Raw genomic sequence first — 57,671 nt, forward strand, 5'->3', positions numbered from 1 at the left:
GACCACGGCTCACCGCTAGCTGCATTGTTTCAACCACCGCGCTGTCAGCTGGTTTAGCACTAAACGCGATTAGCTGGGCCTTAGTTTGCTCGGTCACCGCACTCGCCACTAACACACCACCAACCGGAAGTTGCTGCCATACCTGCTGCAATATCGGCGTAAGCTCGCCATCACTGCCGCCAATAAATACCTTATTCGCAACGGGCAAATCGCTTAATTGCTGCGGCGCGCGTCCAGCAATAATTTTAAGGTTAGCAACCACCCCAAATTTATCGCGGTTAGCGTTTAGGCATTCAAGACGCTGCGGATGATGCTCGATGGCATGAACAGTCGCGCGCGGTTGCCAATAGGCCAGCTCAATCGCAACACTGCCACAACCCGCGCCAACATCCCAAATAATATCCTCAACCGCAGGGGCTAATAAAGATAGGATCATTAACCGTACTTCGCGCTTGGTGATCATACCTTTGCCATCGGGTTGGCCGGTAATAAATAGGGTATCGTCAAAGCCCGGAAACTGCGGTCTTATGCCCGCGCCCTGCACATCGATCACGGTGACATGCAAAGGATCAAACACTAAATTAGGATCGTCTAGTAATTGCTGCGGACTAAATTGACGTATTTGCTGCTGTGGATAACCCAAATTTTCAGCCACCCATAAAGTAGAGTCGCCAAAACCATTATCAATACATTCTTGCGCTAACCGCGCTGGCTGGCTGTGTTGATCGGTAAGGATCACTAAGTGCTGCTGCGCTTTAAAGCTGCGGCGAATTTTTTCTACCGCGCGGCCATGCAGGCTTAATACTTCAACATCTTGCAGCGCCAGACCAAGGTGATGACAAGCCGCTTGAATGCTCGATACCGCTGGATGAAAATTAAGATTTTCGCGACCAACCTGCTTAACCAACCAACGACCAATGCCATAATGAAGAGGATCGCCCGAGGCTAAAATCACCACCTGCTGCTCAGAATATGCAGCCAGCAATTGCTTAAGCTCGCTTAATTTTGGTAATTCGATTTGTTGCTGCTGCCCAAGCAAATGACTAACGGTCGCAAGCTGACGCAGTGAACCTATAACCACCACGCAGCGCTCGATTGCAGCAGCAGCCACCGGGCTTAATAACGCCTCGTCACTGACACCAAGGCCAATGACATCGATTGATATATTAAGGTTTACTGCGTTAGTGGCCATTTAATATAACTCGCCAATTGAACAACGTAACAAAGCATTTAAACTGGCTGCGGTCACGGCACTGCCGCCTTGACGACCGAGCAACGTAATGCACTCAATGCCCAATTCAAGATGGCTATCCCACAATGCTTGTTTCGACTCGGCTGCGCCAACAAAACCAACGGGCATGCCAATAATCAATGCGGGCTTGCCCGCGCCTTGGCGGATCATTTCCAGTAAGCGAAACAAAGCGGTCGGCGCATTGCCAATTAACACAATGCTGCCCGCCAGCTCATCGCGCCAAAAATCTAAGGCCGCCATGGTTCGGGTTTCGCCACGCGATTTTGCTAACGCAGGCACTCGCGGATCATTAAGGTAACACTGGGTCGGCAGATCATTCATCCGCTTGGTAATGCCCTGCTTAACCATTTCAACGTCGCATAAAATAGTCGCATTATTGCTAATTGCTGCCAGCCCTTGCTGACAAGCATTAGCGCTAAACTGCACTAGCTCACTGACACTTGGCAGCCCTAAGCTATGAACAATTCGCATCACCACCTGTTGTTGCTCAATGCTCAAATGATCAAGCTGAGTTAACTCACGGATCTGAATAAAGCTTTGTTGCTCGATGCTTTGTGGATTAATTTCGTAATTATTCATGTTGTATTTTCTTTGTAATATATTGCAACACCGCCGCTGGCTCGATAAAAAGCTTATCGGCATTAGGCGGTGACGGCCGGCTTTGCATTAAAACCGGAATTTGTAATAAACGTGCCGCTTCAAGTTTGGCGTAGGTAGAAGCTCCGCCGCTATTTTTAGTGACGAGCAGATCAACCTTATGCTGGCGCATTAAGGCCACTTCATCGTCAACGTTGAACGGCCCAATGGCTTTAAGCCAGTGCATGCCCTGCCCCAAAACAACCTTTGATGGCACAGCCGTGCGTACCAGATGTCGCTGAGCGCCCGCCATTAAACTAATGTCGAGCTGCTCGACCAAACTTTGTTCAAGCTGACCAATGGTAAAAAATACCCGCTGATAACCCTGAGTTAGCTGTGGCAACTGCATTACCTGTTCAAATTGTTGCCAATTATCACCAGCTACTGGCTGCCATTCAGGGCGATGAAAGCGCCAATATGCGATATCACATCTTTGCGCCGCCACGCTGGCCTTGTTACTCATTATCGCCGCATACGGGTGGGTTACATCTAAAATAGCGTCAATGTGATGCTGCTTAATATACTGCTCGAGCCCGCCAAATTGAGTAAAGCCGCCACTAATGACCGCGCAATCTAGGATCGGTTGACGCACCAAACCCGCGACACTATAAATCACCTCAACTTGCGGTAACTGGTGTAATTGGGCAGCGAGTTTGCGACCATCGGCGGTGCCGCCGAGTAATAATAACTTCATGGGGTATTGACCCCACCAAAACCAATCAGCTGACCTTGGCGATTGATTGCCCAGACTTCTAGCGCCATTGCTTCGGGCAATTTAGCCCGCAGCTGCAAATAAGCTTGCTGGCAAATCGCGCTGGCTAAATCTATCCGCTGCTCGTAACACAGTTGCAGTGCTTCAATGGTGGTATTGGCGTTAATAATTTTTTGCTGCAAGCAATCGTCGCCGCCGAGTTCCGCCGCCAACTGCGCTAAGAAATCAAAGTCGATTGCCGCGACTTTGCTATGGAGATTCCATTTGCCCTGCGCTAATTTGCTGACCTTGCCAATGCCGCCACACAAACTCAGTTTAGTCATTGGCACTTTGTTGAGTTGTTTAATTACCGCGCCAGCAAAGTCGCCCATTTCAATCAACGCGGTATCGGGTAATTGATAATAGGCTTTAATGGCCGCTTCGCTGCTATTGCCTGTTGAGGCAGCAATATGACGAAAGCCATTGCTCGCGGCGACATCGATACCTTGATAAATAGACGCAATGTAGGCAGAACATGAAAATGGCCGAACAATGCCCGACACCCCTAAAATTGACAGCCCGCCTAGAATGCCCAAGCGGCCATTCATGGTTTTCAACGCAATTTCTTCACCGTTAACCACGCCAACAGCCACTTCAAAGCCACCCGCGTAATTAAACATTTGTGCAATATCGGTTAGGTGATCCGTGATCATTTTTCGTGGCACCGGATTAATCGCTGGTTCACCAACCGCTAAAGCTAAGCCCGTTTTTGTCACCGTGCCAACACCGCTGGCGGCCTTAAAAACAATGCCCGGCTCTGCGATTAAGCTCAGCTCAACAAAAACGGTCGCGCCATGAGTCGCGTCAGGATCATCACCAGCATCTTTAATCACTTCGGCCCGCGCTTGGCTCGCCGATAATTTGGTATTGCTAATGATTTCAAGTGTTACTACTTTGCCGCGTGGCAAGGTCACTTCGCTAATGGTAATGAGTTGCTGGTCAAGTAAATGATAAGCCGCGGCGACACTACAGGCAGTCGCACAACAACCGGTGGTTAAACCGGTTTTTAGTTGCTTGGGCTTTTCTTCACTCTCGGGCCACATTGATTAAATAGCCTGATATAACCAAACAGTGCCAAGCACCGTTGACATTAAGGCGACGATGCCACGGCTAAATTGCAATAATTTTTCGCTGCGCTTTAATAATAATTTTTGCAGTGAGCCTAGGCCAAGTCCGAACATCATCATTGATAACATCACGCCCAGCGAAAAGCACAACAAGTAGCTTATAACGACTGTCATATCCGCTTTGCCTGCCAATGGCACTAGCGCTAATGCTGGCGCGCTACCCGCTAAACCATGCACCATACCAACCATAACAGGTAAGTGACCGTCTTTAGTCGCTGGCTTATTTTGATCGGCGACATGGGTATCATCGTGTAAATGAGTGTGGGTCAGATCGCCATGGCTATGAGGCTTTACCGACAGCGCACGCTGCCTAAACTGCCAGAACAAATACAAGCCTAAGCCGATTAATAGGACCCCAACCGACATTTCTGCTGCGCGCTGTAAGGTTTCTGGAATAGCAATGCCCAAACCAAATAACAGACCACCAGCAATTAACAAAACGCCGCCATGCCCCAGTGCCCAGTTAGCACTAAAATAAACGGTTTGACGTAAACTTGGCTTTTGGTTGCTTAATGCCGACACCGCCATGACGTGATCAGCATCTAACGCGTGCAATAAACCAAGGCTAAAGCCTAACAAGATTAATGGTAATAATTCAAAGATCATGCGACGTTACCTGTGCCTAATAATAGCTGACTAATCGCCAGCGGATTTGATGGGAAAAACAAATGAATATAACTGGCAGTGACCAAGCCACTGCGATAAATATCTTCACCGGGCGCGGGGTGGTAAGGACGCTTGCCAACCCCCACTGGCGCTGGAGTATCAATAGCTTTAGAACGATGATGCGAATGCCCGCGCACCGCCCCTTCTGGAAACATCGCCGTTTGCATGCCCTGACAACCGCCACGTTCACGCATAACACCAGTGCCAGCAAGCAAACCTGTCATTGGGTATTGCTGCCCTTCAAGCGACGTTAAAGCCGTTAAGCAATAAAGCAAACCTCCGCACTCAGCCAACACAGGTTTAGTCTTGGCAAAGACGTTCATTGCTTGGTGCATGGCACTATTTTGTGCCAATTGCTCGGCATGTAGCTCCGGATAACCACCGGGCAACCACATTGCATCAGCGCTAGGGATCTCTTGATCATTAAGCGGCGAAAAGAATGCTAAGTCAGCACCTAACTCGCGTAATAAACGTAAATTGGCATCGTAAATAAAACTAAAGGCAGAATCTTTGGCTATCGCAATCGTTTTACCAGCTAGCAATGGCTCAATTGGCGCTGATTGTTGATTAAGCACTGGCTCAAACGCAACGGGCGTTAGTTGCTCAAGCAAGTTAGCTAAACCAGATTCAGCCACCCAATCGGCACCTGCGCTCAAGATGGTCTCAAGTTCTAGTGCCATTTCTTCGGCTTGCACTAAACCTAAATGACGCTCAGGCAAACATACTTCGTCGCTGCGTTTAAGCGTAGCGAGTAACGGCAATGTGTTAGGCAAGGCATCGCGAATAAGCGAGGCATGGCGCTCACTGCCACAGCGATTAGCAATTAAACCGGCAAAACTAATGTCATCACGAAAGTTAGCTAAACCAACCGCGATAGCCGCAGCCGTTTGGGCCATGCCTTTGACATCTAATACCAAGGCAATCGGAATATTAAAACGAGCGGCTAAATCAGCACTCGATGGCGTGCCATCGAAAATACCCATCGCGCCTTCTATTAAAATAAGATCAGCTTCGCCAGCGGCTTGATATAACTTGTCTTGGCAGTAATCTTCACCGCCCATCCACATGTCTAACGCCTCAACGGGCTGCTGTGAGGCTTGAGTTAAGATTTTAGGATCGAGATAATCGGGCCCAACCTTAAAAATTCGCACCACTAGACCTTGGCGCGTAAGCATCGCGGCGATAGCGGCGGTAATCGTCGTTTTACCTTGTCCCGAGGCTGGTGCAGCCATGATCAGGGCAGGACATAAAGCGTGTGTCATTTCGTGTGTGTTCCTAACAAAAAAGTCATGCTGGCAATGGCAAATAATCGCCATTAAGCTGCTGGGCAATTTCTTGAGCACGGCCGTATTTTACCGCCCCCACTTCAACGTCGAGCACCGTGGTTTGGCCCTGTAATTTCATTTGGTTAACCTGCTGGCTCACTCGACCATCGGTAATTAAGTAATTACGAAAGCTGATGCTCGGATTAGCCAACAGTTGCTGGCGCTGATAATCGCTTACCGTACTTAATGCTTCGATTAATGGTGTGCCGCCGCCAGCGCTTAAGCTCGCAAGTAACGAATCAAGTTGCTTCGGCGCTTTTTGGAGCGACAAAATTTGTTGAACCTGTTGATTACCAAAACCAAAGATCGCCAGCTGCTGCCGTTGCTGATAAGCCTGCTCGGCGATTTGCTTAACCACCGCTTTAGCATTGCCAAACTGCTGACTGCTCAAGGTTGAACCTGAGGTATCTAGCAGTACTAAATGGACAATCGGCTGACCGACTTTAGCGGACTTAAAATATAATTTTGGCAATGGCCATTGGCCAAGCGAGTTGGCTAAGGTGTTAAACCAATCAATGCTTTTACTTACTGGGCTGGTTTGACGCTGAGCCGATTTTTTTTGGCCACCGACAATCTGACCAAGCTTATTGTTGCTGGCAATTTTAGTGGCAACAGGCTTGGTAATAGCTTTAGTAACAGCAGCGGTCTTGGCCAATAATACCTCGGCAATCTTTGATGTTTGTTGCTGCTGCGGGCTCATTGCCCCCCAGTCACCATCGTTACTGTTGTTGCTAGTGCCCGATGTCGAGTCAGTGTTTGAATCAGACTTGGTCTCTGGCGAACTTGGCGGCTCGAACGAGGGTGGCGCTACCGATGGCGGCCGACTAAAAGGCGGCTTATTCGGTGGCGGCGGTACATTAGGCGGTGTATCAGGTGAAGTATTAGATGAAGAGTTTTGTGATGATTCTTTACGGCGGTGGCTCAGCACTAACTCTGCTACTGCATCGATATCGCTGGCGCTTACTTGTGCCTTGCCACACCACGCGGCGTGCGCAATAGCGGCTTTTAACCACACAATATCAGCGCGCAAACCATCAACATTGGCTTGCTGACAGCGCGTCGCAATTAAGGTGCGACACTCAAGGCTCACCACCACAGTGGCAATTAATTTTTTCGCCACGTCAATTTGTTGCTGCAACGCGGTTTGCTGTGCTTGATAAGAGTCGATAAAGGCTTGTGGGTCACGATCAAAATTTTCACGTAATTGCACAATCTCAATCCGCTGGCCAATATCGAGTTTTTCATCGAGATCAACACACAAACCAAAGCGATCAATCAGCTGAGCACGCAATTGGCCCTCGTCGGGATTCATGGTGCCGAGTAAAATAAATCGTGATTGATGCTGATGGCTAATGCCGTCACGTTCAACGTAATTTATGCCGCTGGCGCAAACGTCGAGCAATAGATCAACCAAGGGATCGGCCAGTAAATTAACTTCGTCAACATACAACACGCCTTGGTCAGCCTTCGCCAATAAACCAGGGTTAAACTTAACCTGCTGTTGATTTAGCACTTGCTGTAAGTCGAGGCTGCCACTGAGCATTTCTTCGCTGGTGCCAAGCGGCAAGTTGATTAAGTTAGACTCACAGGGCAATAAGTCAACAATAGCTCGGGCTAGGGTCGACTTAGCCGCGCCACGCGGACCGCTAACCAATACCCCACCAATGGCGGGGTTAATGGCCGATAAAGTTAAAGCCAGTTTAAAGGGCTGATTACCGGTGACCGCGCTAAACGGAAAGTTTAATTTAGTCATTAGCTAGCTTGGTTGCAGGTTGACGATAAACCCAAACTTTAAGCAGTAAAGTAGCTGCCAGACCTAGCACTAACCAAAAAATTAAATTACTTAAACCTGTTGCGACGATAAACTGCTGATGCAAGGCTTCAAGGCTAGCTACCGCTTGTGGGTCGGGATGATTAAACATTGGGCCATCATAATGCGGCGCGCCAATAATAAAGGGCACAGCGACGCTAATGAGTCCCAGCGCTTTATATTTCAGTGGCGCAAAGATAATAACCAGCGCTGCGAATGCACCACCAACCACGGCCATTAACCACCACGACTGTCTGTTTTTAAGTAAATCGGCACTAGAACCTGGAATTTCAGGCGGTAAACCCAAACTTGGGATCACAAAAAATACCGCATAGGCTAACAAGCCACTAAGCACCCCAACTTTGACGTTGAGTTCAAGTTTTTTACGCAATACTAATTGGCTCATCACCACTAAAAAGATACTAGAAAAACCAATCGCGGCCAATATATTAGCCCCAGCGCTATAACTGCTGCGCTCTACGCCATCGCTTGGTGCCCACTCTTGCGCGGCCTGGGCGGGTGCCATTGCCATTGCCATGTCAGTGTGATGCTGATGGGCATCACCGGGCTCGTCTTGTTCAAAGACCTCGGAGGCGAGCAAAATTGGCGTAATGGTAAAATGTTGGGCCGCGCTAAAGATCACCCCGCTAAGAATGCCAACAAAAACGGCACTAAAAATTAATCGACGAAACATACCTTAAAACTCCACAACACTAGACAAAACTAAACCAGACAAAAAAGAAAACTTCAAATTAACCAAGTTTGCTTAATGGCAAGGAAAAGCCATTGAATGTCGAGTATCGTGAGCAGCATTGTGTGCCTGTGGCATTGAGGCAAAACCAACCATAAACAGAATAAGTGCGCCAAAGGCAAAGGCGGCAACATGTTGAGCAGTTGAAATATCAGACTGAGAGATTTGAGCAGACGACGAGGTCTGTTGCTTAAGCGGTAATGTAGACATCATAAACCCTTTTCATTGTGTATTGATAATATAATTAACATAACTAATGACGAGCACGGATAAAAACAGCAAACGCCAGCACCCCATTGCATGAAAACATGGAATGATCCTGAACATTGCGGCCAATACCTCGTTAATGGGATGTATCGCACACAGATTGTCTCGAACCTAAGGCTCGATAAATTCGCAGCAGACAAGTCACCCTGCTTGTCATAACGTAAGATGTAGTTAGGCCGGTCTCCGGACTTAGGTTATTTATCTTAACGATTAATCAACCATTACCGTTGCAGGGGCAGCGTAGGACTATTCACCTACTTCCCGATTATCCAAATAATTCGGCACCTAAAACTCGTTGCTAAATTACCACGAAATGGCCTTTTTATGTATTGTTATTTCAGATATTGACTCAAATATAATGACAAAATTAGAATCCGTTATAAAACACCACATCTTGCTGCTGTTTTTGTTGCTGCCACGCTATTTTTTTCAGTTCAGGTTCGTCTAGAAATTCGCTGACATAACCAATGCACAAATAACCAATTAATTGGCTCGACTCTGGCGCGTTAACCGCTTGCTTCACCACTTGTGGGTCAACAATGCTAACCCAACCAACGCCGACATTTAACGCCCGCGCCATTAGCCACAGATTTTGAATCGCGCAAACCACACTAAAACGTCCCATCTCGGCCATGCTGGTTTGGCCTAACACAGGCCCGTCACTTGGCTGATAAAACACTGCAATATTGACTGGGGCCTCTAGAATACCTTCGAGTTTTAATTGCTTATAATCTTGCTGCTTAGCGCCACTAAACAGTTCGCTGGCATTATTATTTTCAACCGTAAAGGAATTGAATACTTGCTGTTTTATGGCTTGGTCGCGGATCACCACAAATTGCCACGGCTGTGAGTAACCCACCGAAGGAGCCAGCAATGCCGCTTCTAATAACTGATTTACAATGTCATCAGGCATCGCTTTATCGATAAAACGGTTGCCGCGCACGTCGCGTCGCAAACGCATGATTTGCTCTAACACATCACGGTCAGATGACTTAAATTCTTTACTCATATCACTAATTACCAGTCAACACCCTGACGCACCTTCACTCCGGCGCGAAAGGCATGTTTAATATCTTTAATTTCACTTACCGTATCAGCCAACTCAATTAATTCATCGCTGGCACGGCGTCCTGTTACTGCAACCGACTGCTCGTATGGGCGATTTTCCAACGCCTCAAGCACTTCGTCTTGTGGCAAGTAATTGTAACTGAGCATGTAAGTTAACTCGTCAAGCAAGACTAAATGAATGCTCGGATCAGCCAAAAATACCTTAGCTTGTTGCCACACCTTAAGCGCCGCTTCTTTGTCTGTCTCAGCATTTTGGGTTTCCCAGGTAAACCCTGTGCCCATCACAGCAAAAGGAACCCCGTGCTGCTCAAGTAAATCGCGCTCACCACAAGCCCATTTGCCTTTAATAAATTGCACCACCGCTGCTTTTTTACCGTGACCAACACATCGACTAACCATGCCATAACCCGCAGTCGATTTGCCTTTGCCGTTGCCGGTGATGACCAACATAATGCCGCGCTCTATTTTAGCCTTGGCAATGCCTTGGTCGACCTTCTTTTTACGGTTTTGAGATTTTTTAAGGTGCTTTTCTACTTCGTTCATTTTTTATTTCCTGCGGCGGCTGCTGTTAGCGTTATTTAACAAGCTTTATTAAACAATATAAGGGCGTATTAGTCGATGTCTCGATCTGATGGCTAATCACCTTTAACTGATGAGGCAATAAGTCTTGATTGAGTTGGCTGGCAAACACCATGCGGCGATATTGATTAAAAGATGGCGCCGATGATGAGGTAATTTGTTGGTAAATTTCGGTTAAGCTAAAAACAAATCCTTGCGCGGTTCGCTGATAATGCGGATTGGCCAACGGGCTAACCTTGGCTTGCGGATCAGAGAGCGTGATCAACAGTTCAAGTGTATCGCGATACATCAGCGACAAAACCTGTTCTAGGTCGCTATTAGTTAAAAATCTGCGCTGAGACATTGCCATCAAGAGGCTCCGGATTAATCTAGTCGCTATGATAATAGAAAATAGCACCTAAGTTATAGCTTTATCCGTAATTGTTCGAGCATGGCTAGATATGCTAGAGTGCCGCCGATATTGATGTTACTAAAATACCAAGGAATTTGTTATCAACGCTCTTACGACCCATTTCAGACTTGCGCGCCATGGTCAAACCCAATGGAATAAATTGGGAAAAATTCAAGGCCAGCTCGACAGCCCTCTGACTGAACTTGGGGTCGAACAAGCGGGCATACTTGGCCGTTCACTTGCCAACGAACAGATAGAATTAATCGCCAGTTCGGTGTTATCTCGCGCGCTAAAAACAGCAAAAATAGCCCAACAACATTTAGCGTGTCCGTTGATCGAATGTGCTGATTTAGCCGAGCGCCACTTCGGTGATTGGCAAGGGCAGTTATATAGCGACTTAAAGAATAAGCCATTGTTTAACGAGGTATTAAATGAAGTTAGCAGCCAAGCACCAAACCAAGGCGAATCGAGCCTAGCCAGTGCTCAGCGATTTGCCGCGGCACTGACCAATATCGCTAAAACGCACCAACAAACCGCTATTTTAGTTGTTAGCCACGGTGATATTTTACGTAACTTTTTAACCCAATATCTGCGTTTTGATCAACCCGGCCACAGTTACGGTAATTGCAATGTTTATGCGATAACTTACCGCCACGACAGTGATGAGTTTATCGTTAGCACGCCAGCGTCAAACTCTATATCAAACCCAGTATTACACTCGGTATCAAGTTCGGGTGACCAGCAGTGACTAGTGCGATTGTTTTAATTATTGCTTGCCTGCTCGATAAAATATTGGGTGAGCCTAAAAAGTTTCACCCGTTAGTTGGTTTTGGTAATTTAACCAATTGGCTAGAACAACGATTAAACCGCGCTCATCCAGATCATAACAATATAAACGAGCACTCGCCTTTAATGACTCGGCTGCTCGGCCTATTGGGCTGGGTTGCTTTAACCACCCCGCTGCCCTTGCTGTATTATTTTTTATATCAAGATAACTGGGTATTCTGGTTGCTCGACTGCCTCATTTTATATGCCGCGATTGGCTATAACAGCCTGCTTAAACATGCGCGGCAAATTCTACAGCCACTGCTCGCTGGCGATATTAACCAAGCACGCCACTACTGCTCGTATATTGTTAGCCGCAATACCAGTGAGCTAACCGAACAACAAATTGCCCGTGCTACCACTGAATCGATGTTAGAAAACGGCCACGATGCCGTAATAGCTACCGTAGTGTGGTTTGCAATTGGCGGCGCGCCGTTGGTCATTTTACATCGCCTAGCCAATACCTTAGATGCAATGTGGGGCTATAAAAATTCACGCTTTATTTACTTTGGCTGGTTTGCCGCCAGAATGGATGACGTGCTTGGCTGGCCGACCGCCAAAATTACCGCGCTACTTTATGCCTGCCAAGGTCAATTACGACCCGCATTAACCAATGCCAAACAGCAAGGACGCCAATACAAAAGCCTCAATGGTGGTTGGGTAATGGCGGCAGGTGCAACCGTACTGGGCATTAAGCTTGGTGGCAGCGCCAGTTATCATGGCAAAACGATAACCTCGGTAACGCTGGGCGCAGGACAGCCGGTAAATACTAAAGATGTCGAACCGAGTCTAACCCTTGTTGGCAACGCGCTGATTATTTTTGTCGCCGGTTATACTTCCCTTCTTCTGATACTGGATGTTTTATTATGAGCTTAATCCATGGCGGTCAATTGCATAAAATTGCCCTTGATTATCAAATACCAAGCGAGCAGTGGTTAGACTTATCAACCGGGATTAGTCCATTTTGTTATCCGATACCTGAGATCCCAACGGCAATTTGGCAACAGCTACCGCAACCTAGCTCCGAACTCATTGCTGCGGCTAAAAATTATTATGGCTGCCACAATATTCTGGCCACCAGCGGTAGTCAGAGCATTATTAGTAAGTTACCAACCCTATGTCAGCAGCATTTAGGCAACAAACTCAAGGTATGGTTACCTCGAGTTGGCTACAAAGAACACCAAAAAGCCTGGCAGCAACACAATTACCAAATATGTCTTTATGATCAACTGCCACAGCCACAACAATTAACAGCCCGCTGTGTGGTCGTTGTGATCAATCCCAATAATCCATCGGGTCAACTCTACTCACGTGCCTGTTTAACTGATTTACTCACCAACATTGAGCAACTTGGTGGCTGGCTAATCATTGATGAAGCGTTTATGGACGTGATCACCCCTAGTCAAAGTCTGATAGATCTCACAGACAACGACCACTTAATGGTATTTCGTTCGGTCGGCAAGTTTTTCGGTTTAGCAGGCATTAGACTTGGATTTGTCAGCGCCGCGCCGCGTTGGCTCGAGGCTATCACCGCGCTATCAAGTCCGTGGGAAGTGAACGGTCCGGCCCAGTTTATTGCCACGCAGGCATTATTAAACAAAAATTGGCAGCAAAAGCAGTTAGCCGATTTGCACCAGTTGGCTGAGCAACTCGAGCTTTTATTGCAACAACAGTTCAATAATGACATCAGCGGCACCGTGCTGTTTAAAACCGTTAAACTTGATCATGCCAGTGAAATATTCGAACAGCTATGTCAGCAAGGTGTTTATGTCCGGCTGTGTGATGAAAAAAATGCGTTGCGTTTTGGCATTGCTACAACGAAGCAATTGAGCAGGCTGACCAATATATTTAATCAGCTCAATGTCGCCAAATTACCCACTGATTAGTACAAGTGAGAATAGTTGCTGGGACCTCATTCCAGTAACTATTAATTAACTGACTCCCCCAGCAACAGACAAATATCAAACCTTCAATTTAAGTTTATCGACAGCAGCCAGCTGAAAGATCACTACATTGATCTATTAGTCTTTTAGTATCACAAAAAAATAAGGTACTTGATCAAGCGAGTTCTTTCTTGCTACCTTTATTTAATACTAAGAAAGAATGCTAAGCACTAGATCTAACTACTAGATGTTTAGCTGCTGGCATTCGTTTTTAGAATATTCCAATAATCGTTACATATACAAGGAAGTAGACGATGAGCCAAGTAAAGAACTGTTTAATCATTGACGATAGTAAACTGAGCCGAATGATTATCTGTAAAATCATTAATACTCACTTTACGCAGTGGAAGATCACTGAAGCTGTCGATGGTCAACATGGGTTAGCACTAGCCGCAGAACAAGCCTTTGATCTTATTACCTTAGATCATAATATGCCGGGCATGACTGGTATTGAGCTTTACCCACAATTAAGAGATTTACAACCAACTGCCCACATCGGGATGATTTCAGCCAACATTCAAAAAAGCCTTAAAGCGCAAGCTCGAGATCAAGGTCTTGAGTTTATTAATAAGCCAATAAACGAAGAGAAGTTACTTCAGTTTATCCAATTACAGGCCTAATGTTTTGTCAACGACTCAATTATCGGAAATGCAACGTGATGCATTAGGTGAGCTGTTTAATATTGGCATGGGCAATGCTGCTGCAGCTTTAAGCGAGATGTTAGATGATGAAATACTTTTGTCAGTACCCTATCTAGATTGCATGCATATTAAACAAGCCCAAAAATTACTCTCGAATCCTGAAGATCGTAAGTTAGATGCAGTAGAGCAAGAGTTTGAGGGTAAGTTTTCAGGCAATGCTTTTTTATTTTTTAGCGAAAAAAGCAGCCTTGAATTGGTTCGGCGAATTTTAGGCAGTGAAGTATCGTTAGATATACTCAGTGAATTAGAGCACGAAGCGCTAAAAGAAGTCTCTAATATCATTTTAAATGCTTGTTTTGGATGTATTGGCGAGATTCTTAATAATGAATTAGAGGGCGGGATCCCGCATTTACGCTCAGGCACCATCGACTACATTATGAACAGCAAACACCTCGGCTTAGGTGATGATGCCTTAGTATTAATGCTGTCAATGACGTTCTCGCTGCCTAACAAATTAATAAGTGGTCAGGTTTCGTTTGTGATGACGGCAGCTTCAATGGATTCGTTGTTAACTGAACTAAATAAGTACCTTGCAGTTCAACTTTAACTATAAGCGATTATGTTATGGACTTAGACTTATTACACGACTTAATAAACCGGATCAACACTGGCATAATAGTGGTCGATGCTGACACCAATATTATCCATTGGAATCGCTGGGTCAGTAAGGCCTCGCGCATTAGCAGTGACAAGGTACTCGATCAGCCTTTGATTGATACGCTGAGTTTAGCCACTAACAACCCATTAATTTCGCTGATCCATAAAACACTCACCCAAGGCATGTCCTCGGTTTTATCTAATACTTTGCATAAAAACCCACTGCCATTGTACCAAGATAGTGGTGCCAGTAATCAGCTTGTTGAACAGCAAATAACGCTGTTGCCCATTCGGACTTCGCAACAAGTTAAGCATTGCTTAATCCATATTCAAGACATGTCAGAAGCTTGTACGCGAGACTCTTTATTACAAAAAAACAGCCAAAAATTAAAAAAGTTATCCTTAGCGGTGGAGCACAGCCCAACATCGGTGGTGATTACTAACATTGAGCAGATTATCGAATATGTTAACCCCAAATTTACCACCTTAACGGGTTACCTTGCACAAGAAGCTATTGGCCAACCGCTGTCACAGCTTTGCGCCGACCAAACCAGTAATCAAACCGAACAGCCGCAATATCAAGAACGTTGGGCCCAGCTGCTTAATGGCAAAGAGTGGTGCGGTGAAGTAAGAAATAGACGCCGAGATGGCCGGCGTTACTGGGCACAAGAACATATCGCGCCTATTCTGAATAATAATGGCGACGTCACCCATTTTGTGGTTATTCAAGAAGACGTCACCGAGGTCCGCCAGTTCACCGACCAAATCAGCTACCAAGCAAGTCATGACTTGTTAACTGGCCTTATCAATCGCCGTGAGTTTGAGTCTCAACTCAAACTAGCAATCACCAATGCCCAACAAGATTTAAATACTTATGTGCTTTTTTTCCTCGATTTGGATCAATTTAAAGTTGTAAATGATACCTGTGGCCATGTTGCTGGCGATGAATTGCTCCGGCAAATAAGCAGCCTGCTCCAACAATTTGTTAGCGTTGATAGCCTGGCACGTTTAGGTGGCGATGAATTTGTGATGCTCATTGAAGATATCGAAGTGCAACAAGCACAAGACATGGCACAAGATATTATCGACTTAATTGAAAGTTTTAGGTTTTACTGGCAGGACTATATTTTCTCGGTTGGTGTCAGCATTGGTTTAACCCATATCGATATCAACAGCGCAAATTATATCGGGGTATTAAATGAAGCCGATTCAGCTTGTTATGCTGCTAAAGACAATAGCCGCAATAGCTTTAAAACCTACCAGCATAATAACGAGACTTTTTTACGCCGTAAAGATGATACCAATTGGGCTAATGAAATAAGCGAGGCGCTTGATCAAAATCGCTTCGTGTTATTTGCCCAAGAAATAGTACCGCTGAAAAGCACAGCTAATTCGAGTTATGAAGTACTGCTGCGAATGGTGAGCACCAGAGGCGAACTTATCTCACCAGCTTGCTTTCTGCCTGCTGCCGAACGTTATAATTTAGCAATCCGGATCGATCGCTGGGTCATTAATAATACGTTGCAATGGATTAGTGAAAATTATCAGAAGATATCGCATATCGATCATATTTCAATTAATTTATCCGGCAAGTCGCTCGGTAATACCGCGTTACTCACTCACATTATTAGTCAGCTTAAAAAACTGAAAATACCGCCCCACAAAATTTATTTTGAGATCACTGAAACCGCGGCAATAACCAACCTCAGTGCGGCTAAAGTTTTTATTAAGTCATTGCGTCAATTCGGCTGTAAATTTGCGCTCGATGATTTTGGTAGCGGTTTATCTTCTTTTGGTTATTTAAAGAACTTAACTGTCGATGTATTAAAAATTGATGGGATGTTTGTAAAGGATATTTTAGCCGATCAAATCGATGAGTCGATGGTGCGTTCGATTAATGATATTGGCCATATCTTGGGGCTGGAGACTATCGCTGAGTTTGTTGAAAATATAGAGATAGCCAACCACCTCAAAAGCATTGGCGTCGATTACGCTCAAGGTTACGCCTTTAGCCGACCAATGCCAATTGATGATATTTTAGTTCGCTCGGTTCAAGAGCAGCCAGAAAAAGTGTCAGGTTAATTGCCACACTGGAATTTTTCCTGTTCTACTTGTTTTTTAACCGGTAATCACATTTCTCTCTGCACTCTTAATTAATGGCTTTTGTGGCCGGGCACAACGAGGGATCCGCTTGCCAGCCGTATAATCATTGATCAGATCGCACGGGGTATAATTTCGCTCTAATTCATAGAGCTCTTCGCCGGTCAGCTTGGTCTCTAACGCGGCAGAGGCACTATAAAATTGCGCTATAGAGTCGGCTCCGCCAAACAATGAAGCAACCTGAGATTTATTAAGTACCCACGCTTGGGCGATTTGAGCTGTGCTGCAACCACGGGCATCAGCAACTTTAGCAACCGAATATGAAATATCTTTCGATGTTTGATCGTTATACATTTCTTGGGTAAATAGATCGGTTTGATTGCGATTCGATTGCAAATCGCTGGTCAAAATTCCCCGTGCCAACGGGCTAAACACCGAGACACCTATGCCCTGATCTAGACAAAATGGCAGCATTTCTCGCTCTTCTTCACGATAGGCGCAGTTCAATTGCAGCTGCATGTTGATCGGGCGGACAAAACCATTTTGATCACACACTTGTAATATCTTAGCCAATTGCCAAGTATTCATCGTTGAAACGCCGATATAACGAGCCTTGCCTGAACGCACAATATCATTAAGCGCGCCCATTGTTTCTGCAACTGGGGTTTGAGTATCGAAGTAATGCAGCATATAAATATCAACATAATCCATGCCCATTCGCTTAAGTGATCCGTCAATACTATTAAATATATGCTTGCGAGAATGGCCTTGGGCATTGATATCGTCGCTCATGGCGTAACCGACCTTAGTTGTGATCACCAGGTCTTCGCGGCGACCGATTCGGCGCAAGACATTACCCACCACCTGTTCACCGGCCCCCACGGAATAGAAATCAGCTAAATCGATAAAGTTGACCCCGATGTCCAGGGCATGACGAATAATAGGTTCACTTTCTTTTTGATTAAAAATCCATGGTTTCCAATCTTTTGATCCCATGTTCATGGTGCCAACGCATAAACGAGAAACTTTTAAGCCACTATTGCCCAAATTTACATATTGCATAGTCATTCCAAAGTAGTAATTGCTAATATTGATTAACAAAACCAGGGTCTAACTGGCTCATTATGGCCACCGCTGGCAATTTATTCGTCGCCGAAATAAATCCAAATACATTTGGTTTTAGTGTATGAACTCAGAGAATGGATCGCCATTTCTTTGCCCCAACCACTTTGCTTAAAGCCACCAAACGGACTGCTTAATCCATAACAACCATAGCGATTAATAAACAACATACCGGCATCAATTTGCTCGGCAACCCGATGAGCGCGACTAATATTGCTGGTATAAATACCAGCGGCCAAGCCAAACGCAGTATCATTAGCCATTGCGACAGCTTCAGCTGTTGTTTTAAAACGAGTACAACAAAGAATTGGGCCAAAAATTTCTTCTTGAGCAATGCGAGCCCGCTGGTCAACATTAGAAAAAATTGTCGGCCTAATGAAATAACCACTAGCATTGTCACCCTCAGTGTCTGCCATGCCACCAGCGACTAACTCTGCTTCAGTTTTTCCAATTTCGATGTATTGCATAATCTTGTTAAATTGCGCTTCGTTACACTGAGCGCCTTGTGTAATACCCGGCTCAAACGGATTGCCACATTTAACCGCGTTGGCTTTTTCAATTAGTGCACTGAGCACTTGATCGTAGATGCTGTCATGAATAAGAAAACGGGTTGGCTCGGAACACTTCTCGCCCTTGTGAGAAAACATTACATTGAACGCGCGATCGATCGCCCCTGCCAGATTAGGTGTGTCTTCAAAGAAGATGCAAGGGGATTTTCCGCCCAGCTCAAGCGTTGCTGCTTTTAGATTAGATTTACCTGAGTTTTGAACTATTTTTCGCCCAACATCGGTGCTGCCAGTAAAAGAAATTTTATCGACATTGTCACTAATCGTCAGTTGGTTAGCTATTTCCCCATCGGTTAACAATAGGTTAATTACCCCGGGCGGCAAATCTAAGTACTGGTCGATTAACTCGAACAAATAAATAGTCGTTAGTGGCGTATATTCTGACGGCTTAACAATGATGGCATTGCCCATCGCTAACGCCGGCGCAATTTTAAGGCTCGCTTGATAAAGCGGGAAGTTCCACGGCGCTATCAAGCCGCAAACGCCAACGGGCTCTTGCAAAGTGTAATTAAGGTAACCATCGTCAACCGGCGATGTCTCGCCATAATACTTATCGGTCCAACCGGCATAATAATCAAAAATATCAGCACAGGTAGGAATGTCATCAGTGATAGATTCGCTATAAAGTTTACCGTTGGCTAGGGTTTCTAGTACTGCGAGCTGCTCGGTGTGCTCACGAATAAGACGGCCAATTTCACGCAGCATGTTGGCGCGAGCTGTGCGATTGGACTTGGCCCACGTTTTATCTTGATGACATTGCTTAGCGACGCGGGCCATTGCTTCAACTTGGCTCGCATCGGCCATCGAAAATTGACATAAGTCCTGACCATTAGCCGGATTTTTTACGATCCAGCTTTCACGGCTGGCACCGCTAACCCATTGCCCGCCGATGTATTGTTTTTTTGGCTGCTTAAGCCATTGAGTCGCCCAGTCTAGCGGAATGTCTTTCATCTTTTCTAGGATCCTTATAGGGTTATCTTTGACTTGTCTTTAGCTGTTCTTTAGCTTTAGCTGCTAGTAATCATAAAAATCTTACTCGGGATCCACAATTGACATTACTGCACAGTGCTAGTGACAAAAACTCATGCCTAAACGACATTAATCGGTTAGGTATTGCCGAACATACTCAATGTCACCACCAGAGTCTTGATAAATTTTAGATGCCTCCGAATAACCTTTAGCGTTTTTAAGCCGCATTAGGCTTGGGATCATCGTATTAATATTGGCTTGGTTGCGTTGCAGATTTGGCTCTACTCCCGCTAAGCAATGTTTGGTGAAAACATCAATGCCGTTTTCTAGGCAAGCCATAGTGTCGAGCACATTGTTAATGACAATTGCTTGCCAGACATTAAAATCTAACTCGCCATGATCTTGAGTCATTTGGACCGAATGACAGCGGCCACAAGCTTGCAGGCAGCATTGAACTAAAAATTCAGCAATGGTCGGATTAATTTTCCCCGGCATTGCCGATGACCCCGCCTGAACACTGGGCAAAGATATTTCACCAAAGCCGGTTTCGGGGCCCGAGCTCATTAATCTAAAATCTTTCGCTATTTTAATTAGGCCACGTGCTAACAAGTCGAGCCGACTTGCAATAGCGACCATGTCATCGTGATTTTGTGAACTATCAAACAGATTGTCACTGCGCTTAAAATCCTTAACGCCCAGCACCTGATTTAAGCTCGCGATTGAATGATCAAAAAATTCACTGGAACAGTCGCCGGGCCGACCAATAATATTCGCCCCTAAATTGATTTTATACAGTTGGTCGACATCTCTTTGTAATCGCTGCTTATTACGCGTTATCAATGCCGAATAGCCGCTAAAAAACTGTTGGTAGTTAATTTCGACCGCGTCTTGCAGGCAAGTTCGTGATATTTTTAAGATCTGACGCCATCGATGCCCTTGCTGATCAAAGGTCTGAACCATATTTTTTAACGCTAAATCAATCCCTTGCCATTTGTTAATGATCGCCAGATGGCAGGCGGTTGTCAGCGCATCGGCCGTGGCGTTGTTTAAGTTGATATGATCGTTAGGGTGGATCGGCTCATAACTGCCCAGCGGGTTGCCGAAACCGTTGCGGTTGGCAAGATTGGCAATCACTTCATTGATATTCATATTGGTGGAGATGCCGCCCCCACCATGAAAGGCATGCACAGGAAACTGCGGGGCGGGTATGTCATTTTTCAATAACTTAATTGCATCAAGTATCGCTAAACCAAGTGTTTGATCAAGCTCCCCAGCGGCGATATTAGTACGAGCAGCGGCCTCTTTAACCTGTAACATCGCGATGATTAATTCGGGGTATGCCGACAACGGTTTTTCACCATTAAGCGGATATAAATTTACCGCGCGCTGTGTTTGCGCGCCGTATAACACGCCGGCAGGCACCTTGATTGAACCAATCAGGTCTTGCTCGGTGCGGTAAGCTTTATCTGACGCAGAATTATCGGACACGGTATTTTCCTGTTTTAATGGTCGATATATCAACCATCAAAAGGAATTTACAGTTCATCCGCAATCGATTTTTTGTCATTGTTCAATGCAAAAAAATCACCATCTATTAGTTAACCCAGCAAGACTAAGTCTAACTAGCTCTGTCTTATACCAAATGCGTTAAATTAACGGCCAATTTATTATGCGCTACATTAATGCCCCTTTAGCCAGCCAACGAAATGCATCACCTTAGATAGGCCTTGTTTTTCAGGGGCAATATCAAGCCAATAGCCATAAGGTCCATCAACTTCAACCTCACTAAACTGCACCAGAATGCCTTGTGTTAATTCTTGCGTAATCATATTTTTGTCAATAACGGCAAAACCAGCGCCGGTTTTTACGACATTAATCACTTGATCCATCGTACTAAATTCCATGCCTCGACTGGCACTAACCTGCTCATGCAAGCCCGCTGCTTGCAGCCAATTTTTCCAACTAGGCAGTCTATTACCTTGATCTAAAATATGGAGTAAATTATTACTTTCGTTTGCAAGCGATCTGCTTCGTTGGATCAATTGCGGTGCGCAAACGGCAATAAGCTGTTCTTGTCTTAGTAACTTACTATAAAAACGTGACTTTTCAGCCAAGCCAAAACGGACCATGCAATCGAAGATTGTATGTTCACTAAGATGATCTTGAATCGACAATTCCAATTCAGGAAAGTGTTGTTGAAAGTCAGACAAACGCGGCGCTAAGTAACGAGTTGCATAGGTTGGTGGCACAAAAATATTAAGTTTTTGACGCTGATTGGGCGCGCGAACTTCTTCAACGGCTTGCTCGATCAAATCGAAAGATCGTTCTAGCTTGCTTAGCAACTGAGCTCCCGCCTCGGTTAGTTCTATTTTATGGTGTAGCCTCACAAAAAGCGCAACACCCAAATAACTTTCCAATTGCTTAATCTGTCGACTAACAGCGCCTTGGGTAACATGGAGTTTTTTTGCCGCTAAAGTAAAACTTAGCGACTTGCCTGCCGCTTCAAATACACGTAATGCGGTGAGCGAAGGAAGAGAACGCATAGGCTATATCACCATAATTTAAGTCATTCGAGAGTAACAGCTCCGTACTATAACTCAAGCTAATCGACTAAAATCACTATATTTATCAGCCTACTTGTTCCCTTTAATTTAGCGGACTATTTTTGACAACTGTGCTGATACACCGCTGCCAGATTTTTATGCCACCGGGCGACAAACTTGCCTTCAATATGCTCTCTAAGCCATTTCAACCCCGCGTCTTTGTCTTGACGTTTGTGCCACAACATTGAGATTGACGATTGCGGGATATCAACCGGACAATGGGTCACCGCTAAGTTACCATTGGCGACATCTTTGTAAATTGCCCCCGCTGGTAAAATCGCGATTAAGTCTGTGTCCATCAATAAAGGCGCCGCCGACGAAAAATGATTAACCGTCATTGCGATGCGGCGAGTTAAGTCGTATTGATGCAATACCCGATCTGTCACACCATAACTATCACCTGACAATGACACCAGTAAATGCTCCGCGTTGACAAATTCTTCAAGACTAAGTTCTGATTGCGCAAGCGGATGATCGCTGCGCATGGCGCAAACAAAGCAAGTATCAAATAAATGACTCGAGCGTATGCTTGAATCATCTGGAATACCGCCACTAATCACTAAATCAACCCCTGCATCGGCAAGTACAACTTGAGCATTAGCGCCATTGTACGGCACGGCATGTAGGTTTATACCCGGCGCGTGACGTTCAAAAAAGTTGCGCATTTCAAGCCACAAAGTATCGACGACAATGTCATTGACCGCAATGCGGAAAGTACGCTGGGCTGTTTGAGGATTAAATTCGTCGGGATCTATTGCCTGACTCAATTGATAAAGCGGATCTTTAACCTGTTGCCATAAATTTTTAGCGTAAGTAGTCGGCTGAATATTACGACCGTCTTTAACAAACAGTTCATCATTCCAGGCACTGCGCATCCGCGCTACCGCATTAGAGACCGCTGGCTGAGTCATCGATAACCGCTGTGCGGTGCGGGTAATCGACCGCTCGGTCATCACACAATCAAAAATGACCAATAAATTGAGCTCTTGTGGCCGCATAATCTCTTTTCTTCTTATCAATAAAAGTACTATACATCATATTATATTATGCATTAACTCACCAGCACTCGTTGAACTCATCATAAATTATTATGTGTTCCATATGAATTAATGATTATTAATGATGAATATTTAAGCATAAAATGCGCCCATATAAATTTGACGAGAAATACTATGAACAAAAAAAATCTGCTGCGCGCACTTTTAGGCACACTAGCTGCCAGTGCTTTAATTGCTTGTCAGCCAGCCGCTGAACAAGCCGTTGCTCACAGCAAACCACCAGCGCCACAAATTACCGTCGCGCAAGTTATAAGTGAACGCGTTACCGAATGGGACGAGTTTACCGGCCGCCTTGAAGCGCCACAAACTGTCGCTTTACGACCTCGCGTATCAGGTTATATCGAACAAGTTGTGTTTAAAGAAGGTGCCTTAGTTAAGGCTGGCCAAATATTGTTTAAAATTGACGCAAAACCTTTTACTGCTCAAGTTAACCGCCTAAAAGCTGAAGTGACCGACGCAAAAAGTCAGGCCTTGTTAGCCAAGCGGGAGCTGCAACGTGGCCAACGCCTTAAAAAGCAAAATGCAATTTCTCAAGAAGAACTCGACAACCGCCTAGCACGCCAACAGCAAAGTGCTGCTCATGTGCAATCTCAAATTGCGGCGTTAGCAACAGCTCAGCTCGACCTTGATTATACCAAGGTTAAAGCGCCAATTAGTGGCCGAATTTCTCGCGCATTTATCACCAAGGGTAACTATGTGACCGCTGGTCAAAGCGAATTAACCTCTTTAGTTTCAACTGATAAGGTTTATGCCTATTTTGATGCCGACGAGCGTACTTTTTTAAGCTACATGCAGCAAGCTAATGCAACTGACAATAATAGTAACTCACCAGTAATGATGGGCTTGGCCATAGATAACGGCTTCCCTTATAACGGTCACATTGATTTCATCGATAACCATGTAAATCGCGACACCGGTACTATTCGTGGCCGCGCGGTATTTGATAATAGCGATGGTCGTTTCACCCCGGGTTTATTTGCCCGGATGAAATTAGTCAGCAGCGCCAGCTATCAAGGCATCTTAATTGATGACAAAGCGATTAGTACCGATCTTAATAACAAGTTTGTCTTGGTATTAGACCAAGACAACATGGTGCAATATCGGCGGATTGTTTTAGGCCAAAAAAATCATAACCTGCGCTTAATAAAAGAAGGTCTTGTGGCGGGCGATATTATTGTGGTTAAAGGCTTACAGCGTGTACGCCCAGGCACTTTAATTACGCCTAAACAGATTCCGATGGCTGACGAAGCCGTGCTTGCACAACTAAAGCAACAGCAGCAACGAATAGATGCAATAAAAACCGCGGTAGAATTAGCAGCAAGCCTAGCCTTGCCATTGACGCGCGGTTAAGGATTAATAATGAAGTTTTCCCAATTTTTTATTTCCAGACCGATATTTGCCGGGGTGATCTCATTAATGATCATGCTCGCCGGCGCGATCGCGGTATTTAAATTACCCATTACCGAATACCCAGCCGTAGTGCCACCAACAGTAGTGGTCACCGCTAATTACCCTGGTGCTAACCCAACAGTAATTGGTGATACGGTTGCAACCCCGCTCGAACAAGCGATTAATGGTACCGAAGGCATGTTGTATATGTCTTCGCAAGCAACCTCCGATGGCCGACTAAGCCTGACGATAACCTTTGAGTTAGGCACCGATCCCGATGATGCTCAGGTGTTAGTACAAAATCGTGTAGCACGTGCTTTACCGCGCTTGCCGCAAGAAGTGCAACGCTTAGGTGTAATAACGGCAAAATCTTCACCAGATCTAACCATGGTGGTGCATTTAACCTCGCCAGACGACACCTATGACATGCTGTATTTGTCTAACTATGCGGCGCTTAATGTTAAAGACGAGCTAGCCCGTGTTAGTGGTGTTGGCAGTGTGCAACTGTTTGGTGCCGGTGAATACTCAATGCGGATCTGGCTTGATCCACAAAAAGTAGCAGCCCTAAACATGACTGCAATGGATGTTGTTGCTGCTATTCAAGAGCAAAATCAGCAAGCTGCTGCTGGTAGTCTTGGTTCACAGCCAACTGCACAAAACAACTTTCAGCTGTTAATTAACCTTAAAGGTCGTTTAACCAGCGAACAAGAGTTTAAGGACATCGTGATTAAAGTTGGCCAACAAGGTCAATTAGTTCGCTTGTCTGCGGTTGCCGAAGTTGAACTTGGTTCGAATAACTATGCGCTGCGCTCATTGCTTAACAACAAAGAAGCAGTCGCGATCCCTATTTTCCAACGTCCAGGTTCAAATGCGATTGCAATTTCTGATGGCATTCGCGCCAAAATGGCTGAATTAAAGCAGACTTTCCCTGCTGGCGTTGATTATTCAATTGTGTACGATCCAACGGTATTTGTCCGTGGTTCAATCGACGCAGTGATTGACACCCTGTTTGAAGCGCTGGCACTGGTTGTTATTGTTGTTGTGTTGTTTTTACAAAACTGGCGCGCATCAATCATCCCATTAGTCGCGGTACCTGTCTCATTAATTGGTACTTTTGCCATCATGTATGGCATGGGCTTTTCGCTTAACGCCTTATCATTGTTTGGCTTAGTCTTAGCGATTGGCATTGTAGTTGATGATGCGATAGTAGTAGTCGAAAATGTTGAACGTAACATTGAAAATGGTTTAGCACCGAAACCTGCGGCCATCAAAGCGATGAAAGAGGTTACCGGCCCAATTATTGCGACGACATTAGTGCTGGCAGCGGTATTTATCCCTACTGCTTTCATGTCGGGTTTAACCGGTCAGTTTTACCGCCAGTTTGCCTTAACTATCACCATTTCGACAGTGATATCAGCGATAAACTCGCTAACGTTAAGCCCTGCACTTGCCGCCGCATTATTACGCAGTAAAGATGCACCTAAAGATCGCCTGAGCCGCATGATCGACAAATTATTTGGTCGCTGGTTATTCGCGCCGTTCAATCGCTTTTTCGATTGGAGCAGCAACGCATATACCAGTGGTCTTAAGCGACTAATCCGTGGTGCTGGCATTGTAATGGTACTGTATTTCGGTTTGTTAGCCTTAACAGCCCAGCAGTTTGTTGAAACGCCAACAGGTTATGTGCCAAGTCAAGATAAGCAGTACTTAGTTGCTTTTGCTCAATTACCTGGCGCAGCATCGTTAGATAGAACCGATGCCGTGATCCGCGAAATGTCACGCATTGCCTTAGAGTATCCTGGTGTTGAATCATCAGTCGCTTTCCCAGGATTAAACATTAACGGCTTTACCAACAGCCCGAGTTCTGGTGTGGTTTTTGTTACTCTTAAACCTTTTGCGCAGCGGACCGAAGAACATCAATCGGCTGGTGCTATTGCCTGGGCCCTTAATGGCAAATTTGCCTCAATTGAAGATGCCTTTATTGCAATCTTTCCACCGCCACCCGTTAATGGCATGGGCAATATCGGTGGCTTCCGTTTGCAAATTCAAGACAAAGGCAACTTGGGTTATGAGGCACTATATGCCAAAACTCAAGAAGTAATCGGCAAAGCGTGGGCAGCTCCAGAACTGACTGGTGCCTTTACAAGTTTCGCGGTTAATACCCCGCAAATCGATGTCGATGTCGACCGTGAAAAAGCCAAAATGCAAGGCGTTGCGATCAGTGATATTTTCTCGACCATGCAAATTTATCTTGGTTCGATGTATGTAAATGATTTCAACAAGTTTGGCCGTAACTATCAGGTTAACGTTCAGTCTCGCGATGATTTCCGCCAAGAGCCGGAGCAAATTGGTCAACTTAAAGTCCGCAATGCTAACGGCGACATGGTACCACTAGGCTCTTTCATCAACATCAGTCATGCTGCTGGTCCAGATAGAGTCATGCATTACAACGGCTTTGTTACCGCCGAAGTCAATGCCTCACCAGCACCGGGTTACAGCTCGGGTCAGGCCCAAGCAGCAATGGAGAAAATTTTAGCAGAAACACTGCCAAGCGGCATGAGTTATGAATGGACCGAACTAACTTACCAACAGCAACTTGCTGGTAATACGGCGATTTACATCTTCCCGTTAGTGGTACTGCTGGTATTTTTAGTGTTAGCGGCGCAATACGAAAGTTTAAGTTTACCGTTAGCTATTATATTGATCGTACCGATGACCTTATTGTCTGCGATTACCGGGGTAATTATTTACGGTGGCGACAACAACATCTTTACCCAAATCGGCTTTATTGTACTGGTGGCTCTGGCGACCAAAAATGCGATATTAATTGTTGAATTTGCAAGAGAAAAAGAACAGGAAGGCATGCCAGTTATTGCCGCTGTACTTGAAGCGAGTCATCAGCGATTACGCCCAATATTAATGACCTCAATTGCCTTTATCATGGGTGTATTGCCAATGGTATTAGCCACGGGTGCTGGTGCTGAAATGCGCCAAGCCATGGGTGTTGCGGTATTCTCAGGCATGATTGGCGTTACTATATTTGGTTTACTGTTAACCCCAGTGTTTTATGTATTAGTCCGCAAGTACCTTGGTCGCAGCTCGCTGCGTCAAGATACTTCTGCGGCAACAAAACCTAATCACTTGATTGAAGAAAATTAAATGAAGATATTAAATTTTTCAGTGCTCGCTAGCGCGTTATTACTAACGGCATGCAGCACAGTGGGGCCCGACTATCGGGCCCCAACCATTGAGCCTGTCACTTTTACTGTTGAAAGCGATGTGCAAACCGTTAGCTACGATCGTCAGTGGTGGCAACGTTTTGATGATCCGATTTTAAGTCAGTTGGTCGATATCACATTAACCAATAATAAATCATTGGCCGCTGCACAGGCGAATATCGACCGCGCTCTGGCGCAGTTCAGCGATATAGATAACGATTCATTGCCAAGCGGTACGCTTGATTTAAGCTACCAAGAAAGCAAAAGCTTAACACCTGGCAGCGGGATCCAACAGTATCAAAATCGGTATTACCAAGGCGGCGCTAATATTAATTGGCAGCTCGACTTGGCCGGAAAACTGCGCCGTGCCACTGAATCGGCGCTGGCTAATGCGCAATCGACTCAAAGTGAATTGCATGCGCTGCAAGTTGAGATCATCAGTAATTTGGTCAGCGTTTACGCTGATTATCGCGGTACTCAACATCAATTAACCGTTGCAAAGCGTAATGTCTTAATTCTTGGCGAATTAGCCCAGCTGGTGAAAATTCGTCAACAAGAAGGTTTAGCCTCTGAACTTGAGTTAACCCGAATTTTGGCCCAACAAAGTGCAGTTAAGGCGTCAATTGAACAACTCGCTAGCACCCTTAAATTGACCGAGTACGATTTGGCCTTATTAAGTGGTCAGCGCGCTAACGCGCTAACGGTCGATCTAAGTGAGCAGGACATTCCGCAATTAAACGGCCCTGTAGCGATTGGTGATGTTGGGCAGCTATTATTGCGTCGCCCAGATGTTCGCGCTGCCGAGCGTCGATTAGCCGCCAGCACCGCCAGTATTGGTGTTGCAACGGCCGACTTGTATCCGCAAGTCAATGTCAGTGGTTTTCTTGGTTTTATTACCGGCCAATCAACTGAACTGTCTAGCAATACCGGTGCTTGGTCAATCGTGCCGAGCATTAGTTGGCAAGGCCTAAATTGGGCGTCGGTTGAAGCAAGAATTGATGCCGCCAATGCCCAGCAACGTCAAATGATGGCTCAATACCAACAGCAATTGTTGGTTGCGGTTAATCAGGCACAATCGTCGTTAACAGCTTACAGTTACAGCCAGCGTCGGCTGCACCACTTGGCTGCGCAACGAGTTGCGTCTGAACGCGCAATGACCTTAGCGACTGCGCAATATCGCTCTGGTTTATCTGACTTGTTAAGCCTGCTTGATACCGAGCGCAGCTTGTTAGCCGCTCAAGATACCTACGCCCAAGCGCAAGCTCAGGTGATGAAAGATCTGGTCGCTATTTACCGCTCATTCGGTGGCGCAATTGGTCAGCCAACAGCTGGTTAATGAACACAGTTACCATGCTTTACATGAAATGACCCACGCCATGGGCATGTGCCAGCATATATATAACTATTTTGGCCGCGGGAGTATTACCGCAATGAATATTCTAGCGACAATGTACAGCAACCCAACGGCACACTTACAATAGCTTAACGCCTGATATGCAGTAATGGCCAAAGAAAAAACCGCCGCTTAAATTAATAAGCGGCGGTTTTAAAATGGTGGGAGCTGGTCGATTAGCCGCCGGCCTTATGACGGTGGAGTGGACATGCTCTTTCTTAGAAGCAAAAAAACCGCCGCTTGAATTAATAAGCAGCGGTTTAAAAAATGGTGGGAGCTGGTCGATTAGCCGCCGGTCTTATGACGGTGGAGTGGACATGCTCTTTCTTAGAAGCAAAAAAAACCGCCGCTTGAATTAATAAGCAGCGGTTTAAAAAATGGTGGGAGCTGGTCGATAAGCCGGGTTTTGTCGTGGACAATCATTCGTCTAGGCCGTTAATCGCTCAACGGCTCAAGCAACCTACCCGGTTCCAACGCGAGCAACGCCATATGGAACCCTATTTGGTCTTGCTCCGGGTGGAGTTTACCTTGCAACGAACTGTTACCAGTCGCCCGGTGCGCTCTTACCGCACCCTTTCAGCCTTACCTGTTCCTCACGAATGAGGCCATCGGCGGTCTTCTCTCTGCTGCACTTGTCGTGGGCTTGCGCCCCCCAGGCGTTACCTGGCACCCTGCTCTTTGGAGCCCGGACTTTCCTCCCCGTTAAACTTAATGTTAACGCAGCGATTGCCTGACCAACTCCCGGCGCGCAGTATAACCTAGCCAGCGACTCAATAACAATGCTGTAGTGCTTGTTTGATCACAAAAATTAAGTGATACTTAATTTTATTCAATAAGTTGATTGGAAAATCACCCAACGGCAGGGAGGAACTATGATTACACGTAGTGATGGTTATGTGGCATTGATTGAGTACCTCACGGAGAACTTATCACTGTTCGAGACAAGATCGGAAAGTGACAGCAATGCACCTACGGTGAAATTATTTATAAAGTATCAAATGACAGAACAATTAGTTGTGCTTTTTATTCAGCATAAAAATTTATTGCCTGAAGAAAAAATGTACCTCATTGGAGAATTTGAAACTGCAACCCAAGATTTACTTGAAATCTTAGGTCGAAATTTAAAGCATCAAATAGATGATAGTCAAAAAAGTTTTATCATTGAATTTGTGAGTTTGTTAAAAAACTTATTTGATAGCTTATTATTAGAGTCTATTAATTAAAGCCCGAGTTCAAGCCCTAACTTATATAGGGTGTTTTTCTTTTGGTCATAGAGTTTAGCAATTAGCCCTGCCGCCTTTTTCAACGGTAATTCAGTTGTCAGTAATTTAAGCGCATCAATAATGTGCGGCGAAATAGCATCGTCTTGTGCTTTGTATCCCGCAACCATAACAACCATCTCTCCCCGTTGATTATTACTGTCTGACTCTAGCCATGTTAATAAGTCAGCCGCGTTGTCGCCATGGATAGTTTCAAACGTTTTTGTCAATTCGCGTCCCACCACAATATGGCGATCTTCGCCAAATATTGTGATCATTTCAGTGATGGTCTTGCTAATACGTCGTGGCGATTCATAAAAAACCATGGTTCTTGGCTCCGTTTGCAACAGGGTTAGCTGGCTTATTCTTGCTGCTGACTTAGCGGGTAGAAAGCCTTCGAAACAAAACTTGTCGGTCGGTAAGCCGGCCGCGCTTAATGCTGTAATAGCAGCGCAAGCTCCTGGTAGAGGTACCACCTCAAAACCTGCCGCACGCACACCGCTGACTAAATGATAACCAGGATCGCTGATCAATGGGGTGCCAGCGTCTGAGACCAAAGCGATTGATTGACCTTGACTCAATTTCGCAACTAAGGTGTCAACCCGCGCACGCTCGTTATGATCATGAACCGACATAGTTTTACTTTTAATATCGTAATGACTGAGTAACTTTCCGGTGTGGCGAGTGTCTTCAGCGCAAATAAGATCAACCTGTTTCAATACCTCGAGGGCTCGCAGGGTAATATCACCAAGATTACCAATCGGGGTTGGTACAATGTACAATTTAGCAGATAATAATTCCATGAAATTTCCTAATAACCTTGGCTGGATTTTTGTTTAAGTACTGGTATACAACAAGCAAAATGCTAGTATTAAATCTACATCGGCAAAACGCTCGTAAAGTCGTGCCGCGCATTATATCAGAGAGAGTAATTGTGTCTAAACTAATACCGAAAATTGGCTTCGAAAAATTAGCAACAGCTCTAGCAGTGGTTGTCGCGTTAGCAGGGTGTAGCACGACCAACCAACAAAGCACATCAGCGGCACAAACGGCAGCTTTGAATGCGATTGAGCACAATGGCGGTTATTATCTGACTCAGGCCCAACAAGCAACAGGCATGGCCAAACACAAGTTGTTGCTGCTAGCTGCACGTGCTTATATTAACAACAATCAAATCATTGAGGCCCAGCAGGTTTTAGCCGATATTAATATTGCTGATTTATCGTTCGGTGAACAGCAATTAGAGTATCAACTATTATTGAGCAAAGTATTGGTGAACCTAAACCACATTAGTGAGGCCATCAACGCGCTGCAAGCGTCAAATCAGTGGCAACTCTCTCCCCAACACTGGTTTGATTTTTATCAGTATAAAATGTCATTACAATTATCGGATAAACAACCAATTTCTGCGGCTATTAGCCTAATGGATTTAGCCCCTCATTTAACGTCGCCGGAACAAGTCACTAAAAATCAACTTAATATCTGGCAACTTTTATCGCAAGCAACAGCCAAAAATTTAGCCGCTACAGTAAGTGATACTTTGCACTTTAGTGGCTGGCAAGCCTTGGCCTTATCCGCTGAGCAAAACCGAATGAGCCCTAGCAAGTTGCAACAAGCTTTAGCGCAGTGGGCTATTGATTACCCAATGCACCCAGCAGTCTCAAACTTACCAGCTGAGTTAGTCAGCGCTGTTAATGTTATCCCTTACGCGCCACAGAAAGTTGCTTTGCTCTTGCCATTGTCGGGCCGTTACGCCCGCCTAGGCCAAGCGGTACAACATGGTGTTATTGGCAATTTAACCGATCGTAATTATTCACCGTCGTTAATTGTATTTGATACTGAAAAGCTCGGAGCCATTGCCGCTTATCAGCAGGCGATAGCTAACGGTGCCGAATTTATTATTGGGCCATTGCTTAAAAAGAATGTTGCTTTGGTTAGTGAAATTAATACCACGATGCCAATGCTGTTGTTAAATAAAACGCCAGAAACCAGTACTAATCAACTCCATTATTCTTTCTCTCTTGATAAAAAAAGCGAAGCGGTTCAAGGCAGTGAGTACATTTTCGCTTCAGGCAAGCAATACCCAGCTATTATTGCACCTAACAATACCAGTGGTCACCAGATTGCCGCTCTATTTACCCAGCGCTGGCAGCAGCTCAACACAAATTCGAATCGCGTGGTTGAGTCATTCTTTTTTGATAATGATAAAGAGCTCAAGCTAACCGTTGAGAAATTATTTGAAACCAATCAATCACAAATCCGTATTAATAAAACCCGGGCCTTGGTTGGCAGTAAAATGAAAAGTGAAACTCGCTCACGTCGTGACATTGACGCGATTTATTTGGTCTCAAACCCACAACAAACCAGCATGTTAAAGCCATCTATCGATTACACGGTCAGCGCTTTCGCGCCACAAGTTGCTGTTTATGTTGGCTCAACGGGCAATAAAACTCACACCCAAAACCGTACCGCGACTGATTTAAATCGGCTTAATGTCAGCGAACAGCCTTGGTTATTGCAGTTGCGTGACACTAAATTATCTAGCGTTAAAATTAAGCAATTATGGCCAAAATTAAGCCGTAATCATCAACGATTTTTCGCCATGGGTTATGATGCATTCGAACTGGTTGGTTACTTAGCCCAAATGGAATTATTTCCGAAATTTACACTCAAAGGCTTTAGCGGCCAACTAAGCTTGGACAGCGATAATAAAATAAGCCGCCAAATGAGCTGGGCTCAGTACCAACGAGGTCAGCTAGTAGTGCCCCAATAATTAACAAGGCTAGACTGTTGATGCGTAAACAAGGACAAATGTTTGAGCAATTTGCTAAAAACTATCTCGAAAATCGTGGTTTAGTGCCCGTATGCGATAATTTTAATAGTAGAATCGGTGAAATTGACCTGATAATGCTTGATAATAACGTTTTGGTCTTTGTCGAAGTAAAGTTCCGTAGCAGCAACAGTTTTGGCGGTGCAATTGCAGCAATAAGCGCGAGTAAGCAACAAAAGATAATTAAGACGGCAATGTTTTACTGTTTAACCAAATCAATAAATTTTGAACACACTGCCAGCCGATTCGATGTAGTTGCCATAACCGGCGCTAGTGAACCATTAGATATTCAGTGGATAAAAAACGCTTTTCCAACCTAAGCGTTTTCCAATTATTTACCCAACTCTCATCTAACCTAGGTAGGTGATGAGATAAAAACAACTAAGGTAGTAAGATGTTAGAACGCATTAAAGAATGTTGCACTCAAAGTATTCAAACCAAAATCGATGCATTGGAGACTCTGCCACCATCAATAGAAAAAGCTGCGATGATGATGGTTTCTTGCTTACTCGGTGATGGCAAGATATTAACGTGCGGCAACGGTGGCAGTGCCGGTGATGCCCAGCATTTTTCATCTGAGTTATTAAACCGCTTTGAAACCGAACGTCCAAGCTTGCCTGCCATTGCGTTAACCACCGATAGCTCGACCATTACCTCCATTGCAAATGACTATAGCTACTCTGAGATATTTTCTAAGCAAATACGCGCACTAGGTCAACCTGGCGATATTTTACTAGCGATTTCAACCAGCGGTAACTCAGCTAATGTGATTAAAGCGATTGAAGCCGCGTTAAGCCGCGATATGGTTATTGTAGCCTTGACGGGTAATGACGGCGGTGATATGGCTGGGCTACTCAGCGAAAATGACGTAGAAATTAGAGTGCCATCAACCAGTACTGCTAGAATTCAAGAAGTTCATTTATTGGTTATTCATTGCCTATGTGATGCTATTGACCGAACCCTATTCCCCCAAGAGGAGCAATCGTGAATCAGACACCTAAATTAATGCTCAAAGTTTTCGCTATAGCCATGACCTTGCTGACATTGCAAGGTTGTGTCGCTGGTGTTGTCTTAGGCACCGTTGGTACTGCGATGGTCGCCAACGACCGCCGAACAGCTCCTGCACAGCTAGAAGACGAAACAATAGAACTCAAGGCCAACAAGTTAATTCGTGAGAACGATAGCTTGGATAATCACACCAATATTACAGTAATTAGTTATAACCGAACCGTGCTAATGATTGGCCAAGCACCGAATACTATGCTGAAAGATCAAGCCGTAAAATTAGTCCAAACTATCCCTAATATTACTAGGCTCCATGATCAAATCAGGATCTCGAGCCCAATTAGTATTGGCACTAAAACTCATGACAGCTGGCTAACCACCAAGATAAAAGCGGCGATGGCTAATGATAATAGCTTTTCGTATAGCCATACGAAGGTGATAACAGAAAATAGCGAAGTATTTTTACTAGGATTAGTCACCAAAACAGAAGCGAGTAAAGCAACTGAAATTACTCGTAATGTTGATGGCGTCTCTAAAGTGACCAAGGTCTTTGAGTATCAATAACAAGCACTGGCTTGTAAAGTATTGACCTGTATTGAGATCATAAAAAAGCGGCATTTGAATTTAATCAAATGCCGCTTTTTTTATTATCCGTAATCTTATACCAGTTAAATCATTTAACGACGGTTAAAAACGAGCGATTTTTCTTGGTTGGTGCTTTAGAAGGAGCGCCTGCAACTGGCGCTGCTTCAACGGTGCTTTCTACCAGTTCAATATGATCATTGGCCAGACCGAACTCGGCATCCGCTGCTGTATCTTCAGTTTGAAGATAAAAATCTTCATCTTCAAACATTGTACCAGCACCATTTTCTCGCGCATAAATCGCAATCACAGCAGCCATTGGAATAATTAATTGATGGGGTTTACCGCCAAAACGAGCGCTAAATGTTACTCGTTCATTTCCCATCTCAAAATTACCCACTGAATGCGGCGCTATGTTTAATACGATTTGACCATCTTTAATATGCTCAACCGGCACCTGAACTCCTGCCAGGGTCGCGTTAACCACTAAATGTGGCGTACATTCATTATCGAGCAGCCATTCATAAAATGCTCGTAATAAATATGGACGATTAGGACCCATTACAACACCTCAGCAATTAACCTAAACGAATTTCACGTTCAGAATCGGTTAATGATGCCTGGAAAGACTCTCGTTCGAACACGCGCTGCATGTATAAACGTAACTCTTTAGAACCATTACCGGTCAATTCAATGCTCAACTCTGGTAAACGCCATAATAACGGCGCTAAACAGCAATCGACTAAGCTAAACTCTTCACTCATAAAATATGGTGCTTCAGCAAAAATTGGCGCAATAGCCGTTAATTCTTCACTTAATTGCTTACGAGCGGCTTCACTTTTAGAACCACCTAACATGATAGTATCAACAAGTGCATACCAATCAAGCTTAATACGGTGCATCATTAAACGGCTTTGCGCGCGAGCAACTGGGTAAACTGGCATTAGTGGTGGATGAGGAAAACGCTCATCTAAATATTCCATCACTATGTTGGCTTTGTATAAAACCAAATCACGATCTACCAAGGTTGGCACATTGTTATATGGGTTAACTTCGATTAATGATTCTGGCAGGTTGTCTGGATCAACTTGCTTGATCTCAACATTAACACCTTTCTCGGCAAGCACGATACGAACCTGATGGCTCTCCATATCTTTTGCACCTGAAAACAGTTGCATTACGGAACGTTTATTGGCAGTTACGGCCATCGATATTCTCCAAAATTATTTAATACGGAAATCTAATTGAAATAGATTATAACAGTTTCAGCGCTCCTGTGGGAATACTGAACAAAAAGTGTCGATTTAGCCACAAAGTGATTAAACCCGTTAACTAAAACGGGGGCTAATGCCCCCATTTTTCAATCGTTGAATTCATTAAGCGAGCTTAATGAACGTCGCGCCAATATTCTTTCTTCAAGAAGTAACACAAGATGAAGAAGAAGAATAAGAAACCAAGTACCCACTTGCCAAGACTTTCACGTTCCAATTTACTTGGCTCGCCAGAATAGTGTAAGAAGTTGGTGATATCTCTTACTGCAATGTCAAATTCTTCACTGTCCATCTCACCAGAACTGTCGGTGATAATTTTTTGTGAGGTCACATGACCATGCTCATCTTTTTCTTGAACCAAGGTTGGTAAACCTTGCAGATCTTGTAATACATGCGGCATACCAACATCTTTAAACAACAAGTTGTTCACGCCAAACGGACGCTCAGGATCGGCATAGAAGCTTTTCAGGTAGGTATAAACCCAATCAGTACCACGAGAACGAGCAACCAGAGTTAGGTCAGGTGGTGTACCACCAAACCATTTACTTCCCTGCTTATCTTCAACCGAGTTGAACATTAAGTCGCCAAACTTAGCACCAGTAAAAACTAGATTTTCCATCATTAATTCTTTAGGAATATCTAAATCTTTAGCAACACGGTTATAACGTTGGTAGCTAGTATCATGACAACCAGAACAGTAGTTCATGAATAATTTAGCACCGTTTTGCAGTGAAGCTTTGTCTGTAGGATCGATTGGTGCGTGTAACAAATTTGCACCACCACCACTAGCAAAGGCCAGCGAAGGAAGTAACGTCACAAGAGCAATTAATAGCTTTTTCATTAGTGTGAAATCCTCTCTGGTACTGGCTTGGTTTTTTCGTTCTTGCTGTAAAACCACAGTGCAATAAAGAAGCCAAAGTAACCAATACTAGTAATAGTACCAAGTAAGTTAGCAATAGGACCTGATGGCAATGTACCTAATACACCCAATACTGCGAAACAGATACAGAATTGAATTAGGTTGATCTTGTGAGCCAAGCTACGGTAACGAACCGACTTAACCGTGCCACGATCGAACCAAGGCAACAAGAACAACATCACAATTGCACCAAACATAGCACCAGCACCAATTAGCTTATCTGGGATAACACGTAAAATGGTGTAAAACGGACCAAAGTACCAAACTGGCGCTATATGCTCAGGGGTTTTCAGTGCGTTAGCTGGTTCAAAGTTAGGCTTCTCTAGGAAGTAACCACCACCTTCTGGCGCAAAGAAAATCACGTAACAGAATACAAAGAGGAAACCAACCACGCCCATAATATCTTTAACAGAGTAGTAAGGGTGGAAAGGTACCGCGTCAACAATATCGTATTTGTCGGTATAGCTCTTATGGAACTTAAACTTAGCTTTTTCTTCTTCAGGAATAGAGCCTTTAGGCTTCTTGATTTCGATACCTTCAGGGTTGTTAGAGCCAACTTCATGTAGCGCAACAATGTGTAGGAATACCAAAATAACCAAGACTAACGGCAAAGCAATAACGTGTAATGCGAAGAAGCGGTTTAGCGTTGCACCAGAGATAACATAGTCACCACGGATCCAAAGAGTCAAGTCATCACCAATGATGGGAATAGCCCCAAACAGTGAAATGATTACCTGCGCGCCCCAGAATGACATGTTGCCCCAAGGCAGCAAGTAACCCATAAAGCCTTCAGCCATCAACACTAAGAAGATGAACATACCAAATAACCACAGCAATTCACGCGGTTTTTGGTAAGAGCCGTACATCATGCCGCGAAGCATGTGTAAATAGACCACAACGAAGAATGCAGAAGCACCTGATGAATGCATATAGCGCAATAACCAGCCATATTCAATATCACGCATGATATATTCAACTGAGCGGAAGGCTTCTTCACCAGAAGGCGTGTAGTTCATTGTTAACCAGATACCCGTTAAGATTTGGTTAACCAGTACTAACATCGCTAACGAGCCAAAGAAGTACCAAAAGTTAAAGTTCACTGGCGCTGGGTATTGACCTACATGCTTATTGAACGCTTCGGTCATTGGGATACGTTTATCGATCCAATTGATTAGACTAGTTATCATTACGCATCTCCCTTATCAACACCAACGGTTAACATAGTGCCACCGTTAAACATGTGAGGTGGAATCACTAAGTTGGTCGGTGCCGGTACGTTGTTAAATACGCGGCCAGCCATGTCAAATTTAGAACCATGACAAGGACAGAAGAAACCATTTTGCACACCTTCAACCACTTCATTGAAGTCACCAGCGCGATACGTTGGTGCACAACCAAGGTGAGTACAAACACCCAGTGCAACAAGGAACTCAGGGTCAAGCGAACGATAGCTATTAGTTGCATAACCCGGCTGCTGCGGCACCGCAGACGTTGGATCTTTTAGCTGGTCATTATGACCATTTTCCAAATCAGCCAATACTTCTTTGGTTCGACGAACAACATATACCGGTTTACCTCGCCACTGAACCCTTACAAGTTGTCCAGGCATCATTTTGCTAACATCGTACTCTACTGGAGCACCTGCAGCTTTAGCCTTTTCACTTGGATTCCATGACTTGATAAAGGGCACAGCAACACCGACAGCACCGACACCACCAACCACTGCCGTAGCAAGGGTTAAAAAGCGGCGACGACCATTATTTTCAGGCGCACTACTCATCCACATATCTCCTGTTTAGATGCTCAAATAGACAAAACATCACTCAATTTACGAATATTATTTTAATTCACGACTAACACACAGGTGAAAAGAGCCCAACGAACCGAACTTTTCTCACCATAAAAATGCTCTTCTGCTCATGCGGCAGAAATTCTGATAAATTATAAGCATTTTGAACCGAAAAATCACCGATAATTACCCCATAACCCTCATTATTTTGTCTAAGCTTGATGATTTAGGTTGATTCATCACTTGATGACTTTAAAACTGATAATTTTCGCAGATTTATTAACCAAATAAGTTCATTCGCTCAACCAACACATTAGTACAAATAGCAAAATCAGCCACTATATTTCAGGCATAAAAAAACCCGGTATAAACCGGGTTTTTTTTGTCTTATCAAGATAAGTGGAATATATAAATACTCCACCATAATACCTTGATAAAGATCTGTTTTTAACGCTTTGAGAACTGTGGCTTCTTACGTGCTTTACGTAGACCAACTTTCTTACGTTCAACTTTACGTGCATCACGGGTAACAAAACCAGCTTTACGTAGTTCAGAACGAAGAGTCTCATCAAATTCCATTAGGGCACGTGTAATGCCGTGACGGATTGCGCCAGCTTGACCAGTAGTACCACCACCTTTAACTGTTACGTTGATGTTGAACTTTTCAGTCATTTCAACTAGCTCTAATGGTTGACGAACAACCATACAAGAAGTTGGACGACCAAAGAACTCGTCTAACGGACGGTTATTGATAGTAATTGTACCGCTACCTGCTTTAATAAAAACACGAGCTACTGAGCTTTTGCGACGGCCTGTGCCGTAATATGTATTATCTGCCATTTGCTTATATTCCGTATTAGATGTCTAAAACTTGAGGCTGTTGAGCAGCATGCTGATGCTCAGGGCCCGCGTATACTTTCAACTTACGGAACATTGCGCGGCCTAAAGGACCTTTTGGCAACATACCTTTAACAGCTTTCTCGATAATTTGCTCAGGAGCTTTAACAAGTAGCTTGTCGAAAGTGATAGACTTAATACCACCGATGAAACCAGTGTGGTGATAATAAACTTTATCAGTGCGCTTGGCACCAGTAACTGTAATTTTTTCACAGTTGATAACAACGATGTAATCGCCAGTGTCAACGTGTGGAGTGTATTCTGGCTTATGCTTGCCACGTAAACGTGAAGCAATTTCAGTAGCCAAACGACCTAACGTTTTACCGTCAGCATCTACAACGTACCAGTCGCGTTTTACGCTTTCTGGTTTTGCGCTAAAAGTTTTCATTTATATAAAACCCAATATTTGATTCGTATTTATGTTTTTGTCTGCTCATGTAAATTAGAGAAACCAAAAACAATGTCTAGTTGCTAGAATTTTACCCCTTCGAGTAATGTTCGAAAGCGAGTGTTGGAATTCATGGGAAAATGAATAACAACTTACGTAGGCAGGGGCAGGATTATATATGACGCGGGGTGAAAAATCACTCGTTATTTCGAAATAAAATAGAAAACTTGATGCTTTAGACCCAGACAAGGTCTAAAGCATCTTCATGGGTTACTAGGGTTTATGCGCTTCGCTTAAATACTCATGCGATTGCATTTCTTGCAGGCGACTGAGGCAACGTCTAAATTCAAAGTTGAGTTGGCCGTCGCTATATAATTGCTCCATCGCCACTTCCGCCGAAATAATCAGTTTAACTCGCCGTTCATAAAACTCATCAACCATCGCAATAAAGCGGCGAGCGATGTCGTCGGTTTCTTTGCCCATTTGCATGACATCACTCAGGAGGATCGAGTGGTAACAACGGGCAATTTCCATATAGTCGACTTGACTACGAGGACCATCACATAGCGCTTTAAAATCAATTAACAATACACCATCGGCATCAAGTCGAACGTCAATAGCACGCCCTTCAATTTCAATGGTGCCTACTTCATGTCCCGGTTCTGGCGCAAGTTGCTCAAAATAAGTCATTAAATTTCGGTCCGCTTGCTGATCTAGCGGGTAGTGATATATTTCAGCTTGTTCCAGTGCTCTGAGGCGGTAATCAATACCTGAATCGACATTCACTATTTCGGTGTGCTGATTAATTAACGCTATCGCGGGTAAAAAACGCGCGCGCTGCAAACCATTGCGATATAAGTCGTCAGGAACGATATTGGAGGTAGCAACCAGAATAACCCCACGATTAAATAGTGCCTCAAATAAGCCTCCCAAAATCATCGCGTCGGTAATATCAGACACAAAAAACTCATCGAAACAAATAATTTGAGCTTCTTGAGCAAACTTGTCAGCAATCAACAGCAACGGATCGCTTTGACCTTGCAATGTCCCCAACTCCTGATGAACTCGGTGCATAAAACGATGGAAGTGCACCCGCATTTTTCGCTCAATTGGCAGGGCTTCAAAAAAAGTATCGACCAAATATGTTTTGCCACGCCCCACTCCCCCCCAAAAATACAAACCTTTGATCGCTAAAACTGGCGTTGGTTGCTTAGGCGTCACTAATTGCTTTATTTTTTGCGAAAAACTCAGTTTTTTAAGCGGTTCTTTTTTAACGTTATGAGCAACTAGTTCATCATATAGCCGCTGTAACTGCTTAACTGCATGTTCTTGGGCACTGTCGTAACTAAAGTCGTCACGCGTCAGATCTTGTTGATATTTTTGTAACGGGGTAAGCTGTGACATTAGTGTTCTATTTTTCCTTCGCTGCTATATAACAGCATAAATTGATACGACTAGGCTTAGCCTTTTTTCAAGCTGCAAGCACAGTAACAAAAGTCTGCGAATATTAATACAAGCACTATAATTACATTACTTAATCTTTAGTAGGGATCACTTATGGACTGGACTACCAATATCATCACATTTATCGTCGGCTCGCTGTTAGGCTATGTTATTTGCCGAATGCAGAAAAATGGTGGTGAATCAAAAGAAAAACAGCAGCAACTAGAATCAGAACTCAATCAATACAAAGAAGATGTTGAACAACATTTCGCTGGCAGTGCCGATTTATTAAATAAGATGGCGGCTGATTACAGCAAGATTTATCAGCACATGGCGCAATCGCAACAAAAGTTACTGCCTGATAGCGAGCCAGCCATTAGCCCTTTATTTATTGAAAATAACGAGCAGCCACCCGAAGTCGAATTAGCGGCGCAATCGGTAGCCCCGGACTTTGCACCTGCCACCACAGAATTGGGATCAGAATCAGAATTGGCGCCAGAGCAATCGGTAGAGTCAATGACGCCAGCAGAGCAACCGAGTGAGCCAGAGCAACCAAAGGTTACTGCACCAACGGAACCAATCATGGCCAATCAGCCGAACGATTATGTTGCCGGCAGCCACGGAATTATCAACCAAACTTCAAACGAACAAACTGCTACCGTAAAAACCTAATAAATGACGCGCCAAGGATGGCGCTCTTTTATCCGCTAAAAAATTGAACTTATTCACTTCACATTAGTCCTTAATATCAGTAAACATATACACTAGTTAAATTATTGCTTCCCTATACCGCCGTGTCCATTTAATGGAATTGTTATCATCGCCCAGAGCGTGGAGATATTAAAATTATGAATTTTAGGTTGTCATTAGTTAGTGCCTCATTAGTCGCATTGTCTTTAAGCGTTATTCCAGCCACGAGTTATGCCGCATGGCCGCAGAATGTTGCTGGTGATGCAATGCCAAGCCTGGCACCAATGTTAGAGCATGTAACGCCAGCTGTGGTTTCGATCTCGGTTAAAGGAACTCAGCGCTCAACTCGCCGAGTGCCAGAGATATTTAAACCCTTCTTTGGCCAAGATGAACGCGCTCAAGAACGTCCTTTTCAAGGGTTAGGCTCGGGAGTTATTATTGACGCAGCTAAAGGCTATATCATCACCAACCATCATGTGATTAACCAAGCCGACGATATTCTAGTGATGCTCGATGATGGCCGTGAGGTTGACGCCAAATTTATTGGTTCAGATCCTGAATCTGATGTCGCATTACTGCAGATAAAAGCAGATAATTTAACCGAAATTACGCTATCTGACTCGGATAAATTACGGGTCGGTGATTTTACCGTCGCGATTGGCAACCCCTTTGGCTTAGGCCAAACCGTAACATCGGGTATTGTCAGTGCCCTAGGTCGGTCGGGTCTTAATCTCGAAAACTTAGAGAACTTCATTCAGACCGACGCTGCGATCAATAGTGGCAACTCAGGCGGTGCTTTAGTCAATTTACGTGGTGAACTGATTGGCATTAACACCGCGATAATTGGTCCTAACGGCGGCAATGTTGGCATTGGTTTTGCCATTCCGTCCAATATGGTCAATAACCTAGTAAAGCAAATTATCGAGTTTGGTGAGGTGCGCCGCGGAGTATTAGGCATAGCGGGTTTGCCTTTGACCCCCGAGTTGGCTAAAAACTTTGGTCACAAAACAAAGTACGGCGCCTTTATAAATCAGGTAATGCCTAACTCAGCTGCTGAAGAAGCAGGGCTGCAACCAGGTGATATTATTGTTAAAATCAATGGCAAAGCGATTAAAGGTTTTGCCGAGCTGCGCGCAAAAGTGGCGACATTAGGGGCTGGTTCAAAAGTTAAATTAGAGCTCGTGCGCAACGGTGAAATTGTCAGTGCCAACGTAACCCTCAAGCAATCCCAGCGTAGCAACCTACAAGCAGGAATAATTCATCCGGCTCTGACAGGCGCCACTTTAAGCGACAGTGACGGCCCACAACAGGGTATTAGCATTGACAAGCTCGAACCTAACTCGTCAGCGGTGCAAATTGGTCTAAAACAAGGCGACTTAATTATTGGGGTAAACCGCACAGCGACATTGTCACTCAAAGAGCTGCGTGAGTATATTAAAAGCCATAGCGGTATCGCGGCATTACGCATAATTCGTGATGAACGCAACATGTATTTGATTCTTAGATAATCTATAGCTATGACACAAAGGCAGTATCACGCTGCTTTTGTGTCATAACCTGTGTAAATAGCCTGTTCAAATTACAACTCAAATGCTAATCTAATCGTTTTTCTCGCCATGGATAATGACTGTGTCTAAAATATTGATCGCAACGCTAAAAGCGATAGGTGCAGGTCTGCTTATTGGCTGCTTGATTGTTGTTTTAGTACCAAGCTTGCGCCCATCGATTAATTTAAACCTCAATAGTTGGTTATTAAATCAAAGCTCACAAATTTCATTTTCTCAGGCCATTCGACGCGCGGCCCCTGCTGTCGTTAACATTTATTCAATTACTCAGCATCTGTCACCGTTAAATCAAATTGAACAACGCGCGAAGGGGTTAGGTTCTGGTGTTATCATTTCACCTAACGGTTTCATTTTAACTAATTATCATGTCATTAGAGGCGCTGATATTATTCGAGTTGGCATTCAAAACGGCACGATTAAAACCGCCTCGGTAGTAGGTGTTGATCCCTTAACTGATTTAGCCGTATTGCATATCGACGCCCAAGGTTTACCCGTGATCCCGATCGATTTAGCGCGCGCAACCGAGGTCGGTGACTTGGTATTAGCTATCGGTAATCCTTATAATCTTGGCCAGACAATAACGCAAGGCATTGTCAGCGCTACCGGTCGTAACGCCGGCTTAAGCTCTTCTGGATTTCTTGATTTAATTCAAACAGATGCTGCAATAAACGACGGAAATTCTGGCGGCGCTTTAATTAATTCACTTGGCGAACTGGTTGGTATTAATGCCGCCAATTACAATTCATTAACCGATGTGCAAACAAGTGGCATTAGTTTTGCGATCCCAATCCGGTTAGCCGATACGGTAATGAAACAAATTATCAGTGAAGGACGCGTGATCCGAGGTTATTTGGGCATTAATGGCGAAGCGGTTGAGCCTGTCATTGCTCAATCGTTGAATATATCAGGCATTGGCATTCTAGTTACCGGGGTTCAAGCCGATGGTCCTGCCGCTAAAGCTGGGGTGATTAAAGACGATATTATGTTAAAGATTAACGAACATGAATTTAATTCAGCCCGAGCGGCACTGCATTACATCGCAGAAACCAAACCTGGTAGCGAAATGATATTAACCGTAGTTCACGAAAATGAAGTAGTAGAACGCACAGTAATTGTCGGTGAATTACCCTTATCGAGATAACTCGAGCGCCAGAGAAGATTAGACAACGAACAACAACCCGTGCCAATACGGGTTATTGTTACACTGTCATTTAGCGGCTAGCTAATACGCTCAATATTCGCACCTAAACCATTAAGTTTAGTTTCAATTTTCTCGTATCCACGATCGATGTGATAAATACGATCAACGATGGTATCGCCGTCGGCCACTAATCCTGCAATAACCAAGCTGGCTGACGCCCGTAAATCGGTCGCCATTACTTGCGCGCCATTTAATCGCTCAATACCATGACAAATCGCGGTATTACCTTCTAAATCAATGGTTGCACCCATTCGCTGTAGCTCAGGGATGTGCATAAATCGATTTTCAAAGATCGTTTCAGTGACATTGGCACTGCCTGACGCCAAGGCGTTAAGCACACAAAATTGCGCTTGCATGTCGGTCGGAAAAGCCGGATGAGGCGCTGTTTTGATGTTAACTGCGGTTGGGCGCTTGCCAGCCATGTCGAGGCGAACCCAGTCACTGCCTTGCGTGATCACCGCGCCAGCTTCTTCCAGCTTAGCCAACACAGGTTCTAATGCTTTTGGATCAGCCTTTAAACAACGAACATTGCCACGCGTGATCGCGGCCGCCACTAAAAATGTGCCGGTTTCAATCCGATCGGGCATCACGCTATATCCTGACGCCAATAACTCTTCAACCCCTTCAATCTTAATGGTGTCACTACCGGCGCCAGATATTTTAGCGCCCATCGCGATTAGGTAATTAGCCAAATCGACAATTTCTGGCTCGCGTGCTGCGTTCTCGAGCAAGGTTGTTCCCTGGGCAAGAGCAGCCGCCATCATTAAGTTTTCAGTCGCGCCAACACTGACCATATCCATGAATATAGTCGCCCCTTTAAGGCGACCATTAACCCGGGCTTTAATATAACCATGGTCAACCGAAATATCGGCACCCATTTGCTTTAAACCTTGGATATGCAAATTAACCGGACGCGCACCAATAGCACAGCCACCGGGCAAAGAAACATCTGCTTGGCCAAATCGGGCCAATAAAGGGCCCAACACTAAAATTGAGGCACGCATGGTTTTAACTAAATCGTAAGGCGCGCAAAACTCATTAATACTATCGCAATTAACTTTAAAGACATTATCAACAAAATCGACTTTAGCGCCCAGACTGGTCAATACCTTGCCGGTCGTTTTTATATCATTGAGTTGCGGTACATTGGTAACAACACTATCACCCTTGGCTAAAATTGTAGCCATTAAGATTGGTAGTGCAGCATTTTTTGCGCCAGAAATGACGACATCACCTTCGAGTTTATCGACGGCGCTAATTTTTAGCTTTTCCACAAATACTGCCTTAACCGATTGGGTTGAGTAGTTGCTCACGCTGCCACTGGCTAGGCGTAAAGGCTTTAATTGATACCGCGTGTACTGCGCCTGAAGCGATCACATCAGACAAAGGACCATAAATTGTCTGCTGCTTTTTAACGCGTGACATGCCGTCAAACATGGTTGAAACAGCTATTACTTGAAAATGACCGTTTTCACCTTTCACGTGCAATTCATCTAATTCGATGGCCGTGGCCAAAATCGTTTTAATTTCTTCAGGTTCCATTTTATATCTCTATTTTTGTATTTTGTTAGAACAACTGCTCTAAATTATATAAGGATTTTAACTTATTCAGCGAGCTTGGAGAACCTTGAAATTCAATTTTCAATCCAAGTGTACCCGCCTGTTGTTTTAGCTCGAGTAAAAAGGCTAATCCCGCGCTGTCTATTTTGTTAATAGCTGACAAATCGATTATGAGCAGCTCTTTAAACGCCACCAGTAATGGGGTTATAGGCATTAGCTGAGCAAGGTTCCACTGATCAAGTCGACCTTTAATCGCGACCTGATTGGGTGCTGTCTCTTGCCACTCTAGCATTAGTTTACCACCTTTAGCTCAACCGAATCTTTTGATTTTTCTTCAACATAATCGATGACATAATCAATCCCTTTCTTACGGATTAATGCATCAAATTCAGCCTGCTTACTAGCGACCATGCTGACTCCTTCTGCCGCCATATCATAAGCCTTCCAATCGCCGCTTTTAGCCCCTTTACGCAACTTAAATGCAATTGAAATTGGTGGCCGATTGGTATCTATAATCTTAACTTTCACTGCCACGGTTTTTTTAGTGCCAAACTCTTTTGTCTTACCATAAATGACCGTTTGCTGATCATATAAAGTAAATATATTGGCATAATTAACAATCAGGTAATCATAAAAAATTTCCGTAAATCTTTGTTTTTGAATTTTGGTTAATTTACGATAATTTTTACCCAGTATTTTAGCTAAAGCATATTTATAATTAATGTAAGGCATTAATTCTTGTTCGACAATTAATTTTAAATGGTCGGGATCTTGGTCAATCAGATGGCGCTCGGCACGAAAGCGCGAAAAAGTAAGCTCTGCGACATTATGAATTAAGGCATAAGGATCCTTCATATCTAGAGTCGGTGCTGTTTTAGCACTACTAATTGCAGAAAATGCCATGACAGCAATCGTTAAAATAAATTTATTGAAAAAACGCATAATGATATTTCCTTGTCTTAATCGTCATTGTTGCCATATAAAAACTGACCTATTAAATCTTCTAACACCATCGCTGAACGGGTATCTTCAATATGATCGTTGGCGGCTAAAATGGTATTTTCGTCTTCATCAATAAAACCAGGTGTTAGGCCGATAAACTGCTCCCCTAACAAACCAGAAGTTAAGATAGCCACCGAGCTAGTATCTGGAAATTGATTAAACTTCGCCAAGATATTCATCGCCACCAGCGGGGTAAAATCTTCGTTATCAAGACTGATGCTGGCAACTCGTCCTACAACAACCCCGCCGACCTTAATCGGTGAGCGTACTTTCAAGCCGCCAACATTGTCAAATTTTGCGTATAGTCGGTAGCTCTCATTGTCTCCGCCTAGTTGACTGTCGGCAACTTTTAACATCAACATCAACAGAGCAGCTATGCCTAACAACAAAAAACCACCAACCATTATTTCAATTTTTTTACTAATCATTTCTATCCTTCACGCCCAAGGCACGACCAATTAATTTATTATATAAACCGTCGATATTTAGTTAACCAAACATCAAGGCTGTCATCACAAAATCTAACCCCAAAATAGCCAATGACGATTGCACCACTGTTGCGGTCGTCGCTCGGCTAATCCCTTCCGACGTTGGCTCGGCGTCATAACCTTTATGCAGGGCTATCCACGTCACCACCACGGCAAAAACTAAGCTTTTAATGCCACCATTGACAATATCTTCACTCCATTGAACCGATGACTGCATAATCGCCCAAAAAGCCCCGGTATCAACTCCCAGCCACTCGACACCGACTAGGTGACCACCTAAAATTCCAATCGCAGAGAAAATAGTGGCTAATAACGGTAAACTGATCACGCCAGCCCAAAATCTCGGTGCGATAATTTGATGCAGCGGATCAATCGCCATCATTTCAAGCGAACTTAATTGTTCGGTTGCTTTCATTAAACCAATTTCGGCGGTCAAGGCCGAACCGGCTCGCCCCGCAAACAGCAAGGCCGATACCACAGGGCCGAGCTCTCGCAGTAAAGATAAAGCGACCATTTGGCCCAAACTTTGTTCCGCGCCATAGTCGACCAATAAGGTATAACCCTGTAGCGATAATACCATGCCAATAAACAAGCCTGAGACCAAGATAATAACCAGCGATTGCACACCGACCACATATAATTGCTTCACGAGCAGCGGTAGCAATTTAAAGCCCCTGCCTGCAGGTTTTAACGCCCCGAACAATAATAGCCCCGCGCGACCTGCACCAGCGACAAATGACAATCCCTGACGCCCTAATCCACTGACCGACTTACTTAACATGATTAAACAATTCCTCTTGGTAGTCGGCTGCTGGATAATGAAAAGGCACCGGCCCATCAGGTTCCCCTGCCATAAACTGCCGGACTTGTGCCGACGTCTCTTGTCTTAATTGCGCCGGAGAGCCCTGCGCAATTACGGTTTTGTTAGCGATGATGTAGACATAGTCTGCAATGCTCAACACTTCCTCAACATCATGCGATACCACCACAGATGTCAAATTAAGCGCATCATTTAAATCACGGATCAGCCGTACAATAACGCCCATCGAAATAGGATCCTGCCCCGCAAAAGGCTCATCGTACATAATAAGATCAGGATCTAAGGCAATGCTGCGCGCTAATGCAACGCGCCGTGCCATGCCGCCCGACAACTCGGTCGGCAACAAATTTGCGGCACCACGCAAGCCCACAGCTTCGAGTTTCATTAAAACAATTTTTCTAATGATACTCGCAGACAGCTTGGTATGCTCTCGCAATGGAAAGGCGATATTATCAAAGACACTCATTTCAGTGAATAATGCGCCCGATTGAAATAGCACCCCCATTTTTCGTCGCGCCTGATAAAGGGCTTTACGCGATAACGTCGGAATATCCTGGCCATCGAACATAATTTTACCGCTATCAGGACGCAGCTGTCCGCCAAATAAACGTAACAGGGTTGTTTTACCAATGCCACTAGGCCCCATAATCGCGGTGACTTTACCACGGGGTACAGTCAACGAAATATTATCGTAAATAACCCGATCGTTGCGACTAAAGCTCAGATTCGAGACTTCAATGATGTTGTTTGATTGATCCAATAGTTCTGTATTCCTTGTGTTCTAACGATTGAGCGAGCCCAGCATCTTGCCGATGCATTTATTTTAAACGATCAGTACATTGATATTCAATCTGTTATGTACTAAATTATGATCCACTTAAATAAGTCTTAATTAATTTTTATCTCAAGCTTAATCACTCTTTAATGAACTCAAGCAAAATATCAACCCAAATTCCCCTTTAGTGCAGCTTCGGATATTTAAATTCAGTTTTTAGCGTAAATAATCACGACAATAAGCAATTGTGCTTCCTTTTTTAAGGGATAATAGCGACAATTAACCTTTTGAATTACAGCAGCAGAGTCTTATACATGTTTTTAAGTATCGCCATGTTGATCTTCGGCATGATCGGCCTAATATGGAGTGCCGATAAATTCGTTTATGGCGCTGCCGCCATCGCACGCAATTTTGGTTTTCCACCATTAATCATCGGCCTGACCATAGTCGCTATGGGCTCTTCAGCGCCAGAAATTATGGTCGCGGCTAGCGCCTCGTATGAAGGTAATATTAATACCGCAATCGGTAATGCGCTCGGCTCGAACATAACCAATATTGCCTTAGTACTTGGCATTACTGCCTTACTAAAACCTTTAGTGGTAAGTTCCGCTTTATTAAACCGTGAACTACCTTTGTTATTGTTTGTCTCAGGTTTTGCTGGGGTTATGTTATATGACCAGCAACTAACCCAAGTCGAAGGTATTGCTTTACTTAGCTTATTTTTCATCACTATAGGTGGAATATGCTGGTTAACTCTTAAAAACAAAAAAAATAACGACCCGTTGTTGCAAGAAGCACAAGACGATGTGCCTGAAGGCGTCAGTAATAGCAAAGCGATAATCAGTGTCGTCATTGGCATGATTTTATTACCGCTGTCTTCTCATATCTTAGTTGATGGCGCAGTTGATATTGCACGTTTCTTTGGTATTTCAGAGTTAGTTATTGGCTTAACCATTATTGCTATTGGCACCAGCCTGCCTGAATTAGCAGCCTGTATTGCCAGTATCAAAAACAACGAACATGATTTAGCGTTAGGCAATATTGTCGGTTCGAATATTTTTAATATTTTGGCGGTGTTAGCGATGCCAGCATTGATTGCACCTGGCGCGTTTGATCCAAATGCGGCAGGACGTGATTTATATATTATGCTTGCTCTAACTATTACCCTATTTGTAATGTGCTGGCACTTCGGTAAAAAACGCACGATCACCCGCACAGAAGGTGGCTTGTTACTGTCGAGCTTTATTGCCTATCAAGCATTACTATTTTTCTAGAGAATATTGCTATGCCAAGTAAGAATGATTTATGTCGCTGGGGCCAAGACGTTATTACGACCGAAATATTGGCCCTAACCGAAATAAAACAATATATAAATGATGACTTTGCCCGCGCATGTGAGCTGATTTTAAGCTGCCGTGGCAAACTCATTGTGATGGGCATGGGCAAGTCAGGCCATATTGCCAATAAAATTGCCGCGACCCTAGCCAGTACTGGTACCCCTGCATTTTTTGTTCACCCTAGTGAAGCCAGTCATGGTGATTTAGGAATGATTTCTAAAGATGATATCGTTTTATCAATTTCTAACTCGGGCACTTCGGCTGAAATTTTAACTCTTTATCCCGTGATAGAACGCTTAGGAGTACCTGTGATTGCCATGACCGGCAATCCGGACTCGGCCATGGCTAAACTGGCTCGCATCCATCTGTGCATTGCAGTATCAAAGGAAGCTTGCCCATTAGGTTTGGCCCCGACTTCAAGCACCACCGCCACCTTAGCGATGGGAGATGCATTAGCGGTTGCACTATTGCAAGCAAAAGACTTTACCGCTGACGACTTTGCACTGTCTCACCCCGGTGGGGCGTTGGGGCGACGTTTATTACTTAAAGTACTTGATGTCGCGCACACCGGCAACGAGCTGCCTTTGGTTGACCAGCATGTTAGTATTAGTCTTGCGCTGCTTGAGGTTTCTCAAAAAGGTCTTGGCATGACCGGCATTATTAATGAGCAGGGCCAGCTGGTCGGGTTATTTACCGATGGTGACTTACGCCGAACCCTAGATCAAAAGCTCGATTTTCATACCACGTCAATCAGTCAAGTAATGACCAAAGAGCCAGTGGTGTTGCAAGATAATTTACTCGCTGCAGGTGCCTTAAAATTAATGGAAGACAACAATATTAATGGCTTATTTATTGTTGATAAAGACCGCCAACCACTTGGTGCATTAAACATGCTTGATATGCTTAAGGCAGGAGTTGTCTAGTGAATAAAATAAATACCTTATACGGCGAAATAGCTGAGTCGGCGTGGCTGCGGGCACAACAAATAAAACTGTTAATTTGTGATGTCGATGGCGTATTTTCAGATGGCAGGATTTATCTTGGCAACGATGGCGAGGAGCTAAAAGCTTTCCACACCAAAGACGGTTATGGCATCAAGGCGTTGCTCAATGCCGGCATTAATGTCGCTATAATTACCGGCCGCGATTCAGCGATTGTTGAACGACGAATGCGTGGACTCGGCATTAGTCATATTTATCAAGGCCAAGCCGACAAATTTAGTATTTACCAGCAGTTATTAACTGAACTTGCTTTAGAGCCGGACCAAGTTGCCTATATTGGTGACGACATGGTTGATAAAGTAGTAATGGATCATTGCGGCTTAGGCATTGCGGTCAATGATGCCCACCCGGCCCTAGTAGTCGATTGCGACTATCAAACGTTTATTAACGGCGGCTTTGGCGCAGTCCGTGAGAGCTGTGATTTAATTTTAGCCAGCCAACACAAATTAGATGATGCCCAAGGCATGAGCATATGAGTCGTGCCACACTATTGATCGGACTGTTTTTTATTTCATGCGTATTGCTGTTTATGAATCCATTCTGGTCGATTAATGGTGTGAAAGTGAAGCCCCAAAGTTTTCAACCTGACTTTGTTGCTAATGACATGACCCTGCGCCAATATAATGAAGAGGGTTATTTATCTTCACAATTACACGCGCAGCATATGGCTTTTTATGATAAAACCAATATTACCCAATTTACTAAGCCAAGTTATATTTTGTACCCCAAACAGGGTAGTCCTAAATGGAAGATAAGTGCTGACATTGGGCTGGTTGAGCAAAGCGATCGGGTCGTGTTAACAAATAATGTTATTATTAGTGCCTTAGATCCGACGCAAAATATAAAATCAATTACAACATCTCGGCTTGAGCTAAATTTAGGCACGATGATGATAAGCAGTGATCAAAAAATAAAAATCACTGGTGAACAATATGACATTACAGGTGTTGGACTTAAAGCGAATTTAAATCAGCAACACATTGAACTCATTAAAGATATACAGGCTGTTTATGAAAAAAATCAAAGCTAGCACTCTTCTTGCTCTGACCTTATTAGCCAGCGCTCATGCCATCGCTCTTACGAGTGATGTCAACAAACCCGCCGTTATTTCTGCTAATAATCAAACAATTGATTTGGTGAAAAACTTCGCGATGCTGTCCGGCAACGTCACGATAAAGCAAGGCTCGATCTTAATTTCGGCCGATAGCTTAAAGATCTATAATCATGGTAAAAGCGGTAAAGAAATTATGGTATTAACGGGTAACCCAGCCAAGTTTAGCCAGCAACTTGAGCAAGGAGGCCAGTTAACAGCTCAGGCTAAAACTATTCGCTTTGAACGGGCTAAAAACATTGTCAGCCTAACTACTGATGCTCAGTTAAAACAACAAGATAGCTTAGTAAAAAGTCAATTCATTAGCTATGACATGGCCAAGAAAGTATTGTTAGCCAACAACCAAGATAAAACAACGCCATCAAAGCGCGTTGTTACTATTTTGCAACCAACATCAAGTGATAAAAAATAAGTCATGTCGAAATTAACCGCCCAGAACTTAGCCAAACGCTATGGCAGTCGCCAAGTCGTTACCGATGTATCTCTTGAAGTGGCGCAAGGTCAAATTGTCGGCTTACTCGGCCCTAATGGCGCTGGTAAAACGACCACATTTTATATGGTTGTTGGTTTAGTCCCCACCGACAATGGAAAAATAACCATTGATCAGCAAGATATAACGATGATGCCAATGCATCTTCGCGCACGTCAGGGCATTGGTTATTTACCACAAGAATCGTCAATATTTCGAAAATTGTCGGTGGTAGATAATATTATGGCGATCTTACAAACTAGAAAATCGCTATCAAAACAACAACGATTGGACAAATTAGAAAGCTTGCTGCAAGAGTTTCGCATTGAACATATCAGAGACAATCTCGGGATGTCGTTATCGGGTGGTGAACGCCGCCGCGTTGAGATAGCCCGAGCTTTGGCAGCTGACCCTGAATTTATTTTACTTGACGAGCCATTCGCTGGGGTAGATCCTATCTCGGTGATTGATATAAAAAATATAATTAAACAGTTGAAAGATCGTGGTTTAGGCGTATTAATTACCGACCATAACGTTCGGGAAACTCTCGATGTTTGTGAATTTGCCTATATCATGAGTCATGGAAAAATGATTGCACAAGGCAAGCCAGATGATATTCTGTCAAATCAGACCGTACGTGATGTTTATTTAGGTGAACAATTCAAATTATAGTAAGTTATAGGTGCCCAGTACCCAAGTTAAAGAGCGATTAGTTCAGGTATTAGTTCCCGGGTGTGAAGTTATCTCAACAAAATAATGGAATTAAATGAAAGCTTCTTTGCAGTTAAAACTTGGTCAATCATTGACCATGACGCCTCAGCTTCAGCAGGCAATTAGATTACTTCAATTATCAACTCTTGACCTGCAAGCAGAGATTCAAGAGGCGCTTGACGCTAACCCATTATTAGAAGTTGAAGAAGGCTCGGATAACGAACCAGCCAAAGGCGAGAGCAACGACTCAAATACAATTTCTGACAGCCCACAGGCAGACAACGAACCCACCGAAGCCACCGAAGCTCAGGATAACAGCACGCTAGACACCACAGAAGCGCTCGAACAACCCAACATTAGTGACGAGCTGCCAATCGATAGCACTTGGGATGATTACACCTCAGCAGCACCCGCGGCCTCAAGTGGCCCGATCGATGAAGATTTTCAATTTCAGGGGGAAACCACTGAAAATTTACAAGACCATTTATTATGGCAAATGAATTTAACCCCCTTTAGCGAAACCGATTTCGCAATTGCCACCGCAATAATTGATGCGATTGAAGAAACGGGTTATCTGACCCAGACTCCTGATGATATTTTAACTGCAATGGCTAATTCAGAAGTTGAACTGGACGAAGTGATGGCCGTATTGAAACGGATCCAGCATTTTGACCCGGTCGGTGTCGCGGCGCAAGACCCGAGTGAATGCCTAGCAATTCAACTAAAGCGTTTACCAGAAAGTACGCCATGGCGTGCCGAAGCCTTGCTGTTAGTAACTGATTATATGCAATTATTAGCACAGCGTGATTATCGAACGTTAACCCGTAAAACAAAACTTAAAGAACATCAATTAGCCGCCGCGATTTTGTTAATTCAAACCCTGAATCCGCACCCTGGCAGTGCTATCATCAAGAAAAAAGATGAATATGTTATTCCTGATGTCTCTGTTAAAAAAATTAAAGGCCGCTGGGTAGTTGAGCTTAATCCTGATAGTTTACCTAAAATTAGGGTTAATCAACAATATGCAGCCTTGAGTAAAACCAGTAAAAGCACGAGTGATACTCAGTTTATTCGCAACCATTTGCAAGAAGCAAAGTGGTTTATCAAAAGCATCGACAGCCGTAATGAAACCTTATTAAAAGTAGCTAATTGCATTGTGGTACAGCAACGTGGCTTTTTTGAGTATGGCGATGAAGCGATGAAACCTTTAGTATTAAATGATGTGGCTGAAGCCGTTGAAATGCATGAGTCGACAATTTCTCGGGTCACGACTCAAAAATACATGCATACCCCGCGTGGGATCTTCGAGCTTAAGTACTTTTTTTCAAGTCATGTCAGCACAGAAAATGGTGGAGAGTGTTCGTCGACCGCAATTCGAGCTATTATTAAGAAGCTGATTGCCGCAGAGAATACTAAAAAGCCATTAAGTGATAGTAAAATTGTCGATTTATTAGCGGATCAAGGGATAAAAGTAGCGCGACGTACCATCGCAAAATATCGAGATGCTTTATCGATCCCTGCGTCTAATCAAAGAAAGAGTTTAATTTAAGTTTTTACCAAACGGAGAATGTATTATATGCAAATTAATCTAACTGGTCATCACGTAGAAATAACCGATTCTCTTCACGAATATGTACACAGTAAATTTGGGAAATTAGAACGCCATTTTGAACATATCAACAATGTGCATGTGGTACTTAATGTCGAAAAGCTCGAGCAAATTGCCGAGGCGACATTACACATCAATGGTGGCGAAGTCTTTGCCAATTCAACGCACGAAGATATGTACGCAGCCATCGATGCGTTAATCCATAAACTAGATCGTCAAATCATTAAACACAAAGAGAAAATGACCAGACGTTAATTATTATCCGAGCTGTTAGTTCAATACCCTAGCAGCTCGCCTTTATCCAGAACTCAGGTTAAGTAACCATCAATCCGCTTTATGTTTGTCCTCTTTACTATATAATCTATTGCAAACAATTTATTACGCATTCGAGTAAGACCAATAGCTGCTTACGGATCTACGATTCGCTAATCTCTTACTTTGAGCAATAAAACTCGATAGAAAAATTCATTTATAGGGAATTAACAGTGAAACTCACCATCGTCAGCGGTAGCTCAGGCTCAGGAAAAAGCGTTGCACTGCGCGTATTTGAAGATCTCGGATACTACTGTGTCGATAACCTGCCAATGAGTTTATTACTCGCTTTTGTGCAAAGTATGACTGATATGAAGCAGTCGATTGCGGTAAGTTTAGACGTGAGAAATATTCCAAAAGATAAAGATGAATTCAATAAATTATTGACTCAACTGGCTGCAGAAGCACAGATTGAAATTTTTTATCTAGACGCATCAAGCACTACCTTAATTAAACGCTACAGTGAAACCCGTCGGTTACACCCTTTAACTCAGGAGTGCTTAAGCTTATCAGAAGCTGTCGCAGCGGAAAAAATACAGCTGCGCGAATTAGCTGAAATTGCCGACTTGAAAATTGATACCAGTAAACTGACCATTTATCAATTGAGCGATTTAATTAAGCAGCGAGTGCTTGGTAAAAAATCGAATGAATTAGTGATCGTGTTTGAATCATTTGGTTTTAAATATGGCTTACCACGTGATGTCGATTTTGTATTTGATGTACGCTTTTTGCCAAACCCACATTGGATCCCCGAACTAAAGCCTTACACTGGACTAGATCGACCGGTGATTGAATACTTCGAACAACAAGCCGTTGTTGCCAAATTTCAACAACATATTGAATACTTCATCACGACTTGGTTACCCGATATTGAACGAAATAATCGCAGTTATTTAACCATAGCTATCGGTTGCACTGGCGGTCAGCATCGTTCTGTTTACATTGCACAGCAACTGGCTAAACATTTTTCATCCGGCAGCCATAGCGTCCAGATCCACCACAAGGAATTAAATAAAACCGGGACCATTGAATAATTCAGGCACAAACCTCAGTGCTAATAGCCCTGATAATCGTTAAATCGGCCAGATAATAAACCTCAGTAGGCTAGTCTGCTGAACCTAACCATAAGTGAAAAATCTATGCCAGAAACAGTTGTCGAACAAGAACTTTCCAACCAACGCTTTGATCAAGTGCAGAACGCACTCAATAGTGGAATGTTCGTCCATGTTCGCCAAATGTTAATGGACATGCCTGCCTGTGATGCCGCTTTATTACTTGAGTCAACCCCACCCAAAAATCGTCAAATCATCTGGCAATTAGTCGATCCTGACGACCAAGGCGACATCCTTGAAGAACTCTCGGATGACGTTCAAAAAAGTATTTTAAAACAGATGCCGGCGCACGAGTTAGCCGCTGCAGCCGAAGGCATGGACACCGATGATATCACCGATGTCCTAAGAAGCTTGCCTGATAGCGTTTACCAAAAAGTGCTCAACGCTATGGATGAGCAAGACCGCCATCGAGTTGAAG

60 protein-coding genes, 1 other RNA gene and 1 riboswitch (2 of these 62 cut by a window edge) are annotated in these 57,671 nt (G+C 44.1%); of the genes, 27 read left to right on the forward strand and 34 right to left on the reverse strand.

Annotated features, from left to right (window positions below; genetic code table 11):
* The 12 genes from cbiE to HRU23_10290 form a co-directional block, all read right to left on the reverse strand.
* Positions 1–1,192 carry the 5' portion of a precorrin-6y C5,15-methyltransferase (decarboxylating) subunit CbiE gene (cbiE, locus tag HRU23_10235; GenBank protein NRA54512.1) on the reverse strand. It extends 74 nt beyond the left edge of the window, so only the first 1,192 of its 1,266 coding nucleotides appear in the window; its start codon is at positions 1,190–1,192; its stop codon lies off the left edge, out of view.
* Positions 1,193–1,831: a precorrin-8X methylmutase gene (locus HRU23_10240; GenBank protein ID NRA54513.1), complete on the reverse strand. Its 639-nt coding sequence runs from the start codon at positions 1,829–1,831 to the stop codon at positions 1,193–1,195.
* Positions 1,824–2,582: a precorrin-6A/cobalt-precorrin-6A reductase gene (locus tag HRU23_10245; GenBank protein NRA54514.1), complete on the reverse strand. Its 759-nt coding sequence runs from the start codon at positions 2,580–2,582 to the stop codon at positions 1,824–1,826. Before HRU23_10245 ends, HRU23_10240 begins: the two co-directional genes overlap by 8 nt.
* A complete protein-coding gene (locus HRU23_10250; protein NRA54515.1) occupies positions 2,579–3,682 on the reverse strand; it encodes a cobalt-precorrin-5B (C(1))-methyltransferase in 1,104 nt (367 codons plus the stop codon). Before HRU23_10250 ends, HRU23_10245 begins: the two co-directional genes overlap by 4 nt.
* A 3-nt stretch (positions 3,683–3,685) precedes the next feature.
* Entirely contained in the window at positions 3,686–4,372 is a 687-nt protein-coding gene (locus HRU23_10255; protein NRA54516.1) for an urease accessory protein, read from the reverse strand.
* Positions 4,369–5,694: a cobyrinate a,c-diamide synthase gene (locus HRU23_10260; GenBank protein ID NRA54517.1), complete on the reverse strand. Its 1,326-nt coding sequence runs from the start codon at positions 5,692–5,694 to the stop codon at positions 4,369–4,371. The genes HRU23_10255 and HRU23_10260 overlap by 4 nt, the downstream gene beginning before the upstream one ends.
* Positions 5,695–5,719: 25 nt before the next feature.
* The gene (locus HRU23_10265; GenBank protein ID NRA54518.1) at positions 5,720–7,510 is read right to left on the reverse strand and encodes an AAA family ATPase; all 1,791 of its coding nucleotides are present in this window, start codon (positions 7,508–7,510) and stop codon (positions 5,720–5,722) included.
* A complete protein-coding gene (locus tag HRU23_10270; GenBank protein NRA54519.1) occupies positions 7,503–8,261 on the reverse strand; it encodes a CbtA family protein in 759 nt (252 codons plus the stop codon). The genes HRU23_10265 and HRU23_10270 overlap by 8 nt, the downstream gene beginning before the upstream one ends.
* Positions 8,262–8,333: 72 nt before the next feature.
* Positions 8,334–8,528, reverse strand: a complete 195-nt coding sequence (locus HRU23_10275; protein ID NRA54520.1) for a CbtB-domain containing protein — start codon at positions 8,526–8,528, stop codon at positions 8,334–8,336.
* 213 nt (positions 8,529–8,741) lie between these two features.
* Positions 8,742–8,889: riboswitch (cobalamin riboswitch) on the reverse strand.
* A 63-nt stretch (positions 8,890–8,952) separates the two neighbouring features.
* Positions 8,953–9,594, reverse strand: a complete 642-nt coding sequence (bluB, locus tag HRU23_10280; GenBank protein NRA54521.1) for a 5,6-dimethylbenzimidazole synthase — start codon at positions 9,592–9,594, stop codon at positions 8,953–8,955.
* 8 nt (positions 9,595–9,602) lie between these two features.
* Complete coding sequence (cobO, locus tag HRU23_10285) at positions 9,603–10,196, reverse strand: cob(I)yrinic acid a,c-diamide adenosyltransferase (protein NRA54522.1); 594 nt, start codon at positions 10,194–10,196, stop codon at positions 9,603–9,605.
* 31 nt (positions 10,197–10,227) lie between these two features.
* Positions 10,228–10,581 (reverse strand): hypothetical protein, encoded by a 354-nt coding sequence (locus HRU23_10290; GenBank protein NRA54523.1) that lies wholly within the window; start codon positions 10,579–10,581, stop codon positions 10,228–10,230.
* A 202-nt stretch (positions 10,582–10,783) separates the two neighbouring features.
* On the opposite strand from HRU23_10290, the gene HRU23_10295 reads away from it, so the two are divergent.
* The 6 genes from HRU23_10295 to HRU23_10320 all read left to right on the forward strand — a co-directional run bounded on the left by HRU23_10295 (position 10,784) and on the right by HRU23_10320 (position 16,771).
* Complete coding sequence (locus HRU23_10295) at positions 10,784–11,371, forward strand: histidine phosphatase family protein (GenBank protein NRA54524.1); 588 nt, start codon at positions 10,784–10,786, stop codon at positions 11,369–11,371.
* Positions 11,368–12,318 carry a cobalamin biosynthesis protein CobD gene (cobD, locus tag HRU23_10300; GenBank protein NRA54525.1) on the forward strand — a complete coding sequence of 317 codons (951 nt, stop codon included), beginning with the start codon at positions 11,368–11,370 and terminating at the stop codon, positions 12,316–12,318. The genes HRU23_10295 and cobD overlap by 4 nt, the downstream gene beginning before the upstream one ends.
* A 5-nt stretch (positions 12,319–12,323) precedes the next feature.
* Positions 12,324–13,334, forward strand: a complete 1,011-nt coding sequence (locus HRU23_10305) for a threonine-phosphate decarboxylase (GenBank protein NRA54526.1) — start codon at positions 12,324–12,326, stop codon at positions 13,332–13,334.
* 311 nt (positions 13,335–13,645) lie between these two features.
* On the forward strand, positions 13,646–14,011 hold the full coding sequence (locus HRU23_10310; protein NRA54527.1) for a response regulator: 366 nt from the start codon (positions 13,646–13,648) through the stop codon (positions 14,009–14,011).
* A gap of 4 nt (positions 14,012–14,015) precedes the next feature.
* The gene (locus tag HRU23_10315; protein NRA54528.1) at positions 14,016–14,639 is read left to right on the forward strand and encodes a chemotaxis protein CheC; all 624 of its coding nucleotides are present in this window, start codon (positions 14,016–14,018) and stop codon (positions 14,637–14,639) included.
* 17 nt (positions 14,640–14,656) lie between these two features.
* Positions 14,657–16,771: an EAL domain-containing protein gene (locus tag HRU23_10320; protein NRA54529.1), complete on the forward strand. Its 2,115-nt coding sequence runs from the start codon at positions 14,657–14,659 to the stop codon at positions 16,769–16,771.
* Positions 16,772–16,807: 36 nt separating this feature from the next.
* Here the strand turns inward: HRU23_10320 and HRU23_10325 are convergent, their stop codons facing one another.
* From HRU23_10325 to HRU23_10345, 5 genes are all read right to left on the reverse strand, one after another.
* Complete coding sequence (locus HRU23_10325; protein ID NRA54530.1) at positions 16,808–17,851, reverse strand: aldo/keto reductase; 1,044 nt, start codon at positions 17,849–17,851, stop codon at positions 16,808–16,810.
* Positions 17,852–17,931: 80 nt separating this feature from the next.
* Positions 17,932–19,428, reverse strand: coding sequence for an aldehyde dehydrogenase family protein (locus tag HRU23_10330; protein ID NRA54531.1), 1,497 nt, complete (start codon positions 19,426–19,428; stop codon positions 17,932–17,934).
* A 147-nt stretch (positions 19,429–19,575) separates the two neighbouring features.
* On the reverse strand, positions 19,576–20,934 hold the full coding sequence (locus tag HRU23_10335) for an aspartate ammonia-lyase (GenBank protein ID NRA54532.1): 1,359 nt from the start codon (positions 20,932–20,934) through the stop codon (positions 19,576–19,578).
* A 191-nt stretch (positions 20,935–21,125) separates the two neighbouring features.
* Entirely contained in the window at positions 21,126–21,989 is an 864-nt protein-coding gene (locus tag HRU23_10340) for a LysR family transcriptional regulator (GenBank protein ID NRA54533.1), read from the reverse strand.
* A gap of 116 nt (positions 21,990–22,105) precedes the next feature.
* Positions 22,106–23,047: a LysR family transcriptional regulator gene (locus HRU23_10345; protein NRA54534.1), complete on the reverse strand. Its 942-nt coding sequence runs from the start codon at positions 23,045–23,047 to the stop codon at positions 22,106–22,108.
* Between the two features lie 174 nt (positions 23,048–23,221).
* Here HRU23_10345 and HRU23_10350 point away from each other — a divergent pair, with 174 nt between their 5' ends.
* From HRU23_10350 to HRU23_10360, 3 genes are read left to right on the forward strand one after another with little or no spacing between them, the layout of a single operon-like run.
* Positions 23,222–24,457, forward strand: coding sequence for an efflux RND transporter periplasmic adaptor subunit (locus tag HRU23_10350; protein NRA54535.1), 1,236 nt, complete (start codon positions 23,222–23,224; stop codon positions 24,455–24,457).
* A gap of 9 nt (positions 24,458–24,466) precedes the next feature.
* Entirely contained in the window at positions 24,467–27,655 is a 3,189-nt protein-coding gene (locus HRU23_10355) for a multidrug efflux RND transporter permease subunit (protein NRA54536.1), read from the forward strand.
* Positions 27,656–29,050: an efflux transporter outer membrane subunit gene (locus tag HRU23_10360; GenBank protein ID NRA54537.1), complete on the forward strand. Its 1,395-nt coding sequence runs from the start codon at positions 27,656–27,658 to the stop codon at positions 29,048–29,050. It begins immediately after the preceding gene.
* 436 nt (positions 29,051–29,486) lie between these two features.
* Here the strand turns inward: HRU23_10360 and rnpB are convergent.
* Positions 29,487–29,849, reverse strand: an RNA gene (rnpB, locus tag HRU23_10365) — RNase P RNA component class A.
* 130 nt (positions 29,850–29,979) lie between these two features.
* Between rnpB and HRU23_10370 the strand changes: the two genes are divergently transcribed.
* Positions 29,980–30,330, forward strand: a complete 351-nt coding sequence (locus tag HRU23_10370) for a DUF3802 family protein (GenBank protein NRA54538.1) — start codon at positions 29,980–29,982, stop codon at positions 30,328–30,330.
* On the opposite strand, the gene rsmI is transcribed toward HRU23_10370, so the two are convergent.
* Positions 30,327–31,169 (reverse strand): 16S rRNA (cytidine(1402)-2'-O)-methyltransferase, encoded by an 843-nt coding sequence (gene rsmI / locus HRU23_10375; GenBank protein NRA54539.1) that lies wholly within the window; start codon positions 31,167–31,169, stop codon positions 30,327–30,329. The genes HRU23_10370 and rsmI overlap by 4 nt on opposite strands.
* Positions 31,170–31,300: 131 nt before the next feature.
* Between rsmI and HRU23_10380 the strand changes: the two genes are divergently transcribed.
* The 4 genes from HRU23_10380 (at position 31,301) to HRU23_10395 (ending at position 34,765) form a co-directional block, all read left to right on the forward strand.
* Positions 31,301–33,139: a penicillin-binding protein activator gene (locus HRU23_10380; protein NRA54540.1), complete on the forward strand. Its 1,839-nt coding sequence runs from the start codon at positions 31,301–31,303 to the stop codon at positions 33,137–33,139.
* A 20-nt stretch (positions 33,140–33,159) separates the two neighbouring features.
* Positions 33,160–33,516, forward strand: a complete 357-nt coding sequence (locus tag HRU23_10385) for a YraN family protein (protein ID NRA54541.1) — start codon at positions 33,160–33,162, stop codon at positions 33,514–33,516.
* A 74-nt stretch (positions 33,517–33,590) separates the two neighbouring features.
* On the forward strand, positions 33,591–34,184 hold the full coding sequence (locus HRU23_10390) for a phosphoheptose isomerase (GenBank protein NRA54542.1): 594 nt from the start codon (positions 33,591–33,593) through the stop codon (positions 34,182–34,184).
* Entirely contained in the window at positions 34,181–34,765 is a 585-nt protein-coding gene (locus HRU23_10395) for a BON domain-containing protein (protein NRA54543.1), read from the forward strand. Before HRU23_10390 ends, HRU23_10395 begins: the two co-directional genes overlap by 4 nt.
* Positions 34,766–34,874: 109 nt before the next feature.
* Here HRU23_10395 and HRU23_10400 read toward each other — a convergent pair whose 3' ends face one another.
* From HRU23_10400 to HRU23_10435, 8 genes are all read right to left on the reverse strand, one after another.
* Entirely contained in the window at positions 34,875–35,345 is a 471-nt protein-coding gene (locus tag HRU23_10400; GenBank protein NRA54544.1) for a ClpXP protease specificity-enhancing factor, read from the reverse strand.
* 16 nt (positions 35,346–35,361) lie between these two features.
* The gene (gene sspA, locus HRU23_10405) at positions 35,362–35,991 is read right to left on the reverse strand and encodes a stringent starvation protein A (protein ID NRA54545.1); all 630 of its coding nucleotides are present in this window, start codon (positions 35,989–35,991) and stop codon (positions 35,362–35,364) included.
* A gap of 178 nt (positions 35,992–36,169) precedes the next feature.
* Complete coding sequence (locus HRU23_10410) at positions 36,170–36,895, reverse strand: cytochrome c1 (GenBank protein ID NRA54546.1); 726 nt, start codon at positions 36,893–36,895, stop codon at positions 36,170–36,172.
* Complete coding sequence (locus HRU23_10415) at positions 36,895–38,160, reverse strand: cytochrome bc complex cytochrome b subunit (protein ID NRA54547.1); 1,266 nt, start codon at positions 38,158–38,160, stop codon at positions 36,895–36,897. The genes HRU23_10410 and HRU23_10415 overlap by 1 nt, the downstream gene beginning before the upstream one ends.
* Positions 38,160–38,753 (reverse strand): ubiquinol-cytochrome c reductase iron-sulfur subunit, encoded by a 594-nt coding sequence (gene petA, locus HRU23_10420; GenBank protein ID NRA54548.1) that lies wholly within the window; start codon positions 38,751–38,753, stop codon positions 38,160–38,162. Before petA ends, HRU23_10415 begins: the two co-directional genes overlap by 1 nt.
* Before the next feature lie 456 nt (positions 38,754–39,209).
* Entirely contained in the window at positions 39,210–39,602 is a 393-nt protein-coding gene (gene rpsI, locus HRU23_10425) for a 30S ribosomal protein S9 (GenBank protein ID NRA54549.1), read from the reverse strand.
* A 16-nt stretch (positions 39,603–39,618) separates the two neighbouring features.
* Positions 39,619–40,047: a 50S ribosomal protein L13 gene (gene rplM / locus HRU23_10430; protein NRA54550.1), complete on the reverse strand. Its 429-nt coding sequence runs from the start codon at positions 40,045–40,047 to the stop codon at positions 39,619–39,621.
* 273 nt (positions 40,048–40,320) lie between these two features.
* Positions 40,321–41,451 carry a cell division protein ZapE gene (locus tag HRU23_10435; GenBank protein ID NRA54551.1) on the reverse strand — a complete coding sequence of 377 codons (1,131 nt, stop codon included), beginning with the start codon at positions 41,449–41,451 and terminating at the stop codon, positions 40,321–40,323.
* A gap of 153 nt (positions 41,452–41,604) precedes the next feature.
* On the opposite strand from HRU23_10435, the gene HRU23_10440 reads away from it, so the two are divergent.
* The 3 genes from HRU23_10440 (at position 41,605) to HRU23_10450 (ending at position 44,886) form a co-directional block, all read left to right on the forward strand.
* The gene (locus HRU23_10440; GenBank protein NRA54552.1) at positions 41,605–42,162 is read left to right on the forward strand and encodes a DUF1043 family protein; all 558 of its coding nucleotides are present in this window, start codon (positions 41,605–41,607) and stop codon (positions 42,160–42,162) included.
* A gap of 176 nt (positions 42,163–42,338) precedes the next feature.
* A complete protein-coding gene (locus HRU23_10445; protein NRA54553.1) occupies positions 42,339–43,688 on the forward strand; it encodes a Do family serine endopeptidase in 1,350 nt (449 codons plus the stop codon).
* A 115-nt stretch (positions 43,689–43,803) separates the two neighbouring features.
* Positions 43,804–44,886 carry a trypsin-like peptidase domain-containing protein gene (locus HRU23_10450; GenBank protein ID NRA54554.1) on the forward strand — a complete coding sequence of 361 codons (1,083 nt, stop codon included), beginning with the start codon at positions 43,804–43,806 and terminating at the stop codon, positions 44,884–44,886.
* Between the two features lie 77 nt (positions 44,887–44,963).
* Here HRU23_10450 and murA read toward each other — a convergent pair whose 3' ends face one another.
* The 7 genes from murA to mlaF form a co-directional block, all read right to left on the reverse strand.
* A complete protein-coding gene (gene murA, locus HRU23_10455) occupies positions 44,964–46,220 on the reverse strand; it encodes a UDP-N-acetylglucosamine 1-carboxyvinyltransferase (protein ID NRA54555.1) in 1,257 nt (418 codons plus the stop codon).
* A gap of 10 nt (positions 46,221–46,230) precedes the next feature.
* Positions 46,231–46,488: a BolA family transcriptional regulator gene (locus HRU23_10460; GenBank protein ID NRA54556.1), complete on the reverse strand. Its 258-nt coding sequence runs from the start codon at positions 46,486–46,488 to the stop codon at positions 46,231–46,233.
* Between the two features lie 25 nt (positions 46,489–46,513).
* A complete protein-coding gene (locus HRU23_10465) occupies positions 46,514–46,798 on the reverse strand; it encodes an STAS domain-containing protein (GenBank protein NRA54557.1) in 285 nt (94 codons plus the stop codon).
* Positions 46,798–47,448, reverse strand: a complete 651-nt coding sequence (locus tag HRU23_10470) for an ABC transporter substrate-binding protein (GenBank protein NRA54558.1) — start codon at positions 47,446–47,448, stop codon at positions 46,798–46,800. Before HRU23_10470 ends, HRU23_10465 begins: the two co-directional genes overlap by 1 nt.
* Before the next feature lie 17 nt (positions 47,449–47,465).
* Entirely contained in the window at positions 47,466–47,936 is a 471-nt protein-coding gene (gene mlaD, locus HRU23_10475) for an outer membrane lipid asymmetry maintenance protein MlaD (GenBank protein NRA54559.1), read from the reverse strand.
* 61 nt (positions 47,937–47,997) lie between these two features.
* The gene (gene mlaE, locus HRU23_10480; GenBank protein NRA54560.1) at positions 47,998–48,777 is read right to left on the reverse strand and encodes a lipid asymmetry maintenance ABC transporter permease subunit MlaE; all 780 of its coding nucleotides are present in this window, start codon (positions 48,775–48,777) and stop codon (positions 47,998–48,000) included.
* Positions 48,767–49,576 (reverse strand): phospholipid ABC transporter ATP-binding protein MlaF, encoded by an 810-nt coding sequence (gene mlaF / locus HRU23_10485; GenBank protein ID NRA54561.1) that lies wholly within the window; start codon positions 49,574–49,576, stop codon positions 48,767–48,769. Before mlaF ends, mlaE begins: the two co-directional genes overlap by 11 nt.
* A 329-nt stretch (positions 49,577–49,905) precedes the next feature.
* On the opposite strand from mlaF, the gene HRU23_10490 reads away from it, so the two are divergent.
* The 10 genes from HRU23_10490 to mgtE form a co-directional block, all read left to right on the forward strand.
* Complete coding sequence (locus tag HRU23_10490; GenBank protein NRA54562.1) at positions 49,906–50,865, forward strand: calcium/sodium antiporter; 960 nt, start codon at positions 49,906–49,908, stop codon at positions 50,863–50,865.
* Between the two features lie 11 nt (positions 50,866–50,876).
* Entirely contained in the window at positions 50,877–51,851 is a 975-nt protein-coding gene (locus HRU23_10495) for a KpsF/GutQ family sugar-phosphate isomerase (GenBank protein ID NRA54563.1), read from the forward strand.
* An 8-nt stretch (positions 51,852–51,859) separates the two neighbouring features.
* A complete protein-coding gene (kdsC, locus tag HRU23_10500; protein NRA54564.1) occupies positions 51,860–52,405 on the forward strand; it encodes a 3-deoxy-manno-octulosonate-8-phosphatase KdsC in 546 nt (181 codons plus the stop codon).
* Positions 52,402–52,959, forward strand: coding sequence for an LPS export ABC transporter periplasmic protein LptC (lptC, locus tag HRU23_10505; protein NRA54565.1), 558 nt, complete (start codon positions 52,402–52,404; stop codon positions 52,957–52,959). The genes kdsC and lptC overlap by 4 nt, the downstream gene beginning before the upstream one ends.
* Positions 52,940–53,452, forward strand: coding sequence for a lipopolysaccharide transport periplasmic protein LptA (gene lptA / locus HRU23_10510; GenBank protein ID NRA54566.1), 513 nt, complete (start codon positions 52,940–52,942; stop codon positions 53,450–53,452). The genes lptC and lptA overlap by 20 nt, the downstream gene beginning before the upstream one ends.
* 3 nt (positions 53,453–53,455) lie before the next feature.
* On the forward strand, positions 53,456–54,181 hold the full coding sequence (lptB, locus tag HRU23_10515) for an LPS export ABC transporter ATP-binding protein (GenBank protein NRA54567.1): 726 nt from the start codon (positions 53,456–53,458) through the stop codon (positions 54,179–54,181).
* A 94-nt stretch (positions 54,182–54,275) separates the two neighbouring features.
* Complete coding sequence (locus HRU23_10520; GenBank protein NRA54568.1) at positions 54,276–55,769, forward strand: RNA polymerase factor sigma-54; 1,494 nt, start codon at positions 54,276–54,278, stop codon at positions 55,767–55,769.
* Positions 55,770–55,796: 27 nt separating this feature from the next.
* A complete protein-coding gene (gene hpf / locus HRU23_10525; GenBank protein ID NRA54569.1) occupies positions 55,797–56,084 on the forward strand; it encodes a ribosome hibernation promoting factor in 288 nt (95 codons plus the stop codon).
* 230 nt (positions 56,085–56,314) lie between these two features.
* Positions 56,315–57,175, forward strand: coding sequence for an RNase adapter RapZ (gene rapZ, locus HRU23_10530; protein ID NRA54570.1), 861 nt, complete (start codon positions 56,315–56,317; stop codon positions 57,173–57,175).
* A 105-nt stretch (positions 57,176–57,280) separates the two neighbouring features.
* Positions 57,281–57,671 carry the beginning of a magnesium transporter gene (gene mgtE, locus HRU23_10535; GenBank protein ID NRA54571.1) on the forward strand. It continues 974 nt past the right edge of the window, so the window shows 391 of its 1,365 coding nt (coding positions 1–391); the start codon lies at positions 57,281–57,283; its stop codon lies beyond the right edge, outside the window.

It is taken from the genome of Gammaproteobacteria bacterium, assembly GCA_013214945.1.
Lineage (GTDB): Bacteria > Pseudomonadota > Gammaproteobacteria > Enterobacterales > Psychrobiaceae > Psychrobium.

Excerpts from the sequence above, each read along its gene's own strand:
- HRU23_10240 (NRA54513.1), bottom strand. The coding sequence starts at position 1,831 with ATGAATAATTACGAAATTAATCCACAAAGCATCGAGCAACAAAGCTTT.
- HRU23_10245 (NRA54514.1), bottom strand. The coding sequence starts at position 2,582 with ATGAAGTTATTATTACTCGGCGGCACCGCCGATGGTCGCAAACTCGCT.
- HRU23_10250 (NRA54515.1), bottom strand. The coding sequence starts at position 3,682 with ATGTGGCCCGAGAGTGAAGAAAAGCCCAAGCAACTAAAAACCGGTTTA.
- HRU23_10255 (NRA54516.1), bottom strand. The coding sequence starts at position 4,372 with ATGATCTTTGAATTATTACCATTAATCTTGTTAGGCTTTAGCCTTGGT.
- HRU23_10260 (NRA54517.1), bottom strand. The coding sequence starts at position 5,694 with ATGACACACGCTTTATGTCCTGCCCTGATCATGGCTGCACCAGCCTCG.
- HRU23_10265 (NRA54518.1), bottom strand. The coding sequence starts at position 7,510 with ATGACTAAATTAAACTTTCCGTTTAGCGCGGTCACCGGTAATCAGCCC.
- HRU23_10270 (NRA54519.1), bottom strand. The coding sequence starts at position 8,261 with ATGTTTCGTCGATTAATTTTTAGTGCCGTTTTTGTTGGCATTCTTAGC.
- HRU23_10275 (NRA54520.1), bottom strand. The coding sequence starts at position 8,528 with ATGTCTACATTACCGCTTAAGCAACAGACCTCGTCGTCTGCTCAAATC.
- bluB (NRA54521.1), bottom strand. The coding sequence starts at position 9,594 with ATGAGTAAAGAATTTAAGTCATCTGACCGTGATGTGTTAGAGCAAATC.
- cobO (NRA54522.1), bottom strand. The coding sequence starts at position 10,196 with ATGAACGAAGTAGAAAAGCACCTTAAAAAATCTCAAAACCGTAAAAAG.
- HRU23_10290 (NRA54523.1), bottom strand. The coding sequence starts at position 10,581 with ATGGCAATGTCTCAGCGCAGATTTTTAACTAATAGCGACCTAGAACAG.
- HRU23_10310 (NRA54527.1), top strand. The coding sequence starts at position 13,646 with ATGAGCCAAGTAAAGAACTGTTTAATCATTGACGATAGTAAACTGAGC.
- HRU23_10320 (NRA54529.1), top strand. The coding sequence starts at position 14,657 with ATGGACTTAGACTTATTACACGACTTAATAAACCGGATCAACACTGGC.
- HRU23_10325 (NRA54530.1), bottom strand. The coding sequence starts at position 17,851 with ATGCAATATGTAAATTTGGGCAATAGTGGCTTAAAAGTTTCTCGTTTA.
- HRU23_10330 (NRA54531.1), bottom strand. The coding sequence starts at position 19,428 with ATGAAAGACATTCCGCTAGACTGGGCGACTCAATGGCTTAAGCAGCCA.
- HRU23_10340 (NRA54533.1), bottom strand. The coding sequence starts at position 21,989 with ATGCGTTCTCTTCCTTCGCTCACCGCATTACGTGTATTTGAAGCGGCA.
- HRU23_10345 (NRA54534.1), bottom strand. The coding sequence starts at position 23,047 with ATGCGGCCACAAGAGCTCAATTTATTGGTCATTTTTGATTGTGTGATG.
- HRU23_10350 (NRA54535.1), top strand. The coding sequence starts at position 23,222 with ATGAACAAAAAAAATCTGCTGCGCGCACTTTTAGGCACACTAGCTGCC.
- HRU23_10355 (NRA54536.1), top strand. The coding sequence starts at position 24,467 with ATGAAGTTTTCCCAATTTTTTATTTCCAGACCGATATTTGCCGGGGTG.
- HRU23_10360 (NRA54537.1), top strand. The coding sequence starts at position 27,656 with ATGAAGATATTAAATTTTTCAGTGCTCGCTAGCGCGTTATTACTAACG.
- HRU23_10370 (NRA54538.1), top strand. The coding sequence starts at position 29,980 with ATGATTACACGTAGTGATGGTTATGTGGCATTGATTGAGTACCTCACG.
- rsmI (NRA54539.1), bottom strand. The coding sequence starts at position 31,169 with ATGGAATTATTATCTGCTAAATTGTACATTGTACCAACCCCGATTGGT.
- HRU23_10385 (NRA54541.1), top strand. The coding sequence starts at position 33,160 with ATGCGTAAACAAGGACAAATGTTTGAGCAATTTGCTAAAAACTATCTC.
- HRU23_10390 (NRA54542.1), top strand. The coding sequence starts at position 33,591 with ATGTTAGAACGCATTAAAGAATGTTGCACTCAAAGTATTCAAACCAAA.
- HRU23_10400 (NRA54544.1), bottom strand. The coding sequence starts at position 35,345 with ATGGGTCCTAATCGTCCATATTTATTACGAGCATTTTATGAATGGCTG.
- sspA (NRA54545.1), bottom strand. The coding sequence starts at position 35,991 with ATGGCCGTAACTGCCAATAAACGTTCCGTAATGCAACTGTTTTCAGGT.
- HRU23_10410 (NRA54546.1), bottom strand. The coding sequence starts at position 36,895 with ATGAAAAAGCTATTAATTGCTCTTGTGACGTTACTTCCTTCGCTGGCC.
- HRU23_10415 (NRA54547.1), bottom strand. The coding sequence starts at position 38,160 with ATGATAACTAGTCTAATCAATTGGATCGATAAACGTATCCCAATGACC.
- petA (NRA54548.1), bottom strand. The coding sequence starts at position 38,753 with ATGAGTAGTGCGCCTGAAAATAATGGTCGTCGCCGCTTTTTAACCCTT.
- rpsI (NRA54549.1), bottom strand. The coding sequence starts at position 39,602 with ATGGCAGATAATACATATTACGGCACAGGCCGTCGCAAAAGCTCAGTA.
- rplM (NRA54550.1), bottom strand. The coding sequence starts at position 40,047 with ATGAAAACTTTTAGCGCAAAACCAGAAAGCGTAAAACGCGACTGGTAC.
- HRU23_10435 (NRA54551.1), bottom strand. The coding sequence starts at position 41,451 with ATGTCACAGCTTACCCCGTTACAAAAATATCAACAAGATCTGACGCGT.
- HRU23_10440 (NRA54552.1), top strand. The coding sequence starts at position 41,605 with ATGGACTGGACTACCAATATCATCACATTTATCGTCGGCTCGCTGTTA.
- HRU23_10445 (NRA54553.1), top strand. The coding sequence starts at position 42,339 with ATGAATTTTAGGTTGTCATTAGTTAGTGCCTCATTAGTCGCATTGTCT.
- HRU23_10450 (NRA54554.1), top strand. The coding sequence starts at position 43,804 with ATGACTGTGTCTAAAATATTGATCGCAACGCTAAAAGCGATAGGTGCA.
- HRU23_10460 (NRA54556.1), bottom strand. The coding sequence starts at position 46,488 with ATGGAACCTGAAGAAATTAAAACGATTTTGGCCACGGCCATCGAATTA.
- HRU23_10465 (NRA54557.1), bottom strand. The coding sequence starts at position 46,798 with ATGCTAGAGTGGCAAGAGACAGCACCCAATCAGGTCGCGATTAAAGGT.
- HRU23_10470 (NRA54558.1), bottom strand. The coding sequence starts at position 47,448 with ATGCGTTTTTTCAATAAATTTATTTTAACGATTGCTGTCATGGCATTT.
- mlaD (NRA54559.1), bottom strand. The coding sequence starts at position 47,936 with ATGATTAGTAAAAAAATTGAAATAATGGTTGGTGGTTTTTTGTTGTTA.
- mlaE (NRA54560.1), bottom strand. The coding sequence starts at position 48,777 with ATGTTAAGTAAGTCGGTCAGTGGATTAGGGCGTCAGGGATTGTCATTT.
- HRU23_10490 (NRA54562.1), top strand. The coding sequence starts at position 49,906 with ATGTTTTTAAGTATCGCCATGTTGATCTTCGGCATGATCGGCCTAATA.
- HRU23_10495 (NRA54563.1), top strand. The coding sequence starts at position 50,877 with ATGCCAAGTAAGAATGATTTATGTCGCTGGGGCCAAGACGTTATTACG.
- lptC (NRA54565.1), top strand. The coding sequence starts at position 52,402 with ATGAGTCGTGCCACACTATTGATCGGACTGTTTTTTATTTCATGCGTA.
- lptA (NRA54566.1), top strand. The coding sequence starts at position 52,940 with ATGAAAAAAATCAAAGCTAGCACTCTTCTTGCTCTGACCTTATTAGCC.
- lptB (NRA54567.1), top strand. The coding sequence starts at position 53,456 with ATGTCGAAATTAACCGCCCAGAACTTAGCCAAACGCTATGGCAGTCGC.
- HRU23_10520 (NRA54568.1), top strand. The coding sequence starts at position 54,276 with ATGAAAGCTTCTTTGCAGTTAAAACTTGGTCAATCATTGACCATGACG.
- hpf (NRA54569.1), top strand. The coding sequence starts at position 55,797 with ATGCAAATTAATCTAACTGGTCATCACGTAGAAATAACCGATTCTCTT.